This window comes from Variovorax sp. P1_G12 (genome assembly GCF_056405555.1).
In genome coordinates, this window is the sequence record NZ_JBFUBW010000014.1 from 56324 (window position 1) to 113019 (window position 56696).

Consider the following 56696-nt stretch of genomic DNA (forward strand, 5'->3'; position numbering starts at 1 on the left):
CTCGCTGCGCGAGAAAGAAGTCGCTGGTGTGATCGAGCGCATCAAGGTGGCGATTGCGCACTATGGCTTGACTGCACAGCACCTGGGCTTCGGGGCCGATACAGCGCGAGCGCGACCCGGCGCCGTAGCTCGTAGGAAGGTGGCCGTCGCGGCGACGGCCAAGTACAGCGACGGTGCCGGCAACGGCTGGTCGGGCCGCGGACCTCGCCCGCGTTGGCTGCGCGAAGCGCTGGCGGCCGGAAAATCGCTCGACGACTTCAGGGTTGGCGCTGCGCCCCGGAAGGCGTCGCGTCCCGCCAAGAATGCGGCTCGGCAGCAGCGGCGTCCATCGAGCGCGCTGTACCGCGACGACGCGGGCCATTCGTGGACCGGTCGCGGTCCGCAGCCTCGTTGGCTCAAGGAAGCTCTGGCGCAAGGCAAGACCCTGAGCGATCTGACGGCCAGTTGACGGGCCCGCGGGCGCGAGCCGGGCGTGCGCCGGCTTGCCGGCCGCGGCGGAGGCGAGGTCGGCCGATCAGGGCGTCGGCATTGAACGGTTCCGTGCATTTGTACGCAATTCGCGAGATACCTCAGGCTGTAGTCCATTCGGCCTCATTGCGACCCCTCGACAATCGCGCCAAGCCTCGCTCTCCACGCATGAAAGCATCTCTCTTCCTCGGAACGCTGAATCGAATCCGCAGTCGCCTTCGGCGCCTGGTCGGCCGGCCGATGCGCCCGATGCCGCGTGCGGTGGCGTCCGTGCCCCTGCCCGTGGCGCCGTTCCCCCGGGTCGCGGCGCCGAGGCCGATTCAGGACGCCCCCCAGTTGACGACGCCGGCCGCCGCGCCGATGCGGGCTGTGGCCGTGGCGGTGCGATCCGAGCCCGCGGCGGTCCAGGTGCAAGTCCAGGCCACGGCCGCAGCTCAGCCCCCCGCGCGGACGATGCGTTCGCTCGAGGAGGTCCGGGCCGATCTGGCCCGGCTGCGCCAAAGCGCGAAGGAGCGCCATGCACGGGCCTTGGTGCCGGTCCGGCGCGACATCAGTTTCGAGCCGACCGACTTCATGGACTTCGCCAAGCCGGCCGAAGCGCCCGAGGAGTCCTTCGAAGCGACGGCGTTCCTGGACTTCACCACCCTGAAGCCACGCGCCGGGCACTGAGGCCTGTTCACAGGCCCTGATCATCCGGCCGTGCGGCGCGCCTTCAATCGGCCTTCAGGATGGTCTCGCCCTTGATCGGACCCCAGTCGCGGATGTTGTGGCGCCTCCGCTTCCAGCCGGCATAGGTGCGCCGCAGGTTCACGACCGAAATGAAGTAGTACAGCACCTTGAACATCCGGAGCGAGCGCCGGTAGGCCGCTCCGTGATGGATGTCGGCCGCCAGCAGCGACATCAGGCCCTGCTTGGCCTTGAAGAGGTTGTTGGGGTGCATGAACATGTCGCGGATCGTCGGATTGGTGACCCGGTAGATGAACCATGAATAGTCCCGCGGCCCCACACGCATGCGCTTTTCCAATGCCTTGCGCGCGGCCGGCAACTCGGCCGGCCGGTCGAGCGCCGTCGCCACCAGGTCGGCGCCGTCGAAGGCGCTTTGCATCGCGAGGAACACGCCCGACGAGAACATCGGGTCGATGAAGGTGAAGGCGTCGCCGACCATCAGGTAGCGCTCGCCGGTGCCATGGGTGCTCGAATAGGAGAAATTGCCTGTCGCGTGCACCACGTCATCGATCAGCGTGGCGTCCTTCAGCCGGTCGTGCAGCTCGGGGCACAGCGCGATGGTGTCGCGGAAGTACTCCCTCAGCGGCTTGTCGCGCGCCTTCAGATAGTAGGCCCAGCACACCGCGCCGACGCTGGTGCTGCCGTCGGCCAGCGGAATGAACCAGAACCAGCCATGCTCGAACCAGCAGATGCTGATGTTCCCCTCGCGCCGGCCCTCGAGCCGCCGCGCATTGCGGAAGTGACCGAACAGCGCCGTGCTGTTGTGCTCCGGATTCCTTTTCCTGGACCCGAACTTGCTCGCCAGCAGCGTGTCGCGGCCACTGGCATCGACCACGAAGCGCACACGCCAGCGGCGAGCGCTGCCGTCGTCCAGCGCCGCGTGTACTGTCGCACCCGCGTCGTCGAAGTCCACCTGCCGTACCTTCGCCCCCTCGATCGTCAACGCGCCCTCGCGGGCGGCGTGGCGGAACAGCAGTTCGTCCAGTTCCGAGCGTCGAACCTGCCAGGCCGATTCCTTGGATGGGTCCCAGCCCTCGGAAAAATCCACATAGCTGCGGTAGTCGAGGTCCGGCGGAACGAACTCGATGCCGAACTTGGGCATGCCGATCTTCTCGACCTGATCGAGCACCCCGAGCCTTCTGAACAGCTCGACGTTGCCCGGCAGCAGCGACTCGCCGATGTGGAAGCGCGGGTGATGCTCCTTCTCCAGCAGCACCACGCGCCGCCCTTCGCGCGCGAGCAGCGTGGCGATGGTCGAGCCGGCCGGTCCGCCGCCGATGACCAGGACATCGCATTCGTGGGCTGCTTCCATGGGTTCGATATTCCTTTTCCAGATTGACCCGAACGGGGCCCGCATTGTGCCTTCGGCAAGGCGCCGAGATCCCGGGGCGCGAATGACTAAGATGGCGGCCCCGAACTGTGAGAGGACATGTGGAATGAAGACCGGACCGATGCTGATGAGGCTGGCGGCAGGGGTTGTTGTCGCGGGTGCCGTGGGCGCCGCGGGTGCCGCCGAGCCGCTCCGCGGCCCGGCCACGGCGTCGCCGGGTGCGCCCGCAGCGATCGAGGGGCCGACCTGGCGCCTCACCGACGTCCGGGGATTCGACGCCGCGGCACTCCCCGCCGGACCGCGATCGGTCACGGCGCGCTTCAAGGGGGGCCGGGTCGACGGCTTCTCGGGCTGCAACCGGTATTTCGGCTCCTACACCTTCAAGCAAGACCGGCTGGTCATCGGCCCGCTGGCCGGGTCCATGATGGCCTGCGATGAGGCGTCGATGGCGGTCGAGACGGCAGTGAAGCGGGCGCTGTCGGGCGCATTTCGCCCTGTGCTCGCCGAAGATCGTCTGAGCCTGCTGGCCGATGGCGGCGAGGCCGTGCTCGCCTTCAAGGCGGAGCCTGTGCCGGTGCTCGCCGGACTGCGGTCGAACATCACCGGCTTCAACAACGGCCGGCAGGCGGTCGTGAGTCCGCTGCTCGGCACCACGCTCTCGCTGTCGTTCGGCGACGGCATCGTGAAGGGCTTCGGCGGCTGCAACACGTTCCGCGCCAGCTACACCACCGACGGCGACCGCATTGCCGTGGGGCCCGTGGCCGCCACCCGCAGGGCCTGCCCCGCGGAGGGCGTGATGCAGCAGGAGAGGGAGTTCATCGCGGCCCTGAAGTCGACCACGACCTGGGCCTTCAGCGGCGCATTCCTCGACATGCACCGCCCCGACGGCGCGCGCACGCTGATCGGCAGCCGCGAGGCCGACTAGCTCACCATCCGGACTGCTGTTGCCTGCCGCCCCTGATGTTCCCGGCGACACCGCCAGCGAGGCCGCCGATCGCCGCTCCCGTCCAGGCGTCGCCGCCGGAGATCGCCGCGATGCCAGCCCCGCCCGCGGCACCCATGGCGGCGCCGCTCATCGTTCCCTGCTGCCGCGGGGTCATGTCCGTGCAGCTCGCCGTGAGCGTCATGGCCGCAACGATCAACACCCATTCCAGTCGTTTCATGTTCGATCTCCCTCACTTGTTCTTTTGCAGGCCGGGCAGAACCGTCTCGAACCACAAGGTATCCAGCACCGGCCGCTTCAGCTTGGCCGGATTGGCCGCGTACCAGCGGTCGAGGCCTTCGCGAACGGAGTCCAGTGTCTGGCCCTGCATGCCCTTGGCCATGCGCGGCACGAAGTTCTGGGCGTCCGTCGGCGGGTTCTCCGCGAAGTAGGCGGTCTGGACCTGGACCAGGTTGGCGATGCCGATGAGGTACGCCTTCTTCACGGCCTCGCTCGAGGTGGTCCATTGCTCGCCCGTGACCAGCGGAAGCTCGGCGGCCCGGGCCGGGATCGCGGCCATCGCCAGCGTCATGCACGCCGCGATCACGGCGGTGCGCATCTGCAGTTTCATTGTCATCGCCTTCTCCATCGATAAGTCGTTTGCATCGAGTCGCCGGTGGATATTGAGCGTGGCTTGCGGCGTATGTCAAACACATCGAAGACGGGCCCGCGGGCGCGATGTGCTCAGACGCGCACGCGCAGCCGCATGCGAAGACCGATCGGGGTCATCGTGAAGGCGAGTTGCTCGCGCGCCGGCTCGCCGTCGGGCGTGTCGACGCTGGTGATGTCGAAGCGGTTCAGCAGCTGCACCATCGCCATCTTCATTTCGAGCAGCGCGAGGTAGCGTCCCGGGCACATGCGCGGGCCGGCCCCGAAGGGCATCGAGGTGCGCTTCGCGCTGGCGGCCATGGCGCCGGCCGGGCCATCGGCCAGCCAGCGCTCGGGCTCGAAGGCCGCGGCGCGCGGCAGGTGGCTGTCGCTGACGCTGTCGCGGCGCATCAGGTTGATGAGCACCGTCCCGCTCGGCACCTGCACGTCGCCGACCTGTGTGTCGCGCTTGGCCTGCAGCGCGAGGATCGGCGCCACGGGCTTGAGCCGCATGGTCTCGTGCGCGCAGGCCTCGACGTAGTCCAGTTGCGCCAACTGCTCGAAAGTCGGCAGCGCCGAGTCGCCGACCACGCGGTGCACCTCGTCGGCCGCGCGCTGCAGTGCCGCCGGATGTCGCCACAGCAGGTCGATCATCCAGGCGATGGTGTTGGCGGTCGTGTCCTCGCCGGCCAGCAGCATCGTGAACACGTTGCCCGCCACCTGCAGGTCGGTGATGCCGCTGCCGGGCTGGTCGGCCGCCGCGAGCATCGCCTCGAGCAGGTTGCGCGGATGCGCGCGCAGTTCGGGGTCGGTCTCCAGGCGGCTGCGCGCTTGGGCGATGAACTGCGCCACCGCTTCGTTGACCGCCTGCACGCCGCGCTTCAGTTCGCGGTCGGCCTGGGTCGGAATCAGCCGCCAGGTCGGCAGCGGCGCCAGCATGCGCTTGACCAGGGCCGGGAAGATCTTGTCGAGATGCTGCTGGATCACGTCGCCATCGGACTCCAGCGTGTTGACCTCGGCGCCGAACGCGAGCCCGGCGATGGTGTCGACCGTGTAGCGCATCAGGTCGGCCTGGAGATCGATCGCGTCGCCGCGCCGCGTGGCGGCCAGCCAGCGGCGGCCGAGACGCTCGGCGACCGTCTGCAGCGACGGGAAATAGCCCCGGACATGGGCTGGGTCGAAGCTCGCCATGACCATGCGCCGCTGCCGCCGCCAGTCCTCGCCTTCGGCGCCGAAAAGGCCGGGCCTGAGGCCCATCTCGCGGGCCACGGTGGCGAGGCGGTTGGTGCGCTTGAAGCCTTCGGGCCGGTCGCGCAGGATGGCGGCCACGGCCGCGTGGTCGCCGACGATGAGCAGCCGGCGCCGACCCAGCTGCAGCTTGAAGAAGGGGCCGAATTCGCGGCACCACTGTTCCAGCTGCTGGTGCATGCGCGGGGCGTCGATCTGCAGCAGGTTGCCGATCAGCGGGGCGCCGCGCGGGCCCGGCAGGTCGTCGATGCGGCGCAAGGCGGTGGTTTCCATGCTCATGCGATCCGGGTGAAGCCGTCGCCGCTCCAGCGCTCGCTGCCGACGCCGTGGTGGACGAAGAACAGGCCCTCCGGATCGTAGCGCTCCTTGGCCGCGAGCAGCCGGGGATAGTTGGCGCCCCAGAACGACTGCTGCCAGTCGGGCTCGAAGTAGTTGCTCTCCGACAGGTAGGAGCCCGGCCGCGGGACCAGCCGTCGCAGCTCGTCCACCGCGCGTCCGATCGCGGCTGCCTGGCGCCGCGCCAGCCCGGCGTCGGGCTCGTGCCCGGCAACCCCGGGAAAGGCCGGCGGGCCGTTGGCGCCGCAGATCACGAGCGCGAAGGCGTCCAGCACGGCCGGATTCATCGCGGTGTCCCGGGCCGCGGCGATGGCCTCGGCAGGCGCACCGGCAAGCCCCTTGTTGACGTGCATCGACACGCCCCAGTGCCGGCTGGCGGCGAACAGCGCATCGACCAGGGCCTGACGGCGGCCCGCTTGCAGCAGGGCCGCGGGCAGCCAGGCCGACTGATAGCCGTGCAGCATCTGGCCGGCCTGGCCCTGGTCGCCGGGCCAGAACACGTTGCCTTCCGGCGCACCGGGCCGGTCGTCGGTGCTGATGAAGCCGAGCACGCGCTTGACCAGGGTCGGCGCCCAGAAGTCGCGGGCCGAGGTGGACACGATCTTGAGCGGTGAGAACTCGATCTTGAACTCGTCGGGCGACGCCTCGACCGCGTCCAGGAAAGGCGCCCAGACCTCCTGCGCCTGGCTTCGGCTGAGGCCCTGGAACACCATCGCGATGCGCAGCGTGTTGTCTGGCCGCAGGCGGATCTGTTCGCCCCAGTGCGGGTTGTGCAGGCTTCGCGCGTAGAAGTCGACGATCAGGCCGATCAGGCGGCGGAAGGCGGGCGCGGAGGACGCCCTGATCGCCATGTTGACCGCACCGAAGGATTCCGGCAGCGCATGCACCCGCAGCGTGAGGCGGGTGACCACGCCCAGGCTGCCTCCGCCGCCGCCCTTGAGGCCCCAGAACAGCTCCGGCTCGCTGCAGGCATTGGCGACCCGTACCTGGCCGTCGGCCGTCACCACCTCGGCCTCGAGCAGGCTGCCCGAGGCCAGCCCGAAGGCCTTGGAGAAGCTGCCGAAGCCACCGCTCTGTACCAGCCCGGCGACGCCGACCGTCATGCATCCGCCCCCCTGCACGTAGCCCCCTCCCCGGGTGCTGACCGCGTCGTAGACATGGGCCCACACCGCACCGGCGCCGACCGAGACCGCGCGCGTCGGCGCCGTCCGCCCCGCGCAGCCCCTGGCGACGAACGCATCGTGCAGCGTGACCTCGTTCATCCTGCGCGTCCAGAGCAGCAGGGAATCGGGTGCATTGGAGGTGCCCTGGTAGCTGTGGCCGCCGCCCTTGACGACCAGGCGCAAGCGGTTCTGGCGCGCGAAGTCGACCGCGGCCGCCACGTCGCCGGTGCTGCGTGCGGACACCGCATAGACGCTCGGGCTCGAGGTCCAGGCATCGACCCAGCCCAGGGTCTGCGTGAGGCCGATCTCGTCGCCGAGGAAGTAGGGGTTCCCGGCCGCCTTGAAGAACTGGGTGCAGGCAGGCCCTGCGGGCGCATCCAGGCAAGCCGAGAACGGCGACTGCACCTTGACCAGCGCATCGCCGCCCAACTGTTCGCCGAACTGCTTCCAGCGCGCCTCGGAGGGCCAGGCCGGATCGCCGGGGCGAACGCGGGAGCCCGCCGCGGGCCCCGCCGAGGCGCGCATCGGCGCGAGCATCCACGGCAGGTTGCCGCAACAGATCGGAGCCGCGGAGGCCAGCTGCAAGAGACGTCTTCTATGCACAGGACCCTTTCGCCGGAGACTGCGTTCGAGGAGCCGGCTGCAGTATGCCGAACCCGTGCGGCGAAGTCTCCTTTTCGCGCTCGAGACGGCGCCGGCGGGCCGACCGCTGGGGGAGGGACCTGCGCGTCAGGCCTGCTGTTCGATCGCGGCTTGCACGATCGGCCGCGCCCAATCGGGTGTGGCCTCCAGGGCCGAGGCATCGTCGGCTGCGGGGAAGACCAGCCGGCCGCCGATCATCTCGAGCAGCAGCACCGGGTCGGGAATCTCCTCGCCCGGCGCCGCTTCGGCGCTGTTGTCGAACACCTGCAGGCGCGCCAGCAGCGGCAACAGCCGGATCAGGTTCATGCGCGAGCTGATCCAGCGTTCGCGGATCTTGGCGACGGGAATGTCGTGGCCGCCGCTCGCGACCCGCGCATGGACCCGCCGCAGATGCATCTCGGCCGAGGCGAGGCCGCAGAAGATCATCACGACATCGTGGGTGCGCGAGGCCTTGGCGAGCAGTTCGGGAATGGTGCTGGCGCCCAGGGTGGTCTCGAAGGCGTGGTTGCGTCGCTGGGCGAGCGCGGCGGCGAGCTGGACGCGGCCGTATTCCCAGGCGCGGCCGTTGGCATCCTCGACGTCAAGGCCGAGCTGCGCGACCAGTTCGCGCGCATAGCTGTCGGGGTTGTACCAGGCCAGGCCGTGCTCGGCGAGCAGGGCGCCGCCGACCGAGCTCTTGCCCGCGCCGTTGACGCCGGCCAGCACGAAGATGAAGGGCCGCGCAGCGCCAGCCGCGGCCATCAGAACGAAGCGCCGGCCTTCGGCCGCCGGGCCAGCTTGCCCCGGGCCTCGAACAGGGCGTCGACCCGCTGGGCGGCGCCAGGCTGCTGCAGCACGGCCAGGCGGCTGTCGAAGCGGCCGGCCAGTTCTTCCAGCACCGTCTGCTCGCGGGCGTTGAGGGTCAGCAGGTCCTCGGTGAGCTGCTGGTAGGTGGCGGCGTCGAGCAATACCATCTCGACCGCGGCATGGTTCGTGATGGCCACGCTGCCGCTCTGGCGAACCTGGCGCACGACGTCGCCCCACTTGTTCTTCACCTGGGAGGCGTTCTGGCGCGGCAGGTCGTGGAGGGCGGGCAGGGCGGTGATCATGGCAAGCTCCGGCTGTGGAATTGCCATTATGGCAAAAATAGCCAAATTGTGCGCGCAGACCGATACCGACCCATGACGATGCCTGCGATCCGCTCATCCGACATTGCGGCTCTCTTCCATTCCGATGACCACGTGAACATGGCTCTCGCGGCTGACCAGGAAGTGCGCGACCAGCACGTCGCCGGTGCCCATCGGCGCTGCGTGCACCTGGAACCACCGGCGCTCGTCGGGCGAATGGCACGGGTACTCGCAGGTGAACACGTCGCGATCGCCCTGCATCACTTCGTCGAGCCCCTGCAGGATGTGCAACGCCGACTCGTCGGCGATGGCGCTGCGGCGACAAACCTCGAGGTAGTTCACGCCGGGGCCGATCGCACCGGCCCCGGGGTTGCCGTTGCGCTCGGCAAATTCGCTCCACGCCCGATTGACGAATCGAATCACCCCGCGCCGGTCGACGACCGCCACGATCCCCGCCAGCGCGTCGATCACGTCCTGCAGCGTCTTGTGGGTCGCGCGGCTCAAGAGCCTCGGCAGCGCGTGGGTGTCGTCAAGTCTTGCATGCCCCGGGTCTTCGTCCGACCGGTCGGACGATCGCATCGCATCGGAGTCGGGGTTGAACGCGGGCGGCTCGCCGGCGAGCGGAATGAGGACGTCCAGCACGGCGCCGCTTCCGGGCGTGCTGCCGAAGTGCATGCTGCCGCCCAGTGCGCGCACCCGCTCCTGGATGCCCAGGATCCCGAACGCTTCGGGCTTGCGCCTGTCGGCAGTGACGATGCCGCGGCCATCGTCACTGACACGAACCGATACCGACCTTGCCGGCGCCAAAGCGAGCTGGATGTGCACCTCGCTGGCCTGAGAATGCTTGGCGACATTGTTGAGTGCTTCCTGCACGATGCGGTACAGGCAGAGTGCAATCGCCGGCGTTTCCATCAATGCGTCGGACACAGGGTCCGGCGCGTCGATCGTGCAGGCGACACCGGTCTGCTGGCCGAACTGGGCGACCAGCATTTCCAAGGCTGGCGTCAGGCCGAGGTCTTCCAGCATCGGCGGGCGCAGGTCGTTCACGATGCGGCGGGTCGACAGCACGGCCTTCTCGGCCAGGCAGTCAGCGTCGGCGACCAGCGGCAGCAGTTCCGGCGCCTGGGCGCCGAAGCGCTCGCCGATGCCGCGCAAATCCATGCGGATCGCCGCCAGCGTCTGCTGCAGGTCGTCATGCAATTCACGCGCGATCCGCTTGCGTTCCTCTTCCTGGACCCGGTCGCGCGATGCAATCAGCCGTTGCATCGCGACGTGGGAAGACTCCAGGTCTTCCTGCACCTCCTTGATCGCGCTGACGTCCCGGCTCGTGACCACGGCGCCAACGATCGTGCCTTCCTTCGAACAGATGGGTGCAAAGCTGTAGCTGCCTATCCACGTTTCGCCGGTGTCCTTGCGCCGCAGCCTGTACTCGACGTTGGTCGCCACCTCTCCGCGCAGCGCCCTGGGAACCGCCCATTGCTCAAGCGGCGCCGGATCGCCGTTGGGCATGCGCACATCCATGATCTCCGGGTACTCCGCGAGCGTCCGCCGGCAGGCAGACTTGTCCGCAAATCGGTGAAACGACGCGAAGGCGTCGTTGAACTCGACAAATCGGCCCTCGGTGTCGGAGATGAACACCGCATCGCTCATGCTCGAAAGCGCTGCCTGCAGCTTCGAGGCGCCGGCCCGCAGTTCCGCCTCGGCCTGCTTGCGTTCGGTGATGTCGCGCAGGATGACCGTGTACAACGGGTGGCCGGCGATGGACAGATGGGAGATCGCGCCCTCGATCGGGAACTCCACGCCGTCGGCGCGCAGGCCGACCAGCTCCCGCTGCCGCCCCATCCGGCGTTCGGTGATCGGGTTGGTGCCAAACGCCTGGACATATCGCCTGTGACCCTCCCGATACCGTTCAGGAACGAGGCGACCCAGTGGCGAGCCGATCAGGCGGTCCTGCGGGCAACGGAACATCCTTGCCGCCGCAGGGTTGGCCTGCACGATGACCTGATCCTCGTTGGCCGTCACGATGGCATCGACCGCCGATTCGAAGATGCCACGCAGTCGCGCTTCGCTGATCGCTCGCGCGTCGAGCATCTGGTTGATCTGCCGCGCGACCGACCTGATCTCGGGCGGGCCGGTGACTTCGGCGCGGATCGCATCTCCGCTCGCCGCGATCTGCGCGGCCGTTGCCTCGAGACGCGCAATGGGATTGGCAATGGCCGCGCTCAGGCGCCACGCCAGGCCCAGCGCGAGCAGGCAAAGCCCCAGACCGACGGCGATGGTTCGCTGGAGGGCGGCGTGGTACTCCGAAAGCACATCGGCCTCCGGGAGGCTGGCGATCACCCGCCAGTCCACGCCGGGCAGCGTCGACAGAGCAAACAGCCGCGGAACGCCGTCTCGCCCGACCCCGGCGAAATGGCCTTCGCGCGCACTCCCCAGCGGATCTGCCTCGCCGTCCCTGGGGCGCGAGCCGATGAATTGCGCCGCGTCCTTCGAGCGAAGAAGAATGGCGCCGGTTCGATCCACCACCGTCACGAGCGCGTTCTTCGGGGTCGCGTCGAGCAACTCCTCGCTGAGCGTCAACAAATCCACGGTCACCACCAGCACGCCTGTCTGCGCTGCCTTCTGATCGCGAATGGGATAGCTCAGCGCCGTCAGCTTTCTCCCGGTGCGCCCGTCGACGAACAAGTTGCTTGCCGCGAACACGCCGGCTGCGAAGACCGGCTCCCATGCGGCGGCCTCTGCGTCCGCAGTCCGTGGGACCGGACTCGGTTCGAAAGAGCAGATGGTGTGGCCCCGAGCGTCCCGGATCGCGTACCCCAGTGACGCGGGGACCGGCAGCAGATACTCGGCAACGACCGGGTCGCAGCGCTGCGGATCCATGGCCCTGACCAACGGCCGCGCGGACAGCCGCTCGAGCATCGTCTCGAACCGATCGAGCACGCGTTGCAGGTCCGCCGCCGAGCCGTTGGCGAGGATTCGGACCTTGTCGTGCGCGGTATCGTGTATCCGACGCGCTTCGGCCGCGAGGACCGACGCCACGAGCGCTGCGAACGCGAGCATGACCGCGCCTGTCAGCAGGACGATTCGGCTGCGAAGCGACAGATTCTCGAACCACGAAGCCATTGAATCCCTTGCCGTTCGGCGGATCTCGGGTGGACACGACCACCTTCGGCCCGCGAGGTTCACAAAGTCGAATGCCGAGGCATTGTCCTATTTCTGAAGGCGATCGACAGCGGGTGCGGAACGCTCCAAAAAAACGGCCTTTTCGACCGAATCATTGAGCATGCGCATTTCGCGATGCTTCGATTCGATGCAGCATGGAACCACGTCAATGAGGCGGGGCGAGGTGAAATGGTGAAAGTGCTGTTGGTCGACGATTCGGTGGCAATTCAGCAGAGCTTCGGGGCGCTGCTGACGAATGCGCCGGAAGTCGAGATCGTCGGTTGCGCGGAGGACACCGCCACGGCCGTGGCATCGATCGCTTCGAATCAGCCGGATCTCATTGTCCTGGACGTCAAGCTGCGCGGGCATGATCGAGGCATCGATGTGCTGCGTCACGTCAGGCAGCATTATCCCGACATCAAGGTGGTCGTCTTTTCCCAGTTCAACTGGACGTCCATGCGCAAGAGCCATATGGACGCCGGCGCGCTCGCCTACTTCGACAAGGCGACCGAATTCCAGCAAGCCCGGGACTGTATCGCGGCGCTTTCGCAATCTCAGGCCGCGCAGGCCGCCAGTGCGAAGCCGTGAGATTTCGCCTTGCTGGGCGCGCGCGTGCCTTGTGCGAAACGCTGCAATGCCGCGAGGTCGAGGATCTCCACCCTGCGTTGATCCACCTTGACCAGGCGCAAGGCCCCCAATGCCGCGAACGAACGGCTGATGGTTTCGTGCGCGACGCCAAGGTAGCTTCCGATGTCGCGGCGCGTCATCAGCAAGCGCAGGGATCTGGCGGATTGGCCGCAGGTCGACATGCGCTGCGACAGATGCATCAGGAATCGCGCCAGTCGAACTTCGGCCGCGACGGCAGCCATCATGTCGGCCAGCTGCGTCAGATCGATCATCGCGCTGCTCACGGCACGCATCACGCCGCGATAGAACGCCGGCAGGCTCTGCGCCAGCGCATAGAAGTCGGGCAATGCGATGGCGTAGACGCTCGCATCTTCCAGCGCAACCGCCGCCATGAGGTGGCAATCCCCGGACAGGGCATCGCACCCCAGCAAGTCGCCGCGACGCGCGAATCCGAAGACCTGCTCGTAGCCATCTTCTGCGGTATGAAACGCCTTGAAGGTTCCTGCGCGGACGATGTAGATGGAAGGCGCCGGGCTGCCTTCGAAGAACAGCGATTCGCCGGCACGCAGACGGCGCACGGTGAGCGGGGTGTCCGGCGGTTGCTGGCCCTGGCCGACGGGGACGCCGAGAAGAGCGAGCATTTCATGCAGGACGGTCGGTTCGCTTCGCTCGATGCCGGCAAGTGGCACGCGATGGGCAGTGAACGAGGACTGCATATCAAGGACTGGAACGGTATTCATCGGGAGCCTCCAGGAGTGCGACGACGAACGGGTGTCAGGCGCCACGACGGAGCTTGCGCCTGGTTGTTGCTTTTTGAACGTAGGCTCGACGCCCGGAATCTGGGCGGAGTTGTGGTCTTCTTCTTAGCTTTTTCCTACAAGGCATTCGGAATATTCCGAACCACGACCAGCCAGCTGCCTCTTGCTTGCTCCATCGCCTTCGTAGGGATCTACTGCTTGATATTCGTCGACAGAAAGGCGAGCATGAGCCAATATGCGGCCTCCGAACAGGACATGGTATGCATGAAAACGAGGGATTCGGGACTGCTGCGAAGGATCGGGAGGCGCCCATGGCAGCGCCGCCGCGGTCGGGCGCGCCCGCCATCCGCATGCTTCTGGTCGACGATCACACCATCGTCCGAGAGGGCCTGAAGCGCGTGCTCGATCCGCTGGGCAACGGTTGGGAACTGACTGAAGCAGTCACAGGCTTCCAGGCGCTTGAACTCCTGCGCGAGAGTGAATTCGACCTGGCGTTGGTCGACCTGTCGATGCCGGGCATGACCGGCCTGGAACTGGTCCGCCGCATCAAGGCCGACTTCGCGAGCGTGCGCATACTTGTACTCAGCATGCATGCAGAGGAGCAATACGCGTTGCGGGCGTTCAAGGCCGGCGCCAATGGCTATGTCACCAAGGATGTCGCGGCGGCGGAACTGGTCACGGCGGTGCGCAGGGTGGCCGCGGGTGGCGCCTATATCACTGCGAGCCTGGCCGAGCAGGTGGTGCAGCAGCTCAATGGGATGTCCGACGCCCCGCGACACGCAATGCTGTCCGACCGCGAGATCGAGGTGCTGCGACGCATCGCCGCCGGGCAGCGCCTCACCGAGATCGGCGAGGCGCTCCACCTGTCGGTGAAGACCGTCAGCACGTACAAGACGCGCATCCAGGAAAAACTCCAGGTTGCAAGCACGGCCGAGCTGGTACGTTATGCGTTGGAAAACCATATCGACGATCCCGCGTGCCTTCAGGCGCACCACTAGCCGCTTGACAGGATCGGATTGCCATTGAACTTCAGCCCACAAGAAAAGGAGGCGACATGCGCGCTCTGAACGTCCGGCTCGCACGCCTCCTCGTGCTCGCCGTCTCCGTGTTTTCGCTGGTGGTGGGTGCGCAGCCGGCGCAGACCTTCTCCAGGGAACAACTCGATCAGATGATGGCGCCCATTGCGCTGTACCCGGATTCGCTGCTCTCGCAGGTGCTGATGGCCTCGACCTATCCCGCCGATGTCGCCGATGCTGCCAGATGGTCGAAGGCGAATCCGGACCAGAAGGGGGACGCGGCGCTGAAGCTGGTGGCCAACCAGCCCTGGGACCCGAGCGTGCAGTCGCTGGTGGCCTTCCCGCAGGTGCTGCAGACGATGGGCGACAAGCCCGACTGGGTGCAGAACCTCGGCGACGCCTTCCTCGCCTCGTCCAAGGACGTGCTCGACTCGGCGCAGCGGCTGCGCAGCGCGGCGCAGAAGACGGGCAGCCTGAAGAGCTCCGAGCAGCAGAAGGTCATCGTCGAGCAGGAGCCGCAGACCCAGCAGACGGTCATCAAGATCGAGCCCGCAAATCCTGAGGTGGTGTACGTGCCGTCGTACAACCCTGCCGTGGTGTACGGCACCTGGCCCTATCCGGCGTATCCGCCGTACTACTATCCGCCGGCGCCCTATTACTACCCGGGCGCCGCGCTGGCGACCGGCATCGCCTTCGGTGTCGGGGTGGCTGCCACGGCCGCCCTCTGGGGCAACGCCAACTGGGGCGGCGGGAACGTCAACGTCAACGTCAACCGCTACAACAGCGTCAACGCCAACCGGCAGCTCAACGCCAGCCAGTCGAACTTCCAGCACAACGCGGCCAATCGGCGCGGCGTTCCGTACCGGGATTCGGCGAGCCAGCAGCAGTTCGGGAAGAACGTGGGCGGTGCCGACCAGCGCAACGACTACCGTGGACGCGACGCGGCGCAGGCCGGCACCCGCGATGCGCAGCGCCAGCAGGCGCAGTCGCAGTTGCAGCAGCGCGGCATGGATCCGGGACAGGGCCGCGACCAGCTTCGCAACGATCCGGCGACACGGGATCGCGCGCAGGCCGCGGCCGGGCAAGGCGGCGCCGGTCGCGATCGCGGCGGGCAGGGCCCGGGGGGCGCAGGCGGCGCTGGACCGGGCGACCGTGGCGGTGCGGGCGGAGGCGGATTGGGATCCGGAGGCGACCGGGGCGGCCCTGGCGGACCTGGCGGCGCGGGCGGCGCGGGCGGTGCGGGCTCGGGCGGCCGAGGCGGCGGCGACAACGCGCTGAGAGGCGCCGGAGACACCGGCAACCAGGCGCGCCAGCAAGCGAGTCGCGGCGATGCCAGCCGCCAATCCATGTCCCAAAACCGTGGCGGAGCCGGCGGCGGCGGGTCGCACGCGGGAGCAGGAGCCGGAGGTGCGCGCCCCAGTGCGGGCGGCGGTGGTGCGCGCCCCAGTGGGGGCGGCGGCGGCGGCGCCCGGATGGGCGGCGGAGGCGGTGGGCGGGGCGGCGGCGGCGGCCGAGGCCGCTGACAGGAGACACACATGGCGCAATCGACACCACTTCAGCGCATCGGGACTTCGCTCCTGAGCGCCACCCTCTTCAAGCGCTTCGCGGCGGCCCTGGCCGTCACGCTGTCGCTCGCTTCGGGACCTGCGTTCGCGCAGCGCGCCTATCCGACCCCCGATGCGGCCGCGGAAGCCTTCGTGGACGCTGTTTCGCGCGTCGACGGCGACGCCCTGCGCATCGTGCTCGGTGCCGACTGGAGGCGCTTCGTTCCGGTCGCCGGCGTCGATGCGGATGACGTCTACAACTTTCTAGGCGCCTGGGCCAAGCGCCACCGGATCGTGCTCGAGACTCCGGACAAGGCGCTGCTCGCGGCTGGCGAGGGCGACTGGACCTTGCCAGTGCCGATCGTCAAGACCCCCGCCGGCTGGCGATTCGATCCGCGTGCGGGCGCCGACGCCATGCGCAGCCGGCGCATCGGCCGCAACGAACTGGCCGCGATGCAGGCGGCACTGGCCTACTTCGATGCCCAGAAGGAATACGCGCAGAAGGATCGCGACGGCAACGGCGTGCTGGAGTACGCGCAGAAGTTCGCAAGTTCACCCGGCAAGCACGACGGCCTGTACTGGCCGGATGCTACGGGGCAGGACGAGAGCCCGCTCGGGCCGCTGTATGCCCCCCGCACGGCCGGCGAGGGCTACCACGGCTACCACTTCAGGATCCTCAAGGCCCAGGGCAAGGATGCGCCGGGCGGTGCCTACGACTACGTGATCGGCGGCCGGATGAGGGGCGGGTTCGCGCTCGTCGCATGGCCCGTGCGCTACGGAGAAACCGGCGTGATGAGCTTCCTGGTCAGCCATGACGGCATCTTGTACGAGAAGGACCTGGGGCCGGGCAGCGACGCCGCCGCGCGCGCGTTGTCGCGCTTCAATCCGGATTCGAGCTGGCGCAAGGTGGACGTGCCCGGCAGTTGACGTGCGCCCGCGTGCCGCCGCCCCCCCTGGACAGGCCAGGAGCCCCTCGTGAAGACTCCTCCCCAAGACAGTGACGGCGCTTCGCCGCTTCGCTGGCTTCCGGGCTGGCGGACGCTGCGATCCTATGAACTCGCCTGGTTGCGCCACGACCTGACCGCCGGGCTCGTGCTGACCACGATGCTGGTGCCGGTCGGCATCGCCTACGCCGAAGCATCGGGCGTGGGCGGCATCTACGGCCTCTACGCCACCATCGTGCCGCTGCTCGCCTATGCGCTGTTCGGGCCCAGCCGCATCCTGGTGCTGGGCCCGGATTCCGCACTCGCGGCCTTGATCCTCGCGGTCGTCGCGCCGCTCTCCGGCGGCGATCCCCTGCGCGCGATCGCGCTGGCCAGTGCGATGGCGATCGTTTCCGGCCTCGTCTGCATCTCCGCGGGCGTGGCGCGGCTCGGCTTCGTGACCGAGCTGCTCTCGAAGCCGATCCGCTATGGCTACATGAACGGGATCGCGCTCACCGTGATCGTGAGTCAGCTGCCGAAGCTGTTCGGGTTCTCCGTCGAGGCCGAAGGGCCGCACCGGCAGGTCTGGGAATTTGCCCAGGGCCTGCTGTCCGGCAAGCCGAATCCGACCGCCCTGGTCGTCGGCGCGAGCACGCTGGCGGGCATCCTGGTCCTGCAGCGGCTGCCGCGCGTGCCGGCGGTTCTGGTCGCGGTCGTGGTCGCGACGGTGGCCGCCGATGTGCTCGACCTCGCAGCGCGTGCCGGCATTTCGGTGCTCGGCGTCCTGCCGCAGGGCCTGCCGGCGCCATCCCTGCCGATCATCGGCCTGGACGACATCGCTCCGGTTCTGCTCGGGGGCCTGGCCGTTGCGCTGGTGTCCTTCGCGGACACGAGCGTGCTCTCGCGCGTGTACGCCGCGAGGATGCACACGCCGCCGGCCCCGAACCAGGAAATGATCGGCCTCGGCGTCGCCAACCTCGCGGCTGGTTTTTTTCAGGGCATGCCGATCAGCAGCAGCTCGTCGCGCACACCGGTGGCCGAAGCCGCCGGTGCGCGCACGCAACTCACCGGCGTGGTTGGCGCCCTTGCCATCACGGCGCTGCTGGTGGTAGCACCGAACCTGCTGCGGGATCTGCCAAGTGCGGCTCTCGCGGCCGTGGTGATCGCGGCGGCCATCGGTCTCATCGAAGTCGCCGACCTGCGCCGCATCTATCGCATCCAGCAGTGGGAGTTCTGGCTGTCGATGGTCTGCTTCGCCGGTGTGGCCCTGTTCGGCGCGATCCCCGGTATCGGCATCGCGGTCGTCATCGCCGTGATCGAGTTCCTTTGGGACGGCTGGCGACCCCATTCGGCCGTGCTCGGGCGGGCCGACAGCGTCGAGGGCTATCACGACATCACCCGCTATCCGCAGGCCAGCCGCATCCCGGGCCTGGTGCTGTTCCGCTGGGATGCACCGCTCTTCTTCGCGAACGCGGAGCTCTTTCGCGACCGGGTGCGCGCGGCGGTGGCGAGTTCGCCGACGCCTGTGCGCTGGGTCGTGGTCGCGGCCGAGCCGGTGACGAGCGTCGACGTGACCGCCGCGGACATCGTGGCGGAACTCGACGACAGCCTGCTCGCCGAGAACATCGAACTGTGCTTCGCGGAGATGAAGGATCCGGTGAAGGACAAGCTCAAGCGCTTCGGACTCTTCGCGCGCTTCGGCGCCGAGACCTTCTACCCGACGCTCGAAGAGGCCGTGCGGGCCTACTTGCGCAGCAACCCTGTCGATCGGGACGAGCGGGAAGACGAAAGCCCGCAGCCGGGTCAGGCGAAGCCCTGATACCGGGCGATGGCCTGGTCCACGCCCATGAACATCCGCTCGCGGCCCAGGGTCTCGCCCAGCGGCGATCGCTGGCGCACGCGACCGCGCGAATGGTGCGCACGGCGAGAGTCACCCCGGTGCTGTGTCACGGTCACTCCCGAGCGCGCGCTTCACCACCCGCACGGTGGCGTCGCCGGGGCACGGCGAGTCCCGGAAACCGAGACGCTTGGCGAGCCCGCGCATCGGCGCATTGGTCGAAAGCACGTAGCCTTCCATGCAGCGGAAGCCATGCGCCTCGGCCGCCGCGACCAGCGTCTCCATGAGACGCGGCGCCAGGCCCTGGCCTTGCCAGCCGTCGACGATCGCGATGGCGAACTCGCAGGTGTCGCTGCCGGCGTCCGAGGCGTAACGCGCACCGCCGATGATGGATTCGCCAGGGCCTTGCGCGCCGACCGCGACCAGCGCGAACTCCCGGTCAGGCACCGGGTGGGTCGCCGCTTCGAGCATGTTGTCCGGCAGGTCCCGTATCGTGCCCATGAAGCGCGTGTAGCGCGAGTCCGTCGACATGTTTCCGACGGCCGCCTGGAGTCCTTCCTTGTCCTCGGGAAGGATCTCGCGCAGGGTCACCTGGCGGCCGTCGCGCAACGGCACGGTCACCGGAAGAACGGGCGCTGGCGAGTGAGAAGCCCGGTCTTCCATGGCTAATAGGCCTCGGGGACGTAGCGGAACGGGTGCTCCAGCTCCTGGTAGTCGCCGCGCGACTGCCGCTTCGGCAGCTTGACCTTTTCCCTCGGCACGGATTGGTACGGCACGTGGGCCAGCAGGTGCTTGATCAGGTTCAGGCGCGCGCGCCTCTTGTCGTCGGAGCGCACGATGAACCACGGCGCGATCGGCAGGTCGGTGGCCTTGAACATCTCGTCGCGAGCGCGCGAATAGTCGTACCAGCGGCTGTAGGACTTGAGGTCCATCGGCGACAGCTTCCAGATCTTCCGCCCGTCCTCGATGCGAGCCTCCAGCCGGCGGGTCTGCTCGTCGGGGCTGACCTCGAGCCAGTACTTCAGCAGGATGACGCCGGAATCGATGATCGCCCGCTCCACCAGGGGGGTCGCGGCGAGGAAGGCCTTGACCTGCGCCTCCGTGCAGAAGCCCATGACACGCTCCACACCCGCGCGGTTGTACCAGCTCCGGTCGAAGATCACGACCTCGCCCGCGGCCGGCAGATGCGGGATATAGCGCTGCAGGTAGATCTGGGACTTCTCCCGTTCGGTCGGCGCCGGCAAGGCGAGGACGCGAAACACCCGCGGGCTGACGCGCTCGGTGATGGCCTTGATCGTGCCGCCTTTCCCGGCGCCGTCGCGCCCCTCGAAGACCACGCAAACCTTGAGCCCGGCATGCTGCACCCACTCCTGCAACTTGACCAGTTCGACGTGGAGGTCGCGCAGCGTCTTGTCGTATTCCTTTCGCGACAGCGGCTTGTCCGACGCAGGCTTCGCGTCGCCTTCGTGCCCTTGCGTCGCCGGCTCCTGCGCTTCTTCCTTGTGGGCCGTCTTTCCGTGGTTGTGCCTCTTCTCGCTCTTCTCGCTCTTCGCCATCGCTGCCTCCATCGGTTGATTGAAAATCTTCGCTCGGTGTTCGCGTCGGCGGCCTCGGCTCACAGCAGCCGCGCGGCCTCGTCCAGCAGATTCCTGGGCTTCGGCACATCGACCCGCGCCACCTGGACCAGCGCGAATGCGCGCACGCGCGGCGGGTCGCCCGGCACCCGGGCGATCTCCAGGTGCAAGGTGTGGCCATCGTCCGTGCCTTGCTCCGGGAGAACGACGTTCATCCGGCTCAGGCGCAGGCTTCTGGCGGTGACCTGGATCAGCGTGTTCGCGTCCGCGAACACCTCGCACACGCGGTCGAGCTGGTGGTCCAGCGCCTCGGAACGCAAGCCCAGGCTCTTGAGATCGTTGTCGTTCTGTTCCATCTGGGCGCGCAGGCGCGCCAGCTCGCCGGTGTCGACCTCTCCGGCGCCGCCCAGCACCGATTGCATGCCGACGCCTTGCCGCCCGAGCAGCCGCAACCGGGCCGCGACCAGCGCGCGCTCCTGCTCGAGCACGTCCCTGCGCGAGGTGTCCGCGGCAATCCGCGCGAGCCCTTCGATCGCCAGCTGGTCCACCATCCGGCGCGCGATCTCCTGCCTGAGTTCGGCATCCGTTGGGGCGCAGATCCTGATCTGGTGATCGCTGAAGCTCAATGTCGTCTGCGCCACGTCCGAGCGCATGACATCGCCATCCTGCGCCACACCCAGCGTGCGGCGTTCGTTCATGGCCATGCCGAGCACGGCATAGGCTTCGAGCAGATCTGGATGCTGTTCGAAGAAGCTGTAGAGCTCCGTCGAACGGCCGAGCGCGGGTGCCACGTCGTCGGCAGCCCCGAAGAACGCCCGGATGTGGGAGTCGGAAGCCCAGCTCGCCGGGCTCAAGGCGCGCGGCGAAGGAAATGCCGCCACCAGATCGCGCAGGTGATCCGCCGCCTTCGCGATCGCCGATCTCAATCGCGCTTCGTGGCCTTGCGCCAGACGCAGGCGGGGGCTCAGGCCGATGACGCGCGCCACCATCCGTTCGACTTCCTCGTCCCGCGGCGGGTGCTTTTCCTTGCCGCCAAACAGGCGGCCGATGATTCCCATGGCGCGCTCCTTCGAGAGGATCAGGCGAAATCGTCACTCAGGATCTGTGCGCTGATCCGCCCCTTCTTCCAGAACATGTCGTGGATCCGTTGATTGAGCTTGCGCAGTCCGTCCGGATGGACACCCCGAAAGGTGAGCAGCACCGCAGGCCGCGAGCCGTCGCCCTCGACATGCTGGATCTCATCGAACTCCGGAAACCCGTACTTCACCAGGAAGGCCTTGACCTCGTCATCGGACGTGCCAGCTTCGATATTTCCCAACAAGAGCCGTGCCATTTCGATTTCTCCTAACGAACTGTCTTTTGCTACGCCATGATGTGAACGCCGCCGTCGACGTACAGCGTTTCACCCGAGAGCCGCCGCGCGTAAGGCGTCGCAAGGAACGCGCAGGTGAATCCGACATCCATGATGTCGACCAGCTCGCCCACCGGAGCGCGCTGCGCCGCCTCGGTGAGCAGCAGGTCGAAGTCCTTGAGGCCGGCTGCCGCGCGGGTCTTGAGCGGACCCGGCGAGATCGCGTGCACCCGGATGCCGAGGGGCCCGAGTTCATAGGCCAGGTAGCGCACCGACGCTTCGAGTGCGGCCTTCACGGGGCCCATCACGTTGTAATTGGCGACCACCTTGCTGGCGCCGTGGTAGGACATGGTGAACATCGTGCCGCCGTCCTTCATCAAGGGTGCGGCCAACCGTGCCATCCGCACGAAGGAATGGCACGAGATGTCCATCGCCTGGGCAAAGCCCTCGGCGGAGCAATTGAGCAGCCCCCCCTGCAGGTCTTCCTTCGGCGCCCAGGCGATCGAATGCACCACCACATCGAGCCGGCCCCAGTCGCTGTCGATGCGCCCGAACAGGGCCTCGAGCTCGCCCGGCCTGGCCACGTCCAGCGGCATGAAGATCGGCGCCCCCAGGGCGGCCGCCAGGGGTTCGACATGGGGCCTGGCCTTCTCGCCGGCGTAGGTGATGGCCAGATCTGCGCCCAGCTCGCGAAACGCCGCTGCGCATCCGTAGGCGATCGAGTGTTCATTGGCGATCCCGCAGACGAGCACCTTGGCGCCCTTGAGCAGCGGGCGTGGCAATTCAAGCGTCATCGTCACTCCTTGAAGCGAGCACGTGGTGGGTATGGCGCGCGATCATCAATTCCTCGTTCGTGGGAATCACCCATGCCGAGACCTGGCTCGACGGGGTACTGATGCGCGGGCCGCCGGACAGGTTGGCTGCCGGGTCGAGCGTCACGCCGAGCCAGGCCGCGTCGCGGCAGACCCGCTCGCGCAGCGACGCTGCGTGCTCGCCGATGCCGGCGGTGAACACCAGCGCGTCGATGCCATGGGTCGCCGCCGCCAGCGAGCCGAGTTCGCGCCCGATCCGGTAGGCATAGAGGTCGATGGCGAACCGGGCACGGGCGTCATCGCTGGCCAGCAGCACCCGCATGTCGCTGGACAGGCCGGAAACGCCCAGCAGCCCGGACTGCTTGTAGATCAGGTCCTCGACCGCGCGCACGTCCATGCGGAGTTCGTCCAGCAGATAGAGGATGACGCCCGGATCCAGATTGCCGCTGCGCGTGCCCATCGGCAAACCGTCGACCGCGGTGAATCCCATGGTGCTTGCGAGGCTGCGTCCCGCCGACATCGCGCACAGGCTGGCGCCATTGCCGAGGTGCGCGACGATGGTGCGGCCCGCCGCCGCCTTCGGGTCGAACTGCGGCAGCACGCTCGCGATGTATTCGTAGGAGAGGCCGTGGAACCCGTAGCGCCGCACGCCCAGGCCCGTGATCGACGGAGGAAGCGCAAAGGCCTGCGCCACCTCGGGTTGCGCGCGATGGAAGGCGGTGTCGAAGCACGCCACCTGGGGCAGGTCCGGACGCTGCTTGGCCACGATCTCGATGGCCTTGAGGTTGTGCGGCTGGTGCAGGGGGGCCAACGGAATCAGTGTCTCCAGGGCCGAGATCACCTCCGGTGTGACCCGTGTCGCCTGCGAGAACGCCAGTCCGCCATGCACGACGCGGTGACCGACGGCAGACAGCTCGTAGCCCTCGCGGTGCTCGCGAAGGAACGCCGCCAGGTAGCCGATGGCGCCCTCGTGTCCGAGCGCGACGCCTTCGCCCCAGGCCTTGGCGCCGACTTCGGTGCCGTGCCCGTCCACGGCGGAAAAGCGCGGCGCGGTGAAGAGCCCCTCGACCTGGCCGCGCATGATCAGATCCAGCGCGCTGCCTTGCGTGGTGAACGCGCTGAACTTGATGCTCGACGAGCCCGCATTCAGCACCAGGATCACGTCGGTCATGGTCTCACCCCATCACCGCGGTGCTCTCGCGGCGGGCCTTGGCGACCATCGCGGCGACGGCACACGACGCCAGCCGCGTCATCAGCGAGTCGGCCCGGCTCGTCAGGATGATCGGAACCCGCGCGCCGAGAACGATGCCCGCCGCATCGGCGCCGGCGAGGAAGGACAGGCTCTTGGCGAGCATGTTGCCGGCTTCCAGGTCCGGGACCACCAGCACGTTGGCGCGTCCCGCGACCGGCGAATCGATCTTCTTGATCTTCGCGGCCTCCAGGCTGATTGCGTTGTCGAGCGCCAACGGGCCATCGATGACCGCGCCCGTGATCTGGTGCCGGTCCACCATCTTGCACAAGGCGGCTGCCTCGATGGTGGAAGGGACCTTCGAATTGATGGTCTCCATCGCCGAGAGAATGGCGACCCGCACGTCCTGCACTTGCAAGGCGTGCGCCAGGTCGATCGCGTTCTGCACGATGTCGATCTTGTCGTCGAGCGTCGGCGCGATGCTGACGGCGGCATCGGTGATGATCAGGGCGTGTTCGTAGCTGGGCACGTCCATCACGAAGCAGTGGCTGATGCGCCGCGCGGTGCGCAGGCCGCCGTCGCGCTTCACCACGGCCCCCATCAGTTCATCCGTGTGCAGGCTGCCCTTCATCAGCGCGTCGGCCTTGCCCTCGCGCACCAGCAGGACGGCCGCATCCGCCGCGGCGTTGCTGTAGGGCGCGTCGACGATGGGGTAGCCGGAGATGTCCACTGCGAAGGACGCGGCCACGGCCTCGATGCGCGCACGCGGCCCGACCAGAATCGGAGCGATCAGTCCCAGCCTGGCGGCCTCTCGCAATCCTTCCAGCGAACTCTGGTCGCAAGGATGCACCACGGCCGTGGGCATCGGGGGCATCCCCTTGCAGAAGTCGATCAGGCGCTGATACTTCTCGTGCTTCGCGTTCATGAGTGGGCCTTCGACGAACTACTTCGCGGCGTGCTTCAACGCCGCCTGCAGGCCTGCAGAACCCGGGCTCTTGACTTCCTTCATGACCAGGATCTGCTGCGGCGTGACCGGCTTGCCGTAGTAGGCCGCATTGAGGGAATCGCGGACGTCGATCACCGATCCATCCACCGCCAGGCCGGCGAACGCGCCCTTGACCATCGAGAAGGCGACGAAGTCGCTGCCGAGTGCGGCGCTGGCGTCCATGCCCTTCTTCCAGGCGGCGACCGAGGCATCGGCGCCGAGCTTCACCTTGCTCGCGAACACCGAGTCGAGCGCCTTCTGTGTGTGCACCAGCATCACCACTTCTGCCGATGACGCGCCGGCCTGGAATCCGAAGCTGGCGGAGCCCATCGTGTAGAAGGCCGGGCCGCTCCAGCTTCCGGTCTTTTCATCGCGCACCATCAGGACGCCGGAGCCTCCCGAGCCACCGAGCACGAAGCCCGCCTTGAGAATCTGCGGGAAGATCAGGACGCCCTTGGCCTGGCCGAGGGCAGTACCGAACCCGGCGGAGAAGTCGGGGTTCTTCGCGAAGGCGTTGACCGTGGCCTGGGCCTTCTGAACAAGCGCCTTGGCGTCGGCGTCGTCGGCGGCGTGGGCCGGCAAGCCAATGAACACCGCGGCGAGGGTCAGTGTGCCGACGGCGAACGAAAAGTGTCTGCGGTTTGTGCTCATCGATATCTCCTCGGTGGTGCCGTCAGTGACGACGTTTGCTGCGAACTGTCGCGGGGCCTTCTCACGTCCCGTGAAGCCATTGTGGGAAGCGGGCGCGCCGAGCACCTTGATCTGGCTCAACCCCGGCCGGCCCGCGCACGCTTCACTGCTGTTGCTTGTTGGCCTTGATGTTGCCGGCGACCCCGCCGGCAACGGCGCCGACGGCCGCACCGGTCCAGCCACTGCCGCCGGCGATGGCCGCGATGCCGGCGCCGGCCGCGGCACCGATGGCCGCGCCACTGGCCGTTCCCTGCTGCTGCGGTGTCATGTTCGTGCAGCCGATCGCGATCACGGCGGCTCCGATCGACACGATGAGTCCGATGTGCTTCATGGCTTTCTCCTCGAGGCCTAGTTCTTGAGGCCGGGCACGACCATCTCGAACCAGAGGGTTTCGATGACCGGGCGTTGCAACCGGTCCGGATGCGCGGCATACCAGCGGTCGAGCCCGATGCGCACGGTGTCGAGCGTCTGTCCCCTGAGCCCCTTGGCTGCCCTGGGAATCACGGTCTGGCTGTCAGGCGGCGCATTGCCGGCTTGGTAGGCGGTCTCTATCTGGATCACGTTGGCGACGCCGATCAGGTAGACCTTCTTCAATTGCTCGCTGGATCGGGTCCAGTGCTCACCCGTGATCAGGGGCACTTCCTGCGCGCGGACATGGCCGCATGCCAGCGCCGCGGCGAGGAGCACCGGGACCATCGTCATCTGCCAACTCAGTCTCTTGGTCATCATTCACCTCCATGAGGAGTCGTTGAACGAACGCTCCGGCTCATCATTCGGTACAGCATGGCGGAGCAGCCACTGCCAGGGCCGGCAGGTCGAATCCGCCGCCCAAGGCCAGAACGAGGTTGGCGCGTTGTGCCAGCTGCTCGGACTGCACACGCAATCGCGAGGTCCGCACCGCATAGAGCGTGAGCTGACTCTGCTCGACCGCACGCAGGTCGACGGTGCCGACGCGATACTGGATCCGGGCCAGTTCCAGCGCCTCGGCACTGTCGCGAACGGTCGCCGCGAGGATGGCGTCGCGTTCGCGCAAGACCGACTCCGCGCCCAGGGCGGTCTCGACTTCGGCGAAGGCCTTCTGGCCGGCGCGCGCGTACTCGGCCACCGCCTGCTTCTGCTCGGCCGAGCGGATCTCGACCTGCGCGCGCAACGCGCCGCCCTGGTAGAGCGGCGCAATCAGGTTGGCGCCGAGGCTCCAGATCGGGCTGCTGGCGTCCTTCAGGACGATCAGCTCGCTGGACACGTTGCTGCCCCCCGCCGTCAGGCTGATCCTGGGGAGCTGCGCCGCCTTGGCCTCGCCGACCCGGTCGAAGGCCGCGGCGACGCGCCGCTCCGCCGCCACCAGGTCGGGCCGGCGCTCCAGCAGCTCCGACGGCATGCCCACGGGCAGCGGCGCGGGCATCGGCGACAGGCGGTCGGCGACCGCGATCTCGGCCGCCGGGTAGCGTCCGAGCAGGATCTCGAGCGAACGACGCGCCTGCTCGCCCGCGAGCTCGACCTGTTTCAGGGTGTCGCGATAGGGGCCGACATTCGCGCGTGCCTGCGCCACCGCCTGCGCGCTGCCGTTGCCGACCCGCAATCGATCGTCGGCCATCCGAAGCAGGGTCTCCGACGAGCTCAGGGAATCCTGCGCGATCACGCGCTGCATCCGGGCCTCGACCGCCAGGAACCATGCCTTGGCCACCATCGCCGCCAGCGACTGGCGCGCATAGGCGTAGTCGGCCTCGGCGGCCGCGGACTGCTCTCGGCTGGCGGCCCGTCCGTAGCGCAGGCGGCCCCAGACGTCGAGCTCCAGCGATGCGTTCAGGAAGATCCCGTCCAGGCCCCCGCCACCGCCCGATTTGCCACCGCCCAGGCCGATCACCCCGACCGAAGGCAGCAAGGCGGCCGACGCCACCTTCACGTAGCCGGCGGCCTGCTCGACCCGTGCCGCGGCCACCCTCAGATCCGCGTTGTAGGCCAGGGCCTCGTTGACGAGCGCTGTCAGCGCCGGTTCCTCGAAGGCCGTGAGCCAGCCGTCGGCCACCGGCGCCGCGACGCCCCCGCCGGCCCTGAAGGCAGGGGGCGCCGGCGCCTGGGGCAGCACCTCTTTCTGCAGGTCGGCCGCCGTCGGCGGGGCCTTGAGTGCGCAGCCAGCCAGCGCGGCCACCAGGGCCGTGAAGAGAATCCCTCGATGAAGCGAAGGTGTACGCATCAGTGCAATTTCAGGACAAGGTAGTTGGCGATCGCGCCGACACGCAGGATCACCATGCGCACGATGTGGATGGCCGCCCCGTGCTCGGTGTAGATCGCGCCCTGGCCATCCGCGCCGGCGGCTAGGAACAGCTCCCTGTCTTTCTCGTCGACCAGGAGCTTGACCGGGAAGCGGCCCGGCACCTGCGGAAATGGCCCGGTCTGCGGCAGCGTTCCCGACGGAGGCACCTGGCCCTGGCCTTGCGCCCAGACGATCGAATCGACCGTGGCCCCGATGACGCGGCCCGGGTAGGTCTGGAGCGTGAACTCCGCCAGGTTGCCGGGCTCGACCAGCCGCAATTCGTTCTGGCTGTAGAGCGCGATGACCTGGTACGTCTCCTCGACGAAACTCATTGCCGGTACCAGCGGCAGCGCCACCACGTACGAGCCCGGCCGCAACTGGACGTTGATGGCATAGCCGTTGGCCGGCGCGAAGACGGCGGTCTGGTCGAGGTTCCATTGCGCGTTCCCGAGCTCCGCGCGGCTGATGTCGACCTGCGCCTTGGCGGTCGCGAGCTGGGCGCGCGCCGCCGCGACCGACGCCTGTTCACCGTTGACCTGGCCCGAGAGTTTCTGGGTGACCTGGGCCTCATTGGCCGCGGCCGTTGCGACCTGGCCCTGCAGGTCGGCCAGGTTGGACTCCGCCTGCTCGAGCGCGAAGCGGTCGCCGGCGCCGGTGGCCACCAGTTCCCGGTTCTGGCGGACCCGCATCCGGGCCAGCTCCAGCTTCGGCTGCAGCGACCTGACCTGACCCGTGGATGCCTTCAACTGCTCCTGCAGTTGCCGGGCGCCGGCCGAGGCGTCGACCAGGGCCGCACCGGCCTGCACGAACTTGGCCTCGTCCGCGGCCAGTTTCCCCTTGGCCGCATCGAGTTCGTTCTGGTACTGGGTCGGGTCGATCCGGAACAGCAACTCCCCCTTCTTGACCAGCCGATTGGGCTCGACCGGCACCTCGAGCACCCGCCCCCGCACCTGGGGCACCACCTGCACCACGTACTTGATGACCCGCACATCGGCCGAGGAGGGGGCGACGACGTTGAGCGTCAGGACCAGCGCGGTCAGGGCGACGATCGGAATGATCACGACCGTGACTTGCGTCGCGGTGTTCCACGGCAGCCACTTCAGCTTGATGAAGAAGAGCCAGACGAAGAAGGCGTAGATGCCAAGCAGCAGTGCTTCCATCAGGCGCTCGCATCTCTTGGATTGGCGGCGTTGATTTCGGCCGTCTCGGCTGCCGGTATCGCCGCGCTCAGGTCCCTGCGCAGCACCTTGAGTTCGGCGGTCAGCGTGCCCTTGGCAGCCATGACGTCGAGTTCCTCGCGCAGGTGCGCGATCTCATGCGCCAGCAATTCGCCCGCCTGCGCCTTGTCGGCCTGCTCGTGGAAGTAGTCCTCGTGCTTCTCGGTGCCGTACGCCGACTGGTAGGCGACCGGCTTCACGAAGGCCCAGAGCCAGGCGATCGGCCACAGCATGCCGCCGAACACCAGCGACAGCAGACACAGGGTCTTGATGGCGTCCCGCTGGGGATGGTGCCGCTGGTGGGCGATCTTCTCCGGCATGACGTGCACCAGCCAGAACAGCACGATCCCGGCGATCGGAACCACGAAGATGATGAACCAGGCAAGGCCGGTCGCCACGGAGCCCATCATCTCGTGCGGGAGGAACGAAGCGCTCGCTTCGAACGGCGCTGCCAGCCCGACGGCACCGAGCAAAGCGTACAGGAGCGTCGGGCTTCGGCGGGGGAGCGTCCCTTCGGGTTCTCTTGACGCGGAATGCATGCTTTCTCCTGTGCGAGGCGAGGTCGGCCAGCGTCGTGGCGATGCAGCAAATGCTAGAGGTGTCGTGCCGCCTCCGATTGAGAAATATCAAGTGCCGACGACGAAAAAACAGCGCCGGCGATTGATCGATCTCAATTCGCACGGCGTTCGCGGCGCGGAAACTGCCGCCAGGGCGCCTCCAAGAACGCGGAAGGAGATGACATGATTCGACCCACGGCCGTCGCCGCCGTCGTGCTCGCCCTGTGCGGCTCGGCACAGGCTCAGTCCAACGAGGAACTCAAGGCCCTGCTGGAGCAGGCCATGAGGACGATCCAGGATCTGCAGGGTCGCGTGACGGTCCTGGAGCAGAAAAAGGAGCCCGCTCCCGCTCCCGCTGCCGCTGCCGGTGCCGCTGCGCCGGCCGTGGCGGGCGCGCCACCCGCGGCCGCCGCCTGGGCGCCGGTGGTCTCGGTGGGTACGCGCGCCGAGGATGGCGTGCCGGATGCGGACAAGGCGCGCGTCGAGTTCTACGGCCAGGCGATGCTCGATGCCATCTACGACTTCAAGCGCATGAACCCCGACTGGAACGCCACCTTGCGGCCGTCTCAGATTCCGGTCATCTGTCCGGGATCGCCGGGCTGCGGCAAGGACGGCGCGACCATCCTCAGCATCCGCCAGTCGAGCCTGGGCTTCAAGTCGTTCATTCCCACGACGTACGGACAGATCAAGACCGATCTCAGCTTCGACCTGTTCGGCTCGAACGGCAGCACGCAGGTCCACTGGCTGAACGCCTGGGCCGAGCTGGGGATGTACGGCGCCGGCCAGACCTACTCGAACTTCATGGACATCGATGTGTTCCCGAGCACCATCGACTACTGGGGACCGAACGGCATGGTCTTCGTGCGCAATCCGCAGCTGCGCCTCTCGCCCTACGACAAGGATGGCCTGCGCGCGGCGTTCTCTCTCGAGGCCCCCAATTCGGCGCTCGACACCGGCAGGATCAACCGGATCGACCCTGCGCTCGGCGCCAGCATCACGGGCTGGAACCGCTTGCCGGATGCGGTGGCGTCGCTCAAGTTCGAACGAGACTGGGGCCACGTCCGCTCCGCCGCCATCGTGCGCCAGGTCGGCTTCCAGAATCCGGCCACCCCGGACGGCAACCCCTCGGGCACGGAGACCGGGTACGGCCTGAACCTCAGCGGCGCCTTCAACGCCTTCGGCAAGGATCGGCTGAGTTGGCAGCTGGTGGGCGGGCGCGCGATCGCCAGCTACATGAACGACGGCGGCGTGGACCTGGCACCAGGCTCGAACCTGCGCGCCGAGACCGTGCCGTCGGTGGGATGGCTGGTTTTCTACAACCACTACTGGAGCGACAAGTGGAGCAGCTCCATCGGCTACAGCGAACACCGCCAGAACAACACCGGCGGCCAGCTCGCCACGGCCTTCCAGAAGGGCAGCTACTCGTCGGTCAACCTGCTCTACGCGCTCGACAAGAACGTCCTGGTCGGCAGCGAGTTCATCTGGGGTCGGCTCGAGAACAAGGCCGGGCTGGCGGCGGACGACTACCGCCTGCAGTTCTCGACGAAGGTCACCTTCTGACCCCCTCCCAACCCGTTCAACGGACCCGCACATGCAGTTCAAGTCGACCTTCCCGATCCTGATCGCCCATCGCGATGTCGGCGCACAGAGCGTCGCCGGTGTGCGCCTGCGGCAGATTCAGCATGAGCTCGAACAGGGCGGCTGGAAGACGATCGCGGTCAACAACGAGTCCGATGCCGGCATCGTCGCCGGCGCCCATCGCGGGCTGTCGGCGATCGTCTTCCGTGTCGATGCGGCGCGGGGAGATCCGGCCGCGGGCAAGCGGCTCATCGAGCTCATGGATGCGGTGCACCAGCGCGCATCGGGCCTGCCGATCATCGCGCTGGGCGAGACCGCCACCCTCGAGGGCAAGTCGCCGAAGGTGGTGCAGGCGCTGCGCAACCTCCACAGCATCCTCTACCTGTACGAGGACACGGTGTCCTTCCTGGCGCGCCAGATCATGCGCGCCGCCGAGGACTACCTCGAGAACCTGCTGCCGCCGTTCTTCAAGGCGCTGACGCGTCATGCGGAGCGATCGGCGTACTCGTGGCACACGCCCGGACACGCCGGGGGCGTCGGCTTCCTGAAGACGCCGGTGGGCTACGCGCTGCACGAGTTCTTCGGCGAGAACACGGTGCGCTCCGACCTGTCGATCTCGGTGCCCGAACTCGGTTCGCTGCTCGACCACACCGGGCCGGTCAAGGAGGCCGAGGCCTACGCGGCGCAGGTCTTCGGCGCCGACCACACCTATTTCGTGACCAACGGCACGTCGACCGCCAACAAGATCGTCTGGCACTCCATGGCGGGTCGGGACGACCTGGTGATCGTCGACCGCAACTGCCACAAGTCGCTGCTGCACTCGCTGATCATGACCGGCGCGACGCCGATCTACTTCACGCCAGCGCGCAACGACTACGGGATCATCGGCCCGATCGGCCTGGACCAGTTCTCGCCCGAATCGATCCGCAAGAAGATCGCCGCCAGCCCGATCGCGCGCGGCGCCAAGGGCAATGTGCGCATCGCCGTGGTCACCAACTCGACCTACGACGGCCTTTGCTACAACGCCGAAAAGATCAAGGCCGAGGTCGCCGACCAGGTCGACGCGCTGCATTTCGACGAGGCCTGGTATGCCTACGCCGCTTTCCACGAGTTCTATGCCGGCCGGCACGCGATGGGCGTGCCGCGCGGCCATCCGCGGGCCGACCACACGCTGGTGTTCGCCACCCAGTCGACGCACAAGCTGCTGGCCGCGTTCTCGCAGGCGTCGATGATCCACATCCAGGAATCCGACCAGCGAAAGATCGACACGACGCGCTTCAACGATGCCTTCATGATGCACGGCTCGACCTCGCCGCACTACGGGATCATCGCCTCGCTCGACGTCAGCTCCGCCATGATGGAAGGCGCCAGCGGGCGCTCCATCGTGCAGGAGACGCATGACGAGGCGATGCACTTCCGGCATGCGCTGGCGGCGATCGGAGACAACTTCAAGCGTCCGGACTGGTGGTTCAAGGTCTGGCAGCCCGAGGGCCTGGATCTGGACAAGTCGCCGCAGACGCAGGACTGGGTGCTCGAGCCCAAGGCCTCCTGGCACGGCTTCGGCAACCTGGCCCGCGACTACGTGATGCTCGACCCGATCAAGGTCACGCTGCTCACCCCCGGCCTGGGCAAGGGCGCCAAGCTCGGCAAGACCGGCATTCCGGCCGCGGTGGTCAGCAAGTACCTGTGGGAGCGAGGCCTGGTGGTCGAGAAGACCGGGCTCTACAGCTTCCTGATCCTGTTCTCGCTGGGCATCACGCGCGGCAAGTGGAGCACGATGGTCGACGCGCTGGCCGACTTCAAGACCGACTACGACCGCAACGCGCCGCTGGCGAAGACGCTGCCGAGCGTCGCCGCGGCAGGCGGCCATGCGTATGCCGGCTGGGGCCTGCGAGACCTGTGCGACGCCCTGCACACCTGCTACCGCGACAACGACACCGCGATCGCCATGAACGCGATGTACACCGACCTGCCGGAGCCGGCGATGAAGCCGTCCGATGCCTACGACCGGCTGGTCCACGGCGGCGTGGAGCCGGTGCCGATCGAGGCGCTGAAAGGCCGCATCGCCGCCGTGATGGTGGTTCCCTATCCGCCGGGCATCCCCCTGATCATGCCCGGGGAGCGCTTCGTGACCGACTCGATCATCGAGTACCTGAAGTTCGCCCGCGACACCGACGACCGCTTCCCCGGCTTCGAGGCGGACATCCACGGACCGCGCTACGAAGTCGACAAGGCCGGCCGCAAGCACTGGCTCGTCGATTGCGTCAAGGAATAGAAAGAGGCCCGCCATGATTCCTCGCTCCGTCAAGGCGCCGACGATCCCGATCCCGTTCCACAGGCTGCTGAAAGTGGTGGCGGTCGTCGATCGCCACAGCCCGCAGACCCAGCAGCTGATCGACCACATCCGGGGCGAGAACTACGAGGTCGAGGTCTGCGACAGCTTCGGGCGGGACCTCTCCGAGGACGCATCCGTGGGCGCCTACATCGCGCTGGTCGACGGCGAGCATCGCGAGGCCGCGCGTGCGGCAGCGCTTGCGGTGCGGGCGCTGGGCTTTCGCACGCCGCTCTGGGCGCTGGCCGACTCGCATCGCATCGCCGATGTCGCCGTGTACGGCATGACGGGGGAGGTCGACGGCTACATCTACCTCGGCCAGCAGACGCCGGCCTACTATGCCAAGCAGGTGATCGCCAGCCTGGTCGACTACGGCATGTCGCTGCTGCCTCCGTTCTTCGGCGGGTTGATGGCCTACGACTCCGCGGCCAACATCGCCTTCGACTGCCCCGGGCACCAGGGCGGGCAGTTCTTCCAGAAGTCGCCGACCGGGCAGATTTTCTTCAAGTACTTCGGCGAGAGCATCTTCCGCAATGACCTGTGCAACGCCGACGTCGACCTCGGCGACCTGCTGATCCATGAAGGCGCCGCGCTGCAGGCGCAGAAGGAGGCGGCCGCGGTGTTCGGCGCCGACCGGACCTACTTCGTCCTCAACGGCACCAGCACCTCGAACAAGGTGGTGACCAACGCGGTGCTCAAGCGCGGCGACCTGGTGCTGTTCGATCGCAACAACCACAAGTCGCTGCACCAGGGCGCATTGGTCGGCGCAGGCGCCACGCCGGTCTTCCTGCCGACGGCGCGCAATGCCTTCGGCATGATCGGCGCGGTCGACTGGGAGGCCTGGGACGAGGCTGCCCTGCGCGAGCAGATCCGCAAGAACCCGCTGGTCAAGGACCCGGACCTGCACAAGGCCGAGCGGCCCTTCCGCCTGGCCTGCATCCAGCTCGCCACCTACGACGGCACCATCTATAACGTGCGCCGCGTGCTCGAGAAGATCGGCCACCTGTGCGATTACGTGCTGTGGGACGAGGCCTGGATCGGCTACAACGCGTTCCACCCGCTGTTCGAGAACCACAGCCCGATGCGCCTGACCGACCTCGGTCCCCAGATGCCGGGGCTGTTTTCGACCCAGTCGGTGCACAAGCAGGGCGCCGGCTTCTCGCAGGCCTCGCAGATCCACAAGCGCGACGAGCACATCCACGGCCAGCGCCGCTACATCGAGCACAAGCGATTCAACGAGTCGTTCCTGATGCACGCCTCGACCTCGCCGTTCTACCCGCTGTTCGCATCCCTCGATGTCAATGCCCGGCTGCACGCGGGCAAGGCCGGCGAGATGCTGTGGGACCGCTGCATCGAACTTGGCATCGAGGTGCGCAAGAAGCTGCGCGAGTTCGGCCGCCACTATGCCAAGGTCGGCCGCGGTGCGCAGGAGCAGTGGTTCTTCGACCCCTTCGTTCCTGACCGCGTGACGGTGAGCCGCTCGCGCTTCGCCGCCGATGCGAACGACGTCGCCTGGGAAGACCTGCCCACCGAGCTGATCAAGCGCGAGCAGCAATGCTGGAGCTTCCACCCCGAAAGCCGCTGGCATGGCTACCTGGGATATGCGCCCGGCTATGCGATGGTCGACCCGAACAAGCTGACCTTGCTGACACCCGGCATCGACCGCGCCACGGGGGACTACCTCGACTTCGGCGTGCCGGCCACCGTGGTGGCCAATTTCCTGCGCGAGCAGCGCATCGTGCCGGAAAAGTGCGACCTCAACAGCATCCTGTTCCTGATGACGCCGGCGGAGGACGAGAGCAAGCTCAACACGCTGATCGCCAAGCTCGTGAAGTTCAAGAACCTGTGGGACGAGGACGCGCCCTTGTGCGATGTGCTGCCGACGCTGTATGCCGCGCACAGCCAGCGCTACGCCGGCTACAGCCTGCGGCAGGTGTGCAACGAGATGCATGCCTTCTATCGCACGCGCCGGGTCAAGGACCTCCAGGGGCAGTGCTTTCGCGCCGAGAGCTTCCCCGAACTCGCGATGTCGCCGAAGGACGCCTACGAGGCGCTGGTCGACAACAACGTGGACTACCTCCCGCTCGATCAGGTCAAGGGCCGCGTCTCGGCCACGCTGGCGCTGATCTATCCGCCCGGCATCGGGGTCGTGGTGCCGGGTGAGCGCTGGGACGATCGCGCGCAGCCGATGCTCGACTACTTCCTGGCCTTCGAGGAATCATTCAACCGCTTTCCCGGTTTCAACTACGAAGTCCAGGGCGTGTTCCAGGAGAAGGTCGACGGCCGCATCCGGTTTCACACCTACGTGGTCCGCGAGTGACTGCGCCATCTCTCAACCCAGGAGACATCGCCATGGCGGAAAAGCAGAAGAAGATGAGCGTGACGCAGCTGACCTTCATCGTCACGGTGAACATGATGGGCTCCGGCATCATCATGCTGCCCGCCAACATGGCGCAGGTCGGTGCGATCTCGCTGCTGTCGTGGGTCGTGACGGCGATCGGCTCGCTGGCCATCGCCTACGGATTCGCGCAGGCCGGGATCTTCAACCAGCGAACCGGCGGCCTGGCCGCCTATGCCGAGGACGCCTATGGCAAGGACGGCTACTTCCAGGTCTTCTTCCTGTACTTCATCTCGCTGGCCATTGCCAACGTGGCGGTCGCCAGTTCGGCGCTGGGCTACCTGGCGGCATTCTTCCCGGTGCTGTCGTCGACGCCGGCCATCAGCTGCCTGAGCGTGATTGCGCTGCTCTGGCTGACCACGGTGGCCAACTTCGGCGGCCCGAGCCTGACCGGGAAGATCGGTTCGATCACGGTGTGGGGCGTGATCCTGCCGGTCGGCTTCATCTCGGTCGCCGGCTGGTTCTGGTTCAGCGGCCAGACCTTCACCGAGGCATGGAATCCCAAGGGCCTGAGCCTCTTCGAAGGCATGGGATCGAGCATCTCGCTGACGCTGTGGGCGTTTCTGGGCATGGAGTCGGCCTCGCAGAACGCCTCGGCCGTCGAGAATCCCAAGCGTGACGTGCCGCTGGCCTGCATGTTCGGCACGGCCGGCGCGGCGGTGGTCTACATCCTGTCGACGACCGTGATCCAGGGCATCGTGCCCAATGCCGAGCTCGCCGCGTCGACCGGCCCCTTCGGCCTGGCTTACGCGAAGATGTTCACGCCGGCGATCGGCTCGATCGTCATGGCACTCGCCGCCATGGCCTGCGTGGGGTCGTTGCTCGGCTGGCAGTTCACGCTCGCGACGACGGCCAAGGACGCGGCCGACACGCGGATGTTTCCGGCCATCTTCGGCAAGGCGAATGCGATGGGCGCGCCGATCGCGGGCATGGTGATCATGGGCGTGCTGCAGTCGGTGATGGCGCTGTCGACCATCTCGCCCGACCTCAGCAAGCAGTTCGCGGCGCTGGTGAACCTGGCCGTCGTCACCAACGTGGTGCCCTACATCATCTCGCTGTCGGCGCTGTTCGTGATGATGCGCAATGCCAAGGTGGAGCCGGCGGTGTATCGGCGCAACGGCATCGTGGCGGTCGTCGCGATGCTGTATTCGGTCTATGCGCTCTATGCCTCGGGCAAGGATGCGGTGATGGGCGGCATGCTGGTGATGGCCATCGGCTACATCGTCTGCGGCTTCATCGCGCCGCGCTTCCGCGAGATGCGCGCGACGACCGCCCGCCCGGCCTGAATCCGGACGCGAAAGGAACCCCATGACCTACCTCGATGCGCTCGACGACCACCGCTTCGCGGCGCGGCTTTGCAGGGCGCTGATCGGCCCGCTGCTGTGCCTGGCCATGGCAACGCCGGCGATGGCGGCCGGCACCCTCGACAAGGCCCGCGAGACAGGCAAGTTGACCTTCGGCTACCGCGCCGACGCGCGCCCGTTCTCCTATGCCGACGAGTCGGGCAAGCCGAACGGGTTTTCCGTCGCGCTGTGCCGCAGGATCGCCGATGCGGTGAAGGCCGAACTCAAGCTGCCCGCCTTGGAGGTCGACTTCGTGCCGGTCACGGCAGAGAACCGGTTCAATGCCGTGGAACAGGGAAAGATCGACCTGCTGTGCGGCACGGCCACGCCGACGCTCGGGCGGCGCGCGATGGTCGACTTCTCGCTCCCCATCTTCTACGCGGGCATCGGCGCGATCGTGCGCGAGGATGTGTCGCGCCGACTGCGTGATGCGCTGGCCAACCGGCCGGACCCCACCCAGCCGATCTGGCGCGGCTCGCCGGGACTCATGACCGAGAGAGCGACGCTGGTGGTCGTCGGCGGGACCACCATCGAGCGTTCGCTGATCGACGCGCTGAAGGCGCGGCGCATCGAGGTCAGCGTGGTGCCGGCGCCCGACTACCCGACCGGCCTGCAGATGATCGTCGACCGCCGCGCCACGGCCTTGTTCGGCGACCGTCCGGTGCTGCTCGACGCGGCCCGCAACGGCTCCTCCTTCAGCGAACTCACCGTGCTCGATCGCGCCTTCACGCGGGAGCCGCTGGCGCTGGCCTTGCCGCGCGGCGACGCGTCGTTCCGGCTGGTGGTGGATCGCACCCTGAGCCGTCTGTTCCGCTCGAAGGAGTTCGCAGCGTTCTACACCAGCTTCTTTGGCGCGCCCGATGCCGGCACGCTCGAGTTCTTCCAGGCCTTGGCATTGCCGGAATGACGGCGCACGTTTCCAGTCCGACCAGAGGAGACATCGTATGCAAGCTCTTGGCGTTCACAGTGAAGTCGGCAAGCTGAGGACCGTGATGGTCTGCCGACCGGGCCTGGCTCATCAGCGATTGACGCCCGGCAACGCCGCCGAACTGCTGTTCGACGACGTGCTGTGGGTCCAGGAGGCGCAGAAAGACCACTACGACTTCGTGCTGAAGATGCGCGAGCGCGGGACCGAGGTGATCGACCTGCACGAGATGCTGGCCGAGACGCTGCAGGACAAGGAGGCCCGCGACTGGGTGCTCGACCGGCGCATCACCGACAACGACGTCGGCCTCGGCGTGCGCAGCGCGATCCGGCCCTGGCTGGACGAGATGGCGGCTGCGAAGCTGGCCGAACACCTGATCGGCGGCATCGCGCTGCTCGACCTGCCCAAGAGCGAGATGTCCACGATGATGATCGAGGCCTTCGGCGACACGGACTTCATCACGCCGCCGGTGCCCAACACGCTGTTCCAGCGCGACCCGTCGTGCTGGATCTACCAGGGCGTGACCTGCAACCCGATGTTCTGGCCGGCGCGCCAGCCCGAGACCCTGCTGCAGCGCGTGATCTACAAGTTCCACCCGCGATTCAAGGGCGCCGACTTCACCATCTGGTGGGGCGACTCCGATGAGCCCTTCGGCGCGGCCACGATCGAGGGCGGCGACGTGATGCCGATCGGCAAGGGCGTGGTGCTGGTCGGCATGGGGGAGCGCACCACACGCCAGGCCGTCTACCAGCTGGCCGAGCAACTGTTCAAGCAGAACGGCGCCACGCGCGTGATCGGCTGCCTGATGCCGAAGAGCCGCGCGGCGATGCACCTGGACACCGTGTTCAGCTTCTGCGATCGCGACCTGGTGACCTCCTTCAGGGAGGTCGTCGACCAGGTGCGCTGCTACAGCGCGCGTCCGGACGGCAAGGGCGGCCTCGAAGTCCGCCTCGACCCGGGCCACCTGTTCGAGGTGGTGCGGGATGCGCTCGGCCTGAAGGAACTGCGCGTGGTGGAGACCGGCGGCAACGCCTGGCAGTCGCAGCGCGAGCAATGGGACGACGGCAACAACGTGGTCGCGCTCGAACCCGGTGTCGTCGTCGCCTATGACCGCAATCCCCACACCAACACCCTGTTGCGCAAGGCGGGGGTCGAAGTCATCACCGTGCGCGGCTCCGAACTGGGACGCGGGCGAGGCGGCGGGCATTGCATGACCTGCCCGATCTCGCGCGACCCGGCCTATTGACCCGATCTTTCCTGGAGAGAACGACATGAGCTTCAATCTTCGCAACCGCTCCCTGCTGACGGTACAGGACTACAGCCAGCGCGAATTCCGCTACCTGCTCGACCTGGCGCGCGATCTCAAGCGCGCCAAGTACGCACGCACCGAGCAGAAGCACCTGCAGGACAAGGAAATCTGCCTGATCTTCGAAAAGACCTCCACGCGCACCCGTTGCTCGTTCGAGGTCGCCTGCCACGATCAGGGCGCGAACGTGACCTATCTCGACCCGGCGGGCTCGCAGATCGGCCACAAGGAGTCGTTCAAGGACACGGCCCGCGTGCTGGGACGCATGTACGACGCGATCGAGTACCGCGGCGCCAGCCAGGGCGGCGTCGAGACGCTCGCCAAGTACGCGGGCGTGCCGGTGTTCAACGGCCTGACCGACGAATACCACCCGACGCAGATGCTGGCCGACGTGATGACGATGCGCGAGCACTGCGACAGGCCGCTGACCGACATCAAGTACGCCTTCATGGGCGATACGCGCAACAACATGGGCCATTCGCTGATGATCGTCGGCTGCCTGATGGGGATGGACGTGCGCATCTGCGGGCCGAAGACGCTGTGGCCTTCGGAGGAGTTCGCCTCGATCGCGCGCGACCTGGCGGCGCGCTACGGCGCCCGGCTGACCGTCACCGACGATCCGGCCGAAGCCGTGGCCGGCGTGGACTACATCCACACCGATGTCTGGGTGTCCATGGGCGAGCCGAAGGAGGTCTGGAAGGAACGCATCGGCCTGCTGATGAAGTACCAGGTCAATGCGGCGCTGATGAAGGCCAGCGGCAATCCGAACGTCAAGTTCATGCACTGCCTGCCCGCTTTCCATGACACGGAGACCACGCTGGGCAAGCAGATCGCCGACACCTACGGCATCTCGGACGGGCTCGAAGTGACCGACGAAGTCTTCGAGTCCGAATGGAACATCGCCTTCGAGCAGGCCGAGAACCGGATGCACACCATCAAGGCCATCCTCGTTGCGACGCTGGGAGACTGATCGTGCTGATCGTCACCGCCCTGGGAGGCAACGCGCTGCTGCGGCGCGGGCAGCCGATGACCGCGGAGAACCAGCGCGAGAACGTGCGCATCGCCGCCAGATCGCTGGCGCCCGTCGCGCGTCAGCACGACCTGGTGGTCGGGCACGGCAACGGGCCGCAGGTCGGCCTGCTGGCGCTTCAGGGCTCGGCGTACGCGGCGGTCGAGACCTACCCGCTCGACGTGCTGGGCGCGGAGACCGAAGGGATGATCGGCTACATGATCGAGCAGGAACTCGGCAACCTGCTGCCCTTCGAGCGCCCGTTCGCCACGCTGCTGACCATGGTCGAGGTCGACCCGAAGGACCCGGCCTTCGCGAATCCGACCAAGTTCATCGGCCCGGTGTACGAAAAAGACGAAGCCGACCGGATCGCTCTCGCGAAAGGCTGGGTCTTCAAGCAGGACGGCGACAAGTGGCGCCGCGTGGTCGCGTCGCCCGAACCCAAGCGCATCTTCGAGCTGAGGCCGATCAAGTGGCTGCTCGAGCACAACACCATCGTGATCGCTGCGGGTGGTGGCGGCATTCCGGCCGCGTATGGACCGGGCACAGAGCGCAAGCTGGCCGGCATCGAGTGCGTGATCGACAAGGACTTCGCGACCGAGTTGCTGGCGCGCGAACTGGGCGCCGACCTCTACGTCATGCTGACGGACGCCGACGCGGTCTACATGGACTGGGGACAGCCGACCCAGCGGGCGATCCGCAGGGCCGCGCCGGAAGCGCTGGCGGCCCTGCCGTTCGCCGCCGGCTCGATGGGGCCCAAGGTCCAGGCCGCGTGCCGCTTCGTGCGGGCGACCGGCAAGCGCGCCGCCATCGGGGACCTCGCCGATCTCGGCCGCATCATCGCCGGCGAGGCGGGCACGATGGTCGCCGCGAATGTCGACGGCATCGTCTACGCATAAGCGCACCGACCCCGGCGCAGCGGCAAGGCCGCGCGCGAAGAGCGAATGGCCGGCCCCGCCGGAGACGCCATGCTGACGGACTATCCGCTGATTGTCTTCGTCGTGTCTTTGGCGCTCCTCTTGTCCTCGGTGTGGGCGGGGGTGAGGATCTTCAGAAGACGGTGGAAGCCCCGGGAGAGCATGCGGGATGACTTCGGCGTCATCCAGGCCGCGGCGCTGACGCTGCTGGGGCTCATCATCGGCTTCACGTTCTCGATGGCCATCAACCGCTACGACCAGCGCAAGAACCTCGAGGAAGCGGAGGCCAATGCGATCGGTACCGAATTCCTGCGGGCCGACCTGCTGCCTGCGGCGGATGCCGCCAGGGTCCGGGCGCTGCTGGCGGAGTACTTCGACCAGCGCGTGCTCTTCTACACGACCCGCGATGCCGAGCAGCTCAAGCAGATCAATGCCCGCACCGCGCAGTTGCAGGCCGCCCTGTGGTCGGCGGTCGCCGTACCGGCGGCCGCGGCGCCATCGCCGACGATGGCCGTCGTGGTCATCGGAATGAACGACGTCCTCAACGCCCAGGGCTACACCCAGGCCGCCTGGTGGAACCGGATTCCTTCGGCCGCCTGGGCACTGATGCTGATCATCGCCGTCTGTTGCCACCTGCTCGTCGGCTATGGCGTGAAGGATCCCAGGGCGGAGCGCACCCTGCTGCTCGTCCTGCCGCTGGTGATGTCGATCTCGTTCCTTCTCATTGCGGACATCGACAGCCCGCGCGGCGGCGTGATCCGGGTGAAGCCCGACAATCTGTTGAGTATTGCGGCGTCGCTGCGCCCGCGTTGAGGCGCGTCAATTCGCGCATCAGGCCATGGAGGACACTATGGATGGCCAGCTTCACCCGACGGAAGGAGCTCTCATGTACCAACGCATTCTGGTTCCACTGGACGGAAGCGAGACCTCGTTGCAGGGGCTGGACGAGGCCGTTCGCATGGCCTTGCGAGACGGTGCGACGCTGCGCCTCGTCCATGTCCTCAACAAGTTCAGGCGGACCACCGGCTACGCCTCGACCGCCTCGTTCTCGGAGCTGCTGCCGGGCATGAAGGAAGCCGGCGAACAGCTGCTTCGGGAGGCCCGCGATCGCGCCGAACGCGGCGGCGCCAAGACCGAGACCAAGCTCCTCAGTTCGCTGACCGGTGCATTGTCGGAAATGGTCGCGGACGAGGCGGCGGACTGGCACGCCGACCTGATCGTGATCGGCACGCATGGTCGCCGAGGCATCGAGCGGATCCTGTGGGGCAGCGATGCGGAGCAGGTCCTGCGGGTCGCGAATGTGCCGGTGCTGCTGGTCCAGGCAGCGGGCGGAGAAGAGCCATGATCGAAGAAGACGTCGACGGCGTCGCCACCGCGGCGCGCACACCGGTGCTGAGTCCCGTGGACCGCGTGTCGGAACTGCTGTTCGGCCTGTTCATGGCGCTTTCCTTCGTGGGCGCCGTGTCGGTGGCGGAGTCCGGGCGCGAGGACATCCGCAAGATGTTCGCCGCCGCCCTGGGATGCAACCTCGCCTGGGGCCTGGTCGATGCGGTCATGTACCTGGTGCGCACGGTCACCGACCGCGGCCGGTGGCTCACGCTCGTGCGCTCCGTTCGCGCGACCGCGGACGCGGAAATCGGTCGCCGCCTCATCTCGGACGCCCTGTCGCGGGTCGGGGCGAAGTTCATGATGGAGGCCGAACTCGAAGCCGTTCGCGGGCGCATCCTCGCGCTGGCGTCCGTGCCGGCGCGGCCGGTTGTTCTCAAGGACGACCTGCTCGCCGCGATCGCGATCTTCCTGCTCGTGGTCGCGTCGACCTTTCCGGTGGTGCTGCCCTTCGTGCTGATGCAGGACGTCGGCATCGCCAAGACCTTGTCCCGTGCCATCGCGCTGGCAATGCTGTTCGTCGGCGGGCTCGCTCTCGGACGCTACGCGGGCTACGGAAGCTGGAGGGTCGGGTTCATCATGGCCGGGCTTGGCATCGCGCTGGTGGCCGCGATCATGGCGCTCGGAGGTTGAACCACTGGCACCGAGGGGAAGGCGTCACGGCCGGCAGGATCCGATGCGCAGCGCAGCAAACAGTGATCCAATCGTGCCAAGGCGGATCACACGCCGCTGGAGACCCAGATGCTCGTGCGCAGTCCGCTCTATCTGCTGGAACGATTCGATCCTGGCGTGGTCCAGCTCGACAGCGAGCTTCGGGTCATCGCCATGAACAGCCTGGCCCGGCGTCTGCTGCCGGTCGAGGACAAGCAGCCGTTCGAGAAGATGGTGCTGTCTTTTCACCCCGAGCGCTCCGTGGCCAAGGTGAAGTTCCTGTTGGACCAGGCCGAGTGCCCGGTCAGCAACCCGCCGCCGATGACCATGATCATCAACATCCCGGAACGGGTGTTGCTGATCAAGGTGACCAAGCTGTCCGACCTGCACGGCGATACCACCGGCTACACGCTGATCTTCTACGACATCACCGAACAGGTGAGCGGAAATGAACCGGCGCTGGCGATGACACCGGGGAGCCCCGCTGCGGAGCATCCCGCGCCCGCCAAGCGGCAGCTGCACAAGATCCCGACCGTTTCGCAGAACCGCATCGTGCTGGTCGATGTGGAGGCGGTGACGTACATCCGCTCGGAAGGCCACTACACCTGGGTCAGCACGGCGCAGGGCTCGAGCTTCTGCAATCTCAACATCAGCGACCTGGCGGAGCGGCTCGACGGTGCGTCCTTCTTTCGCATCCATCGCAGCTACCTCGCGAACCTCGATTTCGCCGAGCAGATCCTGCGCGACGAAGGCAGGGTCAGCCTGAAGCTGCGCGGCGAATCCACGGCGCTGCCGGTGGCGCGCACGAGCGTCGCCCGGCTGCTCGAACAGCTCGGGATCGGCGAGGTCGACACCCTGAGAAACTGACCGGCAGCGCGCCGCGCCGCGGATTGGGGATAACCCGTAGCGGCGATCCGGCGCCCGCCGTTCATGCGCGCAGCGCTGCCATTCGTGCGTCCCAAGCGCTCGTTCGTGCGCCGGACCCGTTCGGCGGATGCGTCTGGTTCTAAGTTCTCCAGGCACCCCTTCGACTGGAGACAAGAACAATGATCCCATCCGGATTCGACTACCACGCGCCCCGTTCGGTCGGCGACGCGATCGCACTGCTCGGGCAGTACGGCAGCGACGCCAAGCTGCTGGCCGGCGGCCACAGCCTGCTGCCGATGATGAAGCTTCGCTTCGCGCAGCCGGCGCACCTGATCGACCTGAACCGCATCGAGACGCTGCGCGGCATTCGCGAAGAGGGCGACACCATCGTGATCGGCGCCATGACGGTCGAGAACGAGTTGATCCACTCGCCTTTGCTGCAGCAGAAGCTGCCGCTGCTGCCCGAGGCCGCGAAGCAGATCGCCGACCCGCAGGTGCGCAACCGCGGCACCATCGGCGGCGACATCGCGCATGGCGACCCCGGCAACGACCACCCGGCGCTGTCGCTCGCGCTCGACGCCGTGTTCGAGCTCGAAGGGCCGAAGGGCACGCGGCGGGTGTTGGCCGACGGCTTTTTCCACGGCACCTACATGACCGACATGGCCGAGGACGAGGTGATGACCGCGATCCGCATGCCGGCCTTCGCGCCCGGCACCGGCCATGCCTACCAGAAGCTCAAGCGCAAGACCGGCGACTGGGCCACCGCGGCGGCGGCGGTGGTGCTGCGGATCGACGGCGGCAACGTGAGCCACATCCGCATTGCGCTGACCAACCTGGCGCCGACCGCCCTGCGGGCCACGGACGCCGAAGCCGCGCTGCTCGGAAAGCCGCTGACCGAAGCCGCGATCGCCGATGCCGCCGCGCGTGCGATGGCGATCTGCGACCCCGCCGAGGACCTGCGCGGCGACCGCGACTACAAGACTGCGATGGCCGGCCAGATGGTGCAGCGCGCGCTGCGCGTGGCGCTGTCGCGCTGCGCCTAGGCGCGATCAGGAAGAACCAAGGAGCCGACCCATGGGCAAGCAGATCATCCACATCACCGTCAACGGCAAGCGCCTCGAGAAGGCGGTCGAGCCGCGCACGCTGCTGATCCACTTCCTGCGCGAGGACTGCGGCCTGACCGGCGCGCACATCGGCTGCGAGACCAGCCATTGCGGCGCCTGCACCGTCGATCTGGACGGCCAGTCGGTCAAGAGCTGCACCCACCTGGCGATCCAGTGCGATGGTTCGCAAGTGCTGACCGTCGAGGGCCTGGCCCAGGGCCCGCTTCTGCATGCGGTGCAGGAAGGCTTCTACAAGGAGCACGGCCTGCAATGCGGCTTCTGCACGCCCGGGATGCTCATGCGCTCGTACCGCTTCCTGCAGGAGAACCCGAATCCGACCGACGAGGAAGTGCGCGCCGGCCTCGGCGGCAACCTGTGCCGCTGCACCGGCTACCAGAACATCGTGAAGGCGGTGCTGCACGCGGCGGCGAAGCTGCGGCAAACCGAAAAGGTGGCCGCATGAGCACGCACGGCCGCCCGAAGGGCGAATTCCCCCTTGGGGGGACGGCGCGTAGCGCCAAGGGGGTCCAATGAACGCCCCGATGGATCCGGCGCTGCTGGAGCGCGCCGCTGCGCTGCAGGGCATGGGCGACAGCCGCCTGCGCAAGGAGGATGCGCGCTTCATCCAGGGCAAGGGCAACTATGTCGACGACATCAAGATGCCCGGCATGCTGCACATGGACATCGTGCGGTCGCCGGTCGCGCATGCACGCATTCGCAGGATCGACAAGAGCGAGGCGCTGAAGGTGCCCGGCGTGATCGCGGTGCTCACGGCCGAAGACCTGAAGCCGCTCAAGCTGCACTGGATGCCGACCCTGGCCGGCGATGTGCAGGCGGTGCTGGCCGACGAGAAGGTGCACTTCCAGATGCAGGAAGTCGCGGTCGTGATCGCCGAGGACCGCTACGCGGCCGCCGACGGCGTCGAGGCGGTGATCGTCGAGTACGACGAACTGCCGGTGGTGCTCGACCCCTACGCCGCGCTGGCGCCCGACGCGCCGGTGCTGCGCGAAGACCTGGCCGGCAAGACCGAAGGCGCGCACGGCAAGCGCGAGCATCCGAACCACATCTTCACCTGGGAGGCGGGCGACAAGGCCGCGGCCGACGCTGCCTTCGACACGGCGCCGGTCACGGTGGCCGAGCGCATCTACTATCCGCGCGTGCATCCTTGCCCGCTCGAGACCTGCGGCTGCGTGGCCTCGTTCGATCCGGTCCGCGGCGAGCTCACGACGTACATGACCTCGCAGGCGCCGCACGTGGTGCGAACCGTGGTGTCGCTGCTGTCGGGCATCCCGGAGTCGAAGGTGCGCATCGTCTCGCCCGACATCGGCGGCGGCTTCGGCAACAAGGTCGGCGTGTATCCGGGCTATGTCTGCGCGATCGTCGCCAGCATCGTGCTCGGCAAGCCGGTGAAGTGGATCGAGGACCGGATCGAGAACATCTCGAGCACCGCCTTCGCCCGCGACTACCACATGGACGGCGAGATCGCCGCCACGCAAGACGGCAAGATCCTCGGCCTGCGCGTCAACGTGGTCGCCGACCACGGCGCCTTCGACGCCTGCGCCGATCCGACCAAGTACCCGGCGGGCATGTTCCACATCTGCTCGGGCTCCTACGACATCCCTGCGGCCTGGTGCAGCGTGAAGGGCGTGTACACCAACAAGGCGCCCGGCGGCGTGGCCTACCGCTGCTCGTTCCGCGTGACCGAGGCGGTCTATGTCATCGAGCGCCTGGTCGATATCCTGGCGCAGCAGCTCGGTATCGACAAGGCCGAGATCCGGGCCAGGAACTTCATCCGCAAGGAGCAGTTCCCCTACACCTCGGCCTTCGGCTTCGAGTACGACTCGGGCGACTACCAGGGCGCGCTCGACAAGGTGCTGGCGGCCTGCGACTACAAGGGGCTGCGGGCCGAACAGGCGGCCAAGCGGGCCGATCCGGCCTGCCCGACCTTGATGGGCATCGGCCTGGTCGCCTTCACCGAAGTGGTCGGCGCCGGACCCAGCAAGATGTGCGACATCCTCGGCGTCGGCATGTTCGACAGCTGCGAGATCCGCATCCACCCGACCGGCAGCGCGATCGCGCGCATGGGCACGATCACGCAGGGCCAGGGCCACCAGACCACCTATGCGCAGATCATCGCGACCGAGCTCGGCATTCCGTCGGAAGTGATCCAGGTCGAGGAGGGCGACACCAGCACCGCGCCCTACGGGCTGGGCACCTACGGCTCGCGCTCGACCCCGGTGGCCGGCGCGGCGATCGCGATGGCCGCGCGGAAGATCCATGCCAAGGCGCGCAAGATCGCCGCCCACCTGCTCGAGGTCGGCGAGAACGACCTCGACTGGGAGATCGACCGCTTCAAGGTCAAGGGCGACGATGCGCGCTTCAAGTCGATGAAGGACATCGCCTGGGCGGCCTACCACCAGGCGCCTCCGGGGCTCGAGCCGGGCCTCGAGGCGGTGCACTACTACGACCCGCCGAACTTCACCTTCCCGTTCGGCGTCTACCTGTGCGTGGTCGACATCGACCGCGGCACCGGCGAGACCAAGGTGCGGCGCTTCTATGCGCTGGACGACTGCGGCACGCGCATCAACCCGATGATCATCGAAGGCCAGATCCACGGCGGGCTGACCGAAGGCTACGCGGTCGCGATGGGCCAGCAGATGCCTTTCGATGCCCAGGGCAACCTGCTGGGCAACACGCTGATGGACTACTTCCTGCCGACCGCGGTCGAGACGCCGAAGTGGGAGACCGACCACACCGTGACGCCGTCGCCGCACCACCCGCTGGGCGCCAAGGGCGTGGCCGAATCGCCGCACGTCGGGTCGATCCCGACCTTCACTTCGGCGGTGGTCGATGCCTTTGCGCACCTCGGCGTCAGGCACATGGTCATGCCGCACAGCGCGTACCGCGTCTGGCAGCAGCTCAAGGAAAGCGGCGTCGCGCTCTGAGGCGCTGCACCGGACCGTCTACACATGGAAGTCAAACTCGACAAACGCTATCCGCTCGACGTCGACCCCCGGCGCGCCTGGACGCTGCTCGCCGATGTGCCGGCCACGGCCGGCTGCATGCCCGGCGCGGCCATCACCGAGAAAGTTGACGACACCCACTACAAGGGCAGCGTCAAGGTCAAGGTCGGGCCGGCCAACGCGGCCTTCGCCGGCGACATCGAAGTGCTCGCGCTCGACGCGGCGAGCCAGACCCTGCAATTGCTGGGCAAGGGTTCGGACCGCGGCGGATCGTCGGCATCGATGAATCTCACGGCCACGATCGAAGCCGGCGAGGCCCCCGGTACGTCGGTGCTGGCGGGCCATGCCGAGGTCATCGTCAACGGCAAGTTCGCGCAGTTCGGCGGGCGCCTGATGGTGCAGGTGTCGGAGATGCTGCTCGGGCAGTTCGTCGACAACTTCCGTCTGGCGGCGGCGGCCTTGCCGCAGCCGCAGGCGGCGACCACCACTGCGGCGACCGTGGTCGAGCCCGCCGCCACCGCGCCGGTCCGGGCGGGGGACGCCCCCGCGCCCGCGCCTGCCGAGGCCAAGGAGATCAACGCGCTCGCGATCCTGTGGCAACTGGTCAAGGGCTGGGTGGCCGGCCTGTTCGGCAGGCGTGCCTGAGCCCGCCATGACCGATGCCGAGCTGCGAGAGTCGCTCCACCGCGCCGGCTACATCGCCGACGAGAGCCTGGCGACCACGCTGTGGCTGGCTGGCGAACTGGAGCGTCCGCTGCTGATCGAGGGCGACGCCGGCGTCGGAAAGACCGCGCTGGCCGGCGCGCTGGCGCGGGCGCGCGGACAGGCGCTGGTGCGGCTCCAATGCCATGAGGGACTGGACCTGTCGCAGGCCGCCTACGAGTGGAACTACGGCCGCCAGCTGCTGGCGATCCGCCTTGGCGAGACCCGGGCCGAGGGGCTCAAGGAGTCCGACCTGTTCGCACGCGACTACCTGCTGGAGCGGCCGCTGCTGCAGGCCATCTCGAGCGAGCAGCCCTGCGTGCTGCTGATCGACGAGATCGATCGCGCCGACGAGGCCTTCGAGGCCTTTTTGCTCGAGGTGCTGGCCGACTACCAGATCACAGTGCCCGAACTCGGCACCGTGCATGCGAGGCACATCCCGCAGGTGGTCCTGACCAGCAACGGCACGCGCGAGCTGTCGGATGCGCTGCGCCGGCGCTGCCTGTACCACTACCTCGACTATCCGAGCCTGGCGCGCGAGATCGCGATCGTGCGCGCCACCTTGCCGGATGCCGAGAGCGCGCTGATCGAGCAGGCGGTGGTCTTCGTACAGCGGCTGCGGCGCGAGGACCTGGCCAAGAAGCCGGGCGTGGCCGAGACGCTGGACTGGGTGCGCGCCCTGCATCGCCTGAGCTTCAAGGCGCTGCCCGAGGATCCGCATGCGCTCGGCGCCACGCTGGCCTGCCTGCTCAAGACGCGCGAGGACCGCTTCCAGTTCGGCGAGGATCGCGTGCGGCAGCTGATCGAAGGGCGGCGCGCGGTCGGCGTCGCCGAGAAGGCACCGCCATCGACGGTGGCGCCGACATGAACACCGTGGCGAGTCCGCTGGAGAGCATCGCCGGGTTCGCCGCGCTGCTGCGCGACCATGGCATGAAGGTCGGCATTGCCGAGCAGCAGGCCTTCGTCGAGGCGGCGCTGCGCCTGCCGCTCGCGCGGGCGGCGCGACTCGACCCGGCCTGGCGCGCGATCGCCTGCCACGACGCGAACGACTGGCGGCGCTGGCCCGAGCTGTTCGACGGCTACTGGCATCCGCAGCGCGCCAGGGGCCGCACCCGGGTCGGCGGCCAGACGCGGCCGAGCCGCAGCCTGCAGCAGGTGGTGCAGAGCCTGCATGAGCGCATGGAGGGCGGCATGCCTTCGGCGCGGCCTGGCCAGGCCGACACCGCGCTCGACAGGCCGGCCGTGACCGAGGACGAGCCGGCGCTGCCACGCGCAAGGGGCGGCGCCAGCCGCACCGACGCATTGCACGACCGCTCGCTGTCGCAATGGCTGCCGCAGGACCTCGCGCTGCTGCAGAGCCTGGCCGAGCGGATCGCGCGGCGGCTGCGCAAGCGCTTGACGCGGCGCTGGCAGGACGATGCGCAGGGGCGCCGTCTCGATGTTCGGCGCACGCTGCGCGCCAGCCTTCGAACGGGCGGACTGCCGATCCATCCGGCATGGCGCGCCGCGCGGCGGGAATGGCCGCGGCTCTTCATCCTGGTGGATGTCAGCCGGTCGATGGAGACCCATGCCCAGCTGTTCCTGCGCATCGCGCGCGCCTTCGTCGCCGCGATGAACGCGCGGGTGTTCGTGTTCCACACGCGGCTGGCCGAGGTCACGCCGCTGCTGCGCAGCGACTCGGCCGCGGTGCAGGAGAAGATCAACGCCGTCACGGCCGGCTTCGGCGGCGGCACCCGCATCGCCACCAGCGTGGCCGACTTCCACGCCGTGCATGCGCGCGCACAGCTTCAGCGCAACGCGCGCGTCTGGGTGCTGTCCGATGGCTTCGATGCCGATCCACCGGAACGGCTGGCGCAGGAACTGGCGCGCGTGCGCGCGCGCGGTGCACGGGTGCACTGGTTCCATCCGTCCGAGGCGCCGCCGGCATCGCAGGCGATGCAGGCGGTGATGGCGCAACGCGAACTTGTGGACGGTTTCTCGCGTCTCAACAGTCTGAGCGATCTTGCCGATCTCGCGAAGCATCTGCGCTGAATCGCCCGCATCCCCCTGAAGGAGAAGATGACATGAGCCACGCAGACACCGTCCTCGAGGCCGCGCGCCGGCTGCAGCAGGCCGGCACGCCCTGTGCGCTGGTCAGCGTCGTGAAGGCGCTGCCGCCCGCGTCCGCGCATCCGGGCGACAAGGCGGTCGTCACCGCCGACGGCGAGATGCAGGGCTGGGTCGGCGGCGGCTGCGCGCAGCCGGCGGTGATCCGCACCGTGCGCCAGGCGCTGGCCGACGGGCGGGCCCGGCTGATCCGCATCGCGCCGGCCGAGGAGGGCCACGAACGCGACCTGGGCGACGTGCTCGAGTTCGGCATGGCCTGCCATTCCGGCGGCACGCTGGAGCTGTTCGTCGACCCCTTGCTGCCGCGCGCAGAACTGGTGGTGATCGGCAATTCGCCGGTGGCGGCCAGCCTGGTGCAGCTCGGGCCGCGCGTCGGCTTCGCGGTGACGCTGGTGGCGCAGGGCGCGCAGGCGGCGGACCACCCCGATGCCTGCCGGGTCATCGACCGCGACGACGTCGCCACCGTGGGCCCGCAGATCGGGGCCGGCGCCTGGATCGTCATCGCGACGCAGGGGCGCCGCGATCTGCAGGCGCTCGGGCTGGCGCTGTCGCTGAACGCGCGACAGGTGTCCTTCGTCGCCAGCGCGCGCAAGGCCCGGGTGTTGAAGGATTCGTTGATCACCGCGGGCGCCGATGCCGCCGCCGTGGCCGCCATCGTGGCACCGGCGGGCTATCCGATTTCGGCATCGACGCCGGAGGAGATCGCGCTGTCGGTGCTGGCGGCGGTGGTGGCGAATCGGCGCCGGTCCGCCGCGGCCCCAACGCTCTGCGCCACGCAAGAGGCCTGGGCCGACGACAGGCCGGTCGCCGCGCTGCCGGCCCGCTCGCCGTGCTGCGGAGGCTGACATGGGCTGCATCCTCAAGGGCGGCGGCGGGCTCCATGCGCGCCTCGCCGTGGGTGCGGTGCTGCTGGCCGCGGGCGCCGGCACCCGGCTCGGCGGACGGCCCAAGTCGCTGCTCGAACTCGGCGGCGTGCCGCTGATCCGGCGCCAGCTGATCGCGCTGTCGGGCGCGGGCGTCGACGAGGTGGTCGTGGTGCTGGGCCACCATGCGGAAGCGATCGAGGCGGCGGTGCGCGAATTTCCGGTGACGCTGGCGCGCAACCCGTCGCCCGACGACGGCCAGGCCTCGTCGGTGCGCACCGGCCTGCAGGCCCTCACGGGAAAGCTCGACGCGGTGGTCGTCGCGCTGGCCGACCAGCCGATGATCAATGCGCAGGACATCACGGCGCTGATCGGCGCCTTCAAGAAGCGCGGTGAGGCGTCGATGGTGGTGCCGCGCGTGGCCGGCGAGCCCGGCAACCCGGTCATCTTCGAGGCCGAGCTGCGCGACCAGTGGCTGGCCGGGGATGTCAACGGCGCCTGCCGCCGCTGGCGCGAGACCCATCCCGAGCGGGTGCACTGGCTCGACACCGACAACCAGCGCTACCGCGTCGACATCGACACGCCGGAAGACCTCGAGCGCTTCGCGAAGCGCACCGGCCACATGCTGCGCTGGCCCGCCGCACTGGCGGCCGCCTGAATCCCTGTCTTTCGCTTCCCTGGACAAGACCGTGCATTGACAAATAGGTCGTATGACCCATAATTGCGCCAATGGGTCATGCGACCTATTGTTGATCGGTGTTTCCATGGGCGCCCCAGTGACGATTGCACGCACACTTTTCGAAGAAGACCATCAGATGTTCCGCGACGCAGTGCGTCGCTTCATGGAGACGGAGGTCACTCCCAACCACGCTCACTGGGAAGAGCAGGGCTATGTGGACCGCGAGATCTGGCGCAAGGCCGGCGCGGCGGGCTATCTGTGCCCCAGCCTGCCGCAGCGGTACGGCGGTGTGGGCGTCGATATCCGCTACAGCGCCATCCTGTTCGAAGAGCAGTTCCGCGCCGGCGCCACGGGCCTGGGCTTCGGCGTGCATTCAGAAATCGTCGCGCCCTACATTCATCACCATGGCAGCGAATACCTGAAGAGCACCTACCTGCCCAAGCTGGCCAGCGGCGAGATGGTGGGGGCCATCGCGATGACCGAGCCCGGCACCGGCTCGGACCTGCAAGGCATCCAGGCCACTGCCGTGCGTGACGGCGACCACTACATCCTCAACGGTTCCAAGACCTTCATCACCAATGGCTTTCATTGCGACCTGGTGGTGGTCGTGGCCAAGACCCCAACCAGCGCCCCCGGCTCCAAGGGCATCAGCCTGTTCGTGGTCGACACCACGATGGCCGGCTTCGTCAAGGGCAAGCGCCTGCACAAGATGGGCATGGACGCGCAGGACACGTCGGAGCTGTTCTTCGAAAACGTGCGTGTGCCGGCCTGCAACTTGTTGGGCGAGGAGGGCCGCGGCTTCGGCTACCTGATGCAGGAGCTGCCCTGGGAGCGCCTGCAGATCGCGATCAGCAGCGCCGCGTCGGCGCGCGCGGCGCTGGGCTGGACCCTTCAGTACGTGCGCGACCGCAAGGCCTTCGGCAAGTCGATCGCCGAGTTCCAGACCGTGGCGCACAAGCTGGCCGAGATGAAGACCGAGCTCGAGATCGCCCAGGTGTTCGTCGATCGCTGCATCGAACTGAAGGTGGCCGGCGAGCTGACGGCCGAGACGGCCTCGATGGCCAAGTGGTGGGTCACCGAGCTGCAGTTCAAGGTGATGGACCGATGCGTGCAGCTGCACGGCGGCTACGGCTACATGCGCGAATACCCGATCGCGCGCGCCTGGGCCGATGCGCGCGTGCACCGCATCTTCGGCGGCACCAACGAGATCATGAAAGAGCTGATCAGCCGCACGCTCTGAATTCACACGAAGGAAAAAAGATGGAAGCACTCGTTTACGACGCCCTGCGCACCCCGCGCGGCAAGGGCAAGAAGGATGGCTCGCTGCACGGCGTGACGCCGCTGGAACTGGCCGCTTGCGCGCTGCGCGCGGTGCGCGATCGCCACCAGCTCGACACCGCCGTGATCGACGATGTGGTCCTGGGCTGCGTGACGCCGGTGGGCGAGCAGGGCGCTTGCATCGCCCGCGCGGCGGCCCTGGCGGCCGGCTTCGATCAGCGCGTTGGCGGCGTGCAGGTGAACCGCTTCTGCGCCTCGGGCCTGGAGGCCGTCAACCAGGCCGCCGCGCAAGTGATGTCCGGCCAGGCCGACCTGACCGTGGGTGGGGGCGTGGAGAGCATGTCGCGCTTGGCCATGGGCTCGGACGGCGGTGCCTGGCCGGTCGACCCTCGTTCGGCCATTCCGACCTATTTCGTGCCGCAGGGCATTTCGGCAGATGCCATCGCGACCCAGTCGGGCTACTCGCGCCGGATGCTGGACGCTTACGCGGCCGAGAGCCACCGTCGCGCGGCGCACGCGCAGGCGCAGGGCTGGTTCGCCAGGTCGGTCGTTCCGGTGCGCGACCTCAATGGCCTGTTGATCCTGGACCGCGACGAGACCGTCCGCCCGCAAACCAGCGTGGACTCGCTGGGCGCGCTGAAGGCATCCTTCGGCGACATGGGTGAGAAATTCGGCTTCGATGCCGTGATCCGACAGCGCTATCCGGAGATGGAGAGCGTCGAACACACGCACCATGCCGGCAACAGTTCCGGCATCGTCGACGGCGCGGCCGCCGTGCTGATCGGCAACCGTGCCGTCGGCGAGCGCATCGGCCTCAAGCCCCGCGCCCGCATCCGCGCCTTCGCCACCGTGGGCTCCGAGCCGTCCATCATGCTCACCGGCCCGAGTTTCGCGGCTGAGAAGGCGCTCAAGCGCGCCGGCATGAAGGCCTCCGACATCGACCTCTGGGAACTCAATGAGGCCTTCGCCGCCGTGGTGCTGCGCTTCATGGAGGTGATGGCCGTGCCGCACGACAAGATCAATGTCAACGGCGGCGCCATCGCGATGGGCCATCCCCTGGGTGCCACCGGCGCCATGATTCTCGGCATCCTGCTCGACGAGCTTGAGCGCCGCGACCTGTCCACCGGCCTGGCCACGCTGTGCGTCGGCGCCGGCATGGGCATCGCCACCATCATCGAACGCGTCTGAACGAGGACCTCCCCACCATGATCGACTACACCCTCGACGCACAAGGCATCGCAACACTGAGCTGGGACATGCCCGGCCGCAGCCAGAACGTCATCAACGGCGAGAGCAGCGCGGCGCTGACCGAAGTGGTCAACAGGGCCGCGTCCGACGGCGCGGTCAAGGCCATCCTGATGACCTCGGCCAAGTCCGATTTCTTCGCCGGCGGCGACCTCGAATGGCTGCTGGCCGCCGACGGCGCCGAAGCGCTGTTTGGCCGCACGCGCGAGCTGCACGCCGCGCTGCGCAAGCTCGAGACCTGCGGCAAGCCCGTGGCCATGGCCCTGCCGGGCACCGCCCTGGGCGGCGGTCTGGAGATCGCGCTGGCCGGCCACTACCGCGTGGCGGCCGACAACGCGCGTGCCCGCTTCGGCCTGCCCGAAGTCACGCTGGGCCTGCTGCCGGGCGGCGGTGGCACCCAGCGTCTGCCGCGCTTGATCGGCATCCAGAACGCGTTGCCGCTGCTGCTGGAAGGCAAGAAGCTCAAGGCCGCCGAGGCGCTGAAGCTGGGCATTCTGCATGCGGTCGTGGCTGCGGGCAGCGAGATCCAGGCCGCGCGCGACTGGCTGCTGGCGCAGACCGCGCCGGTGGCCCAGCCCTGGGACACGAAAGGCTTCAAGATTCCGGGCGGCGCCGTACAGAGCCCGGCCGTGCAGCAGCTCTTCGGCGCGGCCAACGCCATGCTGCGCGCCAAGACCTTCGGCAACTACCCGGCGCCGGCCCACATCCTGTCCTGCGTCTACGAAGGTCTGATCACCGACTTCGATACCGGCACGAAGACCGAGGCGCGCTACTTCGTCGCCACCGTGCTGTCGCCCGAGGCCAAGAACATGATCCGCACGCTGTTCTACAGCATGGGCGAGGCCAACAAGCTGGCCGCGCGCCCGGCCGGCGTGCCGACCCAGAGGTACACGAAGGTCGGCATTCTCGGCGCCGGCATGATGGGCGCGGGCATTGCCTATGTGACTGCCAAGGCCGGCATCGTCGCCGTGCTGCTGGACACCAGCCAGGAGGCGGCCGAACGCGGCAAGGACTACTCGCGCAAGCTGCTGGACAAGCAGGTGGCACGCGGCCAGACGACTCGGGAAAAGGCCGAGGCCTTGCTCTGCCGCATCGTCGCCACCACCGAGTATGCGCAGTTGGACGGGGTCGAGATGGTCATCGAGGCGGTGTTCGAAGATCGCGCCATCAAGGCCGACGTGACGCGCAGGAGCGAGGCCGTGATGGGAAGTGGCGCGATCTTCGCGTCCAACACCTCGACCCTGCCGATCACCGGCCTGGCCGAATCGAGCAGCCGGCCGGCCAGCTTCATCGGCCTGCACTTCTTCTCGCCGGTCGAAAAGATGCCCCTGATCGAAGTGATCATCGGCAAGCAGACCAGCGACGAGACCCTGGCCCGCGCGCTGGACTACATCAAGGCCGTGGGCATGACGCCCATCGTCGTCAACGACTCGCGTGGCTTCTACACCAGCCGGGTGTTCTCGACCTATGTGCTCGAGGGCATGGCCATGCTGGCCGAAGGCATCAACCCCGCGCTGATCGAGAGCGCCGGCCTCCTGGCCGGCATGCCGGTGGGACCGCTGGCCCTGACCGACGAGGTGAGCGCCGAGTTGTGCGTCAAGGTCGACAAGCAAGCGCGCGCGGACCTGGGCGATGCGTATCGCGAGCCGGCCGGCATGGCCGTTGCCCGGCAGATGGTCGCGCTGGGCCGCATCGGCAAGAAAGCCGGCAGGGGCTTCCATGAGTACCCCGAAAGCGGCAAGAAGTTCTTGTGGCCGGGGCTGGCTGAATGCTTCCCGCCTGCGGCGGAGCAGCCCGGCGTGGAGGAACTGGTGCAGCGCATCGTCACCGTGCAGGCGGTGGAGACCGCGCGCTGCATGCAGGAGGGCGTGCTGACCACCGCCCGCGATGCCGATGTGGGCTCGCTGCTGGGCTGGGGCTTCCCGCCCTTTCGCGGCGGCACGATCAGCCAGATTCACAC

General features: G+C 67.9%; 53 protein-coding genes (2 of these 53 running past the window's edge). 31 read left to right on the forward strand and 22 right to left on the reverse strand.

What is annotated here, in order from left to right; translation table 11 throughout:
* A protein-coding gene (locus tag AC1D2O_RS17605) for an H-NS family nucleoid-associated regulatory protein (protein WP_478085604.1) crosses the window boundary here: on the forward strand, positions 1-448 show its 3' portion. 59 nt of this gene lie to the left of the window's left edge; the window shows 448 of its 507 coding nt (coding positions 60-507); its start codon lies off the left edge, out of view; it ends in the stop codon at positions 446-448.
* A gap of 188 nt (positions 449-636) precedes the next feature.
* Positions 637-1137 (forward strand): hypothetical protein, encoded by a 501-nt coding sequence (locus AC1D2O_RS17610; protein ID WP_478085603.1) that lies wholly within the window; start codon positions 637-639, stop codon positions 1135-1137.
* A gap of 43 nt (positions 1138-1180) precedes the next feature.
* Here AC1D2O_RS17610 and AC1D2O_RS17615 read toward each other — a convergent pair whose 3' ends face one another.
* Positions 1181-2506 (reverse strand): NAD(P)/FAD-dependent oxidoreductase, encoded by a 1326-nt coding sequence (locus tag AC1D2O_RS17615; protein ID WP_478157626.1) that lies wholly within the window; start codon positions 2504-2506, stop codon positions 1181-1183.
* Positions 2507-2630: 124 nt separating this feature from the next.
* Here AC1D2O_RS17615 and AC1D2O_RS17620 point away from each other — a divergent pair, with 124 nt between their 5' ends.
* Positions 2631-3449: an META domain-containing protein gene (locus AC1D2O_RS17620; protein WP_478157628.1), complete on the forward strand. Its 819-nt coding sequence runs from the start codon at positions 2631-2633 to the stop codon at positions 3447-3449.
* Between the two features lies 1 nt (position 3450).
* Here AC1D2O_RS17620 and AC1D2O_RS17625 read toward each other — a convergent pair whose 3' ends face one another.
* From AC1D2O_RS17625 to AC1D2O_RS17655, 7 genes are all read right to left on the reverse strand, one after another.
* Entirely contained in the window at positions 3451-3687 is a 237-nt protein-coding gene (locus tag AC1D2O_RS17625; RefSeq protein WP_478085598.1) for a hypothetical protein, read from the reverse strand.
* Between the two features lie 12 nt (positions 3688-3699).
* Positions 3700-4083, reverse strand: a complete 384-nt coding sequence (locus AC1D2O_RS17630; protein ID WP_478085597.1) for a hypothetical protein — start codon at positions 4081-4083, stop codon at positions 3700-3702.
* Positions 4084-4190: 107 nt separating this feature from the next.
* Positions 4191-5615, reverse strand: a complete 1425-nt coding sequence (locus AC1D2O_RS17635; RefSeq protein WP_478157629.1) for a cytochrome P450 — start codon at positions 5613-5615, stop codon at positions 4191-4193.
* A 2-nt stretch (positions 5616-5617) separates the two neighbouring features.
* The gene (locus tag AC1D2O_RS17640; RefSeq protein WP_478090396.1) at positions 5618-7426 is read right to left on the reverse strand and encodes an FAD-binding oxidoreductase; all 1809 of its coding nucleotides are present in this window, start codon (positions 7424-7426) and stop codon (positions 5618-5620) included.
* 144 nt (positions 7427-7570) lie between these two features.
* Complete coding sequence (locus AC1D2O_RS17645; RefSeq protein ID WP_478090397.1) at positions 7571-8224, reverse strand: ATPase; 654 nt, start codon at positions 8222-8224, stop codon at positions 7571-7573.
* Positions 8224-8571 (reverse strand): type II toxin-antitoxin system prevent-host-death family antitoxin, encoded by a 348-nt coding sequence (locus AC1D2O_RS17650; protein WP_478090398.1) that lies wholly within the window; start codon positions 8569-8571, stop codon positions 8224-8226. Before AC1D2O_RS17650 ends, AC1D2O_RS17645 begins: the two co-directional genes overlap by 1 nt.
* 93 nt (positions 8572-8664) lie before the next feature.
* Positions 8665-11712, reverse strand: coding sequence for a PAS domain S-box protein (locus tag AC1D2O_RS17655; protein WP_478157630.1), 3048 nt, complete (start codon positions 11710-11712; stop codon positions 8665-8667).
* 174 nt (positions 11713-11886) lie between these two features.
* Here AC1D2O_RS17655 and AC1D2O_RS17660 point away from each other — a divergent pair, with 174 nt between their 5' ends.
* On the forward strand, positions 11887-12339 hold the full coding sequence (locus AC1D2O_RS17660) for a response regulator (RefSeq protein ID WP_478090400.1): 453 nt from the start codon (positions 11887-11889) through the stop codon (positions 12337-12339).
* Here the strand turns inward: AC1D2O_RS17660 and AC1D2O_RS17665 are convergent.
* Positions 12306-13163 carry a Crp/Fnr family transcriptional regulator gene (locus tag AC1D2O_RS17665; RefSeq protein ID WP_478157631.1) on the reverse strand — a complete coding sequence of 286 codons (858 nt, stop codon included), beginning with the start codon at positions 13161-13163 and terminating at the stop codon, positions 12306-12308. The genes AC1D2O_RS17660 and AC1D2O_RS17665 overlap by 34 nt on opposite strands.
* A gap of 284 nt (positions 13164-13447) precedes the next feature.
* On the opposite strand from AC1D2O_RS17665, the gene AC1D2O_RS17670 reads away from it, so the two are divergent.
* Genes AC1D2O_RS17670 through AC1D2O_RS17685 form a run of 4 tightly spaced genes read left to right on the forward strand, consistent with a single transcriptional unit; the run spans position 13448 to position 18438 of the window.
* Entirely contained in the window at positions 13448-14134 is a 687-nt protein-coding gene (locus tag AC1D2O_RS17670) for a response regulator (protein ID WP_478157662.1), read from the forward strand.
* A gap of 56 nt (positions 14135-14190) precedes the next feature.
* Positions 14191-15675 carry a DUF3300 domain-containing protein gene (locus AC1D2O_RS17675; protein ID WP_478157632.1) on the forward strand — a complete coding sequence of 495 codons (1485 nt, stop codon included), beginning with the start codon at positions 14191-14193 and terminating at the stop codon, positions 15673-15675.
* A gap of 12 nt (positions 15676-15687) precedes the next feature.
* Positions 15688-16623 (forward strand): DUF2950 domain-containing protein, encoded by a 936-nt coding sequence (locus tag AC1D2O_RS17680; protein ID WP_478157633.1) that lies wholly within the window; start codon positions 15688-15690, stop codon positions 16621-16623.
* A gap of 48 nt (positions 16624-16671) precedes the next feature.
* Complete coding sequence (locus tag AC1D2O_RS17685; RefSeq protein WP_478157634.1) at positions 16672-18438, forward strand: SulP family inorganic anion transporter; 1767 nt, start codon at positions 16672-16674, stop codon at positions 18436-18438.
* A 111-nt stretch (positions 18439-18549) separates the two neighbouring features.
* Here AC1D2O_RS17685 and AC1D2O_RS17690 read toward each other — a convergent pair whose 3' ends face one another.
* From AC1D2O_RS17690 to AC1D2O_RS17750, 13 genes are all read right to left on the reverse strand, one after another.
* The gene (locus AC1D2O_RS17690) at positions 18550-19071 is read right to left on the reverse strand and encodes an N-acetyltransferase family protein (RefSeq protein ID WP_478157635.1); all 522 of its coding nucleotides are present in this window, start codon (positions 19069-19071) and stop codon (positions 18550-18552) included.
* Positions 19072-19121: 50 nt separating this feature from the next.
* Entirely contained in the window at positions 19122-20012 is an 891-nt protein-coding gene (ppk2, locus tag AC1D2O_RS17695; protein ID WP_478087418.1) for a polyphosphate kinase 2, read from the reverse strand.
* A 59-nt stretch (positions 20013-20071) separates the two neighbouring features.
* Positions 20072-21088: a hypothetical protein gene (locus AC1D2O_RS17700; RefSeq protein ID WP_478087417.1), complete on the reverse strand. Its 1017-nt coding sequence runs from the start codon at positions 21086-21088 to the stop codon at positions 20072-20074.
* Between the two features lie 20 nt (positions 21089-21108).
* Entirely contained in the window at positions 21109-21363 is a 255-nt protein-coding gene (locus tag AC1D2O_RS17705; protein WP_478087415.1) for an RNA-binding protein, read from the reverse strand.
* A gap of 29 nt (positions 21364-21392) precedes the next feature.
* A complete protein-coding gene (gene fabI / locus AC1D2O_RS17710) occupies positions 21393-22175 on the reverse strand; it encodes an enoyl-ACP reductase FabI (RefSeq protein WP_478087413.1) in 783 nt (260 codons plus the stop codon).
* Positions 22165-23364, reverse strand: a complete 1200-nt coding sequence (locus tag AC1D2O_RS17715; protein ID WP_478087411.1) for an acetate/propionate family kinase — start codon at positions 23362-23364, stop codon at positions 22165-22167. The genes fabI and AC1D2O_RS17715 overlap by 11 nt, the downstream gene beginning before the upstream one ends.
* 4 nt (positions 23365-23368) lie before the next feature.
* Positions 23369-24307 carry a phosphate acetyltransferase gene (locus AC1D2O_RS17720; protein ID WP_478087410.1) on the reverse strand — a complete coding sequence of 313 codons (939 nt, stop codon included), beginning with the start codon at positions 24305-24307 and terminating at the stop codon, positions 23369-23371.
* 18 nt (positions 24308-24325) lie between these two features.
* A complete protein-coding gene (locus tag AC1D2O_RS17725) occupies positions 24326-25018 on the reverse strand; it encodes a lipid-binding SYLF domain-containing protein (RefSeq protein ID WP_478087409.1) in 693 nt (230 codons plus the stop codon).
* Positions 25019-25160: 142 nt separating this feature from the next.
* A complete protein-coding gene (locus AC1D2O_RS17730; protein WP_478087407.1) occupies positions 25161-25388 on the reverse strand; it encodes a YMGG-like glycine zipper-containing protein in 228 nt (75 codons plus the stop codon).
* 17 nt (positions 25389-25405) lie between these two features.
* On the reverse strand, positions 25406-25783 hold the full coding sequence (locus tag AC1D2O_RS17735; protein ID WP_478087406.1) for a hypothetical protein: 378 nt from the start codon (positions 25781-25783) through the stop codon (positions 25406-25408).
* A 43-nt stretch (positions 25784-25826) separates the two neighbouring features.
* On the reverse strand, positions 25827-27251 hold the full coding sequence (locus AC1D2O_RS17740; protein WP_478087405.1) for a TolC family protein: 1425 nt from the start codon (positions 27249-27251) through the stop codon (positions 25827-25829).
* Positions 27251-28471 carry an HlyD family secretion protein gene (locus AC1D2O_RS17745; RefSeq protein ID WP_478087404.1) on the reverse strand — a complete coding sequence of 407 codons (1221 nt, stop codon included), beginning with the start codon at positions 28469-28471 and terminating at the stop codon, positions 27251-27253. The genes AC1D2O_RS17740 and AC1D2O_RS17745 overlap by 1 nt, the downstream gene beginning before the upstream one ends.
* On the reverse strand, positions 28471-29067 hold the full coding sequence (locus tag AC1D2O_RS17750) for a DUF3302 domain-containing protein (protein WP_478157636.1): 597 nt from the start codon (positions 29065-29067) through the stop codon (positions 28471-28473). The genes AC1D2O_RS17745 and AC1D2O_RS17750 overlap by 1 nt, the downstream gene beginning before the upstream one ends.
* A 201-nt stretch (positions 29068-29268) precedes the next feature.
* Between AC1D2O_RS17750 and AC1D2O_RS17755 the strand changes: the two genes are divergently transcribed.
* From AC1D2O_RS17755 to AC1D2O_RS17865, 23 genes are all read left to right on the forward strand, one after another.
* Positions 29269-30645: a DcaP family trimeric outer membrane transporter gene (locus tag AC1D2O_RS17755; protein WP_478157637.1), complete on the forward strand. Its 1377-nt coding sequence runs from the start codon at positions 29269-29271 to the stop codon at positions 30643-30645.
* Between the two features lie 31 nt (positions 30646-30676).
* Entirely contained in the window at positions 30677-32938 is a 2262-nt protein-coding gene (locus AC1D2O_RS17760; protein ID WP_478087398.1) for an Orn/Lys/Arg family decarboxylase, read from the forward strand.
* 13 nt (positions 32939-32951) lie between these two features.
* Positions 32952-35315 carry an ornithine decarboxylase gene (speC, locus tag AC1D2O_RS17765; protein WP_478157638.1) on the forward strand — a complete coding sequence of 788 codons (2364 nt, stop codon included), beginning with the start codon at positions 32952-32954 and terminating at the stop codon, positions 35313-35315.
* Positions 35316-35347: 32 nt separating this feature from the next.
* The gene (gene potE / locus AC1D2O_RS17770; protein WP_478087394.1) at positions 35348-36679 is read left to right on the forward strand and encodes a putrescine-ornithine antiporter; all 1332 of its coding nucleotides are present in this window, start codon (positions 35348-35350) and stop codon (positions 36677-36679) included.
* A 22-nt stretch (positions 36680-36701) separates the two neighbouring features.
* Positions 36702-37643, forward strand: coding sequence for an amino acid ABC transporter substrate-binding protein (locus AC1D2O_RS17775; protein ID WP_478087392.1), 942 nt, complete (start codon positions 36702-36704; stop codon positions 37641-37643).
* A 37-nt stretch (positions 37644-37680) separates the two neighbouring features.
* Positions 37681-38907 carry an arginine deiminase gene (gene arcA / locus AC1D2O_RS17780; RefSeq protein WP_478087390.1) on the forward strand — a complete coding sequence of 409 codons (1227 nt, stop codon included), beginning with the start codon at positions 37681-37683 and terminating at the stop codon, positions 38905-38907.
* Positions 38908-38932: 25 nt separating this feature from the next.
* Positions 38933-39937 (forward strand): ornithine carbamoyltransferase, encoded by a 1005-nt coding sequence (locus AC1D2O_RS17785; RefSeq protein WP_478157639.1) that lies wholly within the window; start codon positions 38933-38935, stop codon positions 39935-39937.
* On the forward strand, positions 39937-40875 hold the full coding sequence (gene arcC / locus AC1D2O_RS17790; RefSeq protein WP_478088072.1) for a carbamate kinase: 939 nt from the start codon (positions 39937-39939) through the stop codon (positions 40873-40875). Before AC1D2O_RS17785 ends, arcC begins: the two co-directional genes overlap by 1 nt.
* 69 nt (positions 40876-40944) lie before the next feature.
* Positions 40945-41706 carry a bestrophin-like domain gene (locus tag AC1D2O_RS17795; protein ID WP_478088068.1) on the forward strand — a complete coding sequence of 254 codons (762 nt, stop codon included), beginning with the start codon at positions 40945-40947 and terminating at the stop codon, positions 41704-41706.
* A gap of 73 nt (positions 41707-41779) precedes the next feature.
* A complete protein-coding gene (locus tag AC1D2O_RS17800) occupies positions 41780-42238 on the forward strand; it encodes a universal stress protein (RefSeq protein ID WP_478088066.1) in 459 nt (152 codons plus the stop codon).
* On the forward strand, positions 42235-42912 hold the full coding sequence (locus AC1D2O_RS17805) for a hypothetical protein (protein WP_478088064.1): 678 nt from the start codon (positions 42235-42237) through the stop codon (positions 42910-42912). Before AC1D2O_RS17800 ends, AC1D2O_RS17805 begins: the two co-directional genes overlap by 4 nt.
* A 108-nt stretch (positions 42913-43020) precedes the next feature.
* Positions 43021-43797, forward strand: a complete 777-nt coding sequence (locus tag AC1D2O_RS17810; protein WP_478088062.1) for a PAS domain-containing transcriptional regulator — start codon at positions 43021-43023, stop codon at positions 43795-43797.
* A gap of 179 nt (positions 43798-43976) precedes the next feature.
* Positions 43977-44840 (forward strand): FAD binding domain-containing protein, encoded by an 864-nt coding sequence (locus AC1D2O_RS17815; protein ID WP_478088060.1) that lies wholly within the window; start codon positions 43977-43979, stop codon positions 44838-44840.
* Positions 44841-44871: 31 nt separating this feature from the next.
* On the forward strand, positions 44872-45363 hold the full coding sequence (locus AC1D2O_RS17820) for a (2Fe-2S)-binding protein (protein ID WP_478088058.1): 492 nt from the start codon (positions 44872-44874) through the stop codon (positions 45361-45363).
* 67 nt (positions 45364-45430) lie between these two features.
* Positions 45431-47845: an aerobic carbon-monoxide dehydrogenase large subunit gene (locus AC1D2O_RS17825; protein WP_478088056.1), complete on the forward strand. Its 2415-nt coding sequence runs from the start codon at positions 45431-45433 to the stop codon at positions 47843-47845.
* Positions 47846-47869: 24 nt separating this feature from the next.
* Positions 47870-48508, forward strand: coding sequence for an SRPBCC family protein (locus tag AC1D2O_RS17830; protein WP_478088054.1), 639 nt, complete (start codon positions 47870-47872; stop codon positions 48506-48508).
* Positions 48509-48515: 7 nt separating this feature from the next.
* Entirely contained in the window at positions 48516-49433 is a 918-nt protein-coding gene (locus tag AC1D2O_RS17835; RefSeq protein ID WP_478088052.1) for an AAA family ATPase, read from the forward strand.
* Positions 49430-50596: a vWA domain-containing protein gene (locus AC1D2O_RS17840; protein WP_478088050.1), complete on the forward strand. Its 1167-nt coding sequence runs from the start codon at positions 49430-49432 to the stop codon at positions 50594-50596. The genes AC1D2O_RS17835 and AC1D2O_RS17840 overlap by 4 nt, the downstream gene beginning before the upstream one ends.
* A 32-nt stretch (positions 50597-50628) precedes the next feature.
* Entirely contained in the window at positions 50629-51516 is an 888-nt protein-coding gene (locus tag AC1D2O_RS17845; protein ID WP_478088048.1) for an XdhC family protein, read from the forward strand.
* Position 51517: 1 nt separating this feature from the next.
* Complete coding sequence (locus AC1D2O_RS17850) at positions 51518-52192, forward strand: nucleotidyltransferase family protein (RefSeq protein ID WP_478088046.1); 675 nt, start codon at positions 51518-51520, stop codon at positions 52190-52192.
* A 106-nt stretch (positions 52193-52298) separates the two neighbouring features.
* Complete coding sequence (locus AC1D2O_RS17855; protein WP_478088044.1) at positions 52299-53453, forward strand: acyl-CoA dehydrogenase family protein; 1155 nt, start codon at positions 52299-52301, stop codon at positions 53451-53453.
* A 20-nt stretch (positions 53454-53473) separates the two neighbouring features.
* A complete protein-coding gene (locus tag AC1D2O_RS17860; protein WP_478088042.1) occupies positions 53474-54679 on the forward strand; it encodes an acetyl-CoA C-acetyltransferase in 1206 nt (401 codons plus the stop codon).
* 17 nt (positions 54680-54696) lie between these two features.
* Positions 54697-56696, forward strand: the 5' portion of a protein-coding gene (locus AC1D2O_RS17865; protein WP_478157640.1) for a 3-hydroxyacyl-CoA dehydrogenase NAD-binding domain-containing protein. Its footprint extends 124 nt past the window's final position; only the first 2000 of its 2124 coding nucleotides appear in the window; it begins with the start codon at positions 54697-54699; its stop codon lies beyond the right edge, outside the window.

Bases quoted from the DNA above. Each gene is read 5' to 3' on its own strand.
- AC1D2O_RS17610 (WP_478085603.1), top strand. From the start codon at position 637: ATGAAAGCATCTCTCTTCCTCGGAACGCTGAATCGAATCCGCAGTCGC.
- AC1D2O_RS17615 (WP_478157626.1), bottom strand. From the start codon at position 2,506: ATGGAAGCAGCCCACGAATGCGATGTCCTGGTCATCGGCGGCGGACCG.
- AC1D2O_RS17620 (WP_478157628.1), top strand. From the start codon at position 2,631: ATGAAGACCGGACCGATGCTGATGAGGCTGGCGGCAGGGGTTGTTGTC.
- AC1D2O_RS17625 (WP_478085598.1), bottom strand. From the start codon at position 3,687: ATGAAACGACTGGAATGGGTGTTGATCGTTGCGGCCATGACGCTCACG.
- AC1D2O_RS17630 (WP_478085597.1), bottom strand. From the start codon at position 4,083: ATGACAATGAAACTGCAGATGCGCACCGCCGTGATCGCGGCGTGCATG.
- AC1D2O_RS17635 (WP_478157629.1), bottom strand. From the start codon at position 5,615: ATGGAAACCACCGCCTTGCGCCGCATCGACGACCTGCCGGGCCCGCGC.
- AC1D2O_RS17645 (WP_478090397.1), bottom strand. From the start codon at position 8,224: ATGGCCGCGGCTGGCGCTGCGCGGCCCTTCATCTTCGTGCTGGCCGGC.
- AC1D2O_RS17650 (WP_478090398.1), bottom strand. From the start codon at position 8,571: ATGATCACCGCCCTGCCCGCCCTCCACGACCTGCCGCGCCAGAACGCC.
- AC1D2O_RS17655 (WP_478157630.1), bottom strand. From the start codon at position 11,712: ATGGCTTCGTGGTTCGAGAATCTGTCGCTTCGCAGCCGAATCGTCCTG.
- AC1D2O_RS17660 (WP_478090400.1), top strand. From the start codon at position 11,887: ATGCTTCGATTCGATGCAGCATGGAACCACGTCAATGAGGCGGGGCGA.
- AC1D2O_RS17670 (WP_478157662.1), top strand. From the start codon at position 13,448: ATGGCAGCGCCGCCGCGGTCGGGCGCGCCCGCCATCCGCATGCTTCTG.
- AC1D2O_RS17675 (WP_478157632.1), top strand. From the start codon at position 14,191: ATGCGCGCTCTGAACGTCCGGCTCGCACGCCTCCTCGTGCTCGCCGTC.
- AC1D2O_RS17680 (WP_478157633.1), top strand. From the start codon at position 15,688: ATGGCGCAATCGACACCACTTCAGCGCATCGGGACTTCGCTCCTGAGC.
- ppk2 (WP_478087418.1), bottom strand. From the start codon at position 20,012: ATGGCGAAGAGCGAGAAGAGCGAGAAGAGGCACAACCACGGAAAGACG.
- AC1D2O_RS17700 (WP_478087417.1), bottom strand. From the start codon at position 21,088: ATGGGAATCATCGGCCGCCTGTTTGGCGGCAAGGAAAAGCACCCGCCG.
- AC1D2O_RS17705 (WP_478087415.1), bottom strand. From the start codon at position 21,363: ATGGCACGGCTCTTGTTGGGAAATATCGAAGCTGGCACGTCCGATGAC.
- fabI (WP_478087413.1), bottom strand. From the start codon at position 22,175: ATGACGCTTGAATTGCCACGCCCGCTGCTCAAGGGCGCCAAGGTGCTC.
- AC1D2O_RS17715 (WP_478087411.1), bottom strand. From the start codon at position 23,364: ATGACCGACGTGATCCTGGTGCTGAATGCGGGCTCGTCGAGCATCAAG.
- AC1D2O_RS17720 (WP_478087410.1), bottom strand. From the start codon at position 24,307: ATGAACGCGAAGCACGAGAAGTATCAGCGCCTGATCGACTTCTGCAAG.
- AC1D2O_RS17725 (WP_478087409.1), bottom strand. From the start codon at position 25,018: ATGAGCACAAACCGCAGACACTTTTCGTTCGCCGTCGGCACACTGACC.
- AC1D2O_RS17730 (WP_478087407.1), bottom strand. From the start codon at position 25,388: ATGAAGCACATCGGACTCATCGTGTCGATCGGAGCCGCCGTGATCGCG.
- AC1D2O_RS17735 (WP_478087406.1), bottom strand. From the start codon at position 25,783: ATGACCAAGAGACTGAGTTGGCAGATGACGATGGTCCCGGTGCTCCTC.
- AC1D2O_RS17740 (WP_478087405.1), bottom strand. From the start codon at position 27,251: ATGCGTACACCTTCGCTTCATCGAGGGATTCTCTTCACGGCCCTGGTG.
- AC1D2O_RS17745 (WP_478087404.1), bottom strand. From the start codon at position 28,471: ATGGAAGCACTGCTGCTTGGCATCTACGCCTTCTTCGTCTGGCTCTTC.
- AC1D2O_RS17750 (WP_478157636.1), bottom strand. From the start codon at position 29,067: ATGCATTCCGCGTCAAGAGAACCCGAAGGGACGCTCCCCCGCCGAAGC.
- AC1D2O_RS17755 (WP_478157637.1), top strand. From the start codon at position 29,269: ATGATTCGACCCACGGCCGTCGCCGCCGTCGTGCTCGCCCTGTGCGGC.
- AC1D2O_RS17760 (WP_478087398.1), top strand. From the start codon at position 30,677: ATGCAGTTCAAGTCGACCTTCCCGATCCTGATCGCCCATCGCGATGTC.
- speC (WP_478157638.1), top strand. From the start codon at position 32,952: ATGATTCCTCGCTCCGTCAAGGCGCCGACGATCCCGATCCCGTTCCAC.
- potE (WP_478087394.1), top strand. From the start codon at position 35,348: ATGGCGGAAAAGCAGAAGAAGATGAGCGTGACGCAGCTGACCTTCATC.
- AC1D2O_RS17775 (WP_478087392.1), top strand. From the start codon at position 36,702: ATGACCTACCTCGATGCGCTCGACGACCACCGCTTCGCGGCGCGGCTT.
- arcA (WP_478087390.1), top strand. From the start codon at position 37,681: ATGCAAGCTCTTGGCGTTCACAGTGAAGTCGGCAAGCTGAGGACCGTG.
- AC1D2O_RS17785 (WP_478157639.1), top strand. From the start codon at position 38,933: ATGAGCTTCAATCTTCGCAACCGCTCCCTGCTGACGGTACAGGACTAC.
- AC1D2O_RS17795 (WP_478088068.1), top strand. From the start codon at position 40,945: ATGCTGACGGACTATCCGCTGATTGTCTTCGTCGTGTCTTTGGCGCTC.
- AC1D2O_RS17800 (WP_478088066.1), top strand. From the start codon at position 41,780: ATGTACCAACGCATTCTGGTTCCACTGGACGGAAGCGAGACCTCGTTG.
- AC1D2O_RS17805 (WP_478088064.1), top strand. From the start codon at position 42,235: ATGATCGAAGAAGACGTCGACGGCGTCGCCACCGCGGCGCGCACACCG.
- AC1D2O_RS17810 (WP_478088062.1), top strand. From the start codon at position 43,021: ATGCTCGTGCGCAGTCCGCTCTATCTGCTGGAACGATTCGATCCTGGC.
- AC1D2O_RS17815 (WP_478088060.1), top strand. From the start codon at position 43,977: ATGATCCCATCCGGATTCGACTACCACGCGCCCCGTTCGGTCGGCGAC.
- AC1D2O_RS17820 (WP_478088058.1), top strand. From the start codon at position 44,872: ATGGGCAAGCAGATCATCCACATCACCGTCAACGGCAAGCGCCTCGAG.
- AC1D2O_RS17825 (WP_478088056.1), top strand. From the start codon at position 45,431: ATGAACGCCCCGATGGATCCGGCGCTGCTGGAGCGCGCCGCTGCGCTG.
- AC1D2O_RS17830 (WP_478088054.1), top strand. From the start codon at position 47,870: ATGGAAGTCAAACTCGACAAACGCTATCCGCTCGACGTCGACCCCCGG.
- AC1D2O_RS17835 (WP_478088052.1), top strand. From the start codon at position 48,516: ATGACCGATGCCGAGCTGCGAGAGTCGCTCCACCGCGCCGGCTACATC.
- AC1D2O_RS17840 (WP_478088050.1), top strand. From the start codon at position 49,430: ATGAACACCGTGGCGAGTCCGCTGGAGAGCATCGCCGGGTTCGCCGCG.
- AC1D2O_RS17845 (WP_478088048.1), top strand. From the start codon at position 50,629: ATGAGCCACGCAGACACCGTCCTCGAGGCCGCGCGCCGGCTGCAGCAG.
- AC1D2O_RS17850 (WP_478088046.1), top strand. From the start codon at position 51,518: ATGGGCTGCATCCTCAAGGGCGGCGGCGGGCTCCATGCGCGCCTCGCC.
- AC1D2O_RS17855 (WP_478088044.1), top strand. From the start codon at position 52,299: ATGGGCGCCCCAGTGACGATTGCACGCACACTTTTCGAAGAAGACCAT.
- AC1D2O_RS17860 (WP_478088042.1), top strand. From the start codon at position 53,474: ATGGAAGCACTCGTTTACGACGCCCTGCGCACCCCGCGCGGCAAGGGC.